The organism is Roseobacter weihaiensis (assembly GCF_020622345.1).
Classification (GTDB): Bacteria; Pseudomonadota; Alphaproteobacteria; order Rhodobacterales; family Rhodobacteraceae; genus Roseobacter; species Roseobacter weihaiensis.
Genome location: NZ_JACNMO010000004.1, coordinates 57,672 through 115,342 on the forward strand (window position 1 = coordinate 57,672; position 57,671 = coordinate 115,342).

Below are 57,671 nucleotides of genomic sequence, written 5' to 3' on the forward strand. Positions count from 1 at the left end.
ACGATTGCGGAATCGACCTGGGCCAGGCTGTCCGAGGCGGATCAGGCTGCCGTGATCGAGGCGGGGGCCCGCGCGCAGGCGTATGAGCGTACCCTGCTGCTCGAAAGCCTCGCCGCGGACAAGGCGTATCTTGAAGACAAGGGCATGGAATTCGTCGATGTGGACGGTGCAGCGTTTCAGGCCGCCGCCCGAGATGCGGTTCTGGCAAATGTCTCGGATGAGATCAAACCCATTGTCGAAGACCTCTTTGCCAACTGAGGCATCGGGTTTTCGATACTCCCCGAAGCTGCCGGGCCTGGCCCGGCAGCTTCTCTATCTCTGACCGGGGCCTCATCAATGCGCAAAGCTGAAAAGATCATCTTTCACTTTTGTCGGGCGGGCATCGGCCTGTCATTTCTGGTTCTGATCGTGGCGGTGCTCACGCAGGTCATTGGCCGGACCTTGAGCGCGTCGCCGATCTGGACCGAAGAGCTGACCCGCTACGCGATGCTCTACATGGTGGCGTTCGGGGCCGGGTTGTCCCTGCGGTCAGGTGATCTGGTCAATGTCGATGTGGTCTGCGATGCCCTGGGCGGTCACTGGCCCTGGCGTCTGAGGCTGATCTCTGCGACCGCCACTGCGGGGCTTTGTGCCTATCTGGTTCCGGCCGCCTGGAAATACGTCTCCATTGGTGCGCTGCAAACCTCTCCTGCGATGGCGGTCCGGATGGATTACGTGCATTTCTCTGTGATGGCGCTTTTGATCCTGCTGTGCCTGTTTGCGTCTTTCAGGGTCCTTGGCATGATTTTTCTGGGCGATGACGGTCTGCCGGATGCGCGCGAGGATACGGTCTAGTGGGTCTGACCATTCTCATCGCGGTCTTTGTCCTCGGCCTCGTGATCGGCATTCCGGTGGCTGTGACGCTGGGCCTCAGCTCCCTGTGTTATCTGCTTGTTATGGGCCTGCCACCGGTTGTCATGCCGCAAAAGATGTATGCGGGCATGGATGTCTTTGTGTTGCTCAGCATCCCCGGTTTCATCCTTGCGGGCAATCTAATGAACCGCGGCGGGATTACGGAACGGATCATCCGCTTTGCAAATTCGCTCGTCGGCTGGATCAGGGGCGGGTTGGGTCTGACCAATGTCGGCGCCTCCATGCTCTTTGGTGGCATCACCGGCACCGCGGTGGCCGATGCCGCCTCCATTGGGGGGGTGATGATCCCGGGCATGAAGAAAGCGGGCTACCCGGCGGATTTCTCTGCTGCGGTGACGGCGGCATCCTCGACGGTCGGGCCGATCATACCGCCCAGCGTGCCGATGATTATCGTCGGCGCGCTGTCGGGCATCTCTGTCGGCAAGATGTTCCTCGCGGGGGCCATTCCGGGCATCCTGATGGGCTTTGCGATGATGATTACCACCTATCTGATCGCCCGCCGCAAGAGATTTCCGAAACAGGCATGGCAAGGCGTCGGTGAAATCGGCAGGTCTTTTGCCGGTGCCTTCTGGGCCATCGCAATGACCGGGATCATCCTCTACGGGCTGTTGAGCGGCATCGCCACCCCTACGGAAACCGCTGTTGTCGCAAGCCTTTACGCGATGGCGGTGGGGGTGCTGATCTACCGCGAGCTCCCGTTGCGGGCGATCCCCGGCATTGTCATTGATAGTGCCGTGTCCGCGTCAGGTATCCTCATTCTGGTGGGCTTTGCCAATGTGTTCGGCTGGATCCTCGTGTCAGAGCGTATCCCGCAGGCCATCGCGGCGGCGGTTCTGTCCTTTACCGACAACAAGTTCGTGGTGATCATCATCGTGAATATCCTGCTGCTCTTTGTGGGCATGTTCATGGAGACGATTGCCGCCTTGATCATCCTCTTTGTGCCGCTGCTGACCCTGGCGCAGGCGGTGGGGATCGATCCGCTGCATTTTGCGACCTTTGCGGTGCTGAACCTGATGATCGGGCTGACAACGCCGCCGCTTGGGGTCTGCCTCTTTGTCTGTGCCGGGATCGCCCGGCAGCCGCTTACGCCGGTCGTGCGCGCAATCATTCCCTTTATCATCACGAATATCTCAATCCTGCTGTTGGTGTCTTATGTTCCGGCACTCGCAACGTGGTTGCCATCGATTGTCTTGCAATAGGAGCGCCCGTGACCCTGAAGGCCTGTACCCTGTACGCCCGGAATGATCTGCGCGTTGACGAGATTGAAAAGCCCGACCGGCAAGGCTGTGAGGTGCTGGTGGCGGTCTCGCATGGGGGGATTTGCGGGTCCGATCTGCACTATTTTCAGCACGGCGGCTTTGGGCCGGTGCGGGTGCGAGAGCCCCTCATTCTGGGCCATGAGATATCGGGGACTGTTTTGGAGGTTCCCCCGGAGGCAGGGGAGCTGGCCATCGGTGACAAGGTCGCTGTCAGTCCGAGCCGGCCCTGTCATACCTGTCACCATTGCAGCAGGGAGGAATTTCAGCACTGTGAAAACATGCGGTTTCTTGGGTCAGCACGGACATTTCCCCATGTGCAGGGCGGGTTCCGCAGCCAGATATGCGTCCCTGCGGAGCAGTGCCACCGGGTTGGCGCTGGCACCTCTCTCGCGCATGCAGCTTGCGCCGAGCCCCTGGCGGTCTGCTTGCACGCGGCACTTCAGGCCGGGGATCTGGCGGGTAAAAAAGTGCTGGTGACCGGGGCCGGTCCGATTGGTGCGCTTTGTGTGGCCGTCGCGGCGCGCGGGGGGGCGGATGAGATTATCGTGACGGATCTTTTTGACTTTACGCTCTCAAAAGCGCTTCAGATGGGGGCAACGGGTGGCATCAATGTGCGCACCAGCCCACATGATCTTGAAAAATACTGTGCGGAAAGAGGGCTGTTTGATGTGGTCTTTGAATGCTCTGCCGCGGCACCGGCGATCCTGGGCGCGATAGCGGCTGTGCGCCCGCGCGGGACGATTGTTCAGGTTGGGGTCGCCGGAAGTCTGAACCTGCCGATCAATGCGATTGTCGGCAAGGAAATAACGTTCCAAGGAACGCATCGCTTTCATCCCGAGTTTGCGGAAGCGGTCGCACTGATCGATAGCAAGGCGATCGATGTGTCGCCAATTCTCACCCAGACCTTTTCGGTTGATGACGCGATATCTGCCTTTGAAGCAGCGACGCAAAGAGAGAGCGCTGTCAAAGTGCAACTCATATTCAATCCGTAGGGTGGGCTGCGCATCGCCGATCCTGCTGTCATCGGGCAGAGCATGACAAGCCGGCCCTTGGGTCTCGGGACAGACCTCAAGAGCGCCTGACCCTCTGGTGCTATTGCTCTGCCAGGCCGCAGGTGGTGGCGTTTGACGCCTATTTGAGTGGCGTTGCTCGCCGGAGGCACGGCACAGCTTGATGTACTGCCGGGGATTTGAACACCAGCATCAAGGGCGCATTTCTGGCGTAGAGGCTGCCATTATATTTGAATGACTTAACAAATTCCCATTCCCGCAGGAATTGTGTTGCGTGAATCATAAGCCTTCGTCACTCTCAGCGGGCACGACCTCTCCCGGGGGCCCTTCAATGCATTTGGGGCTGTCTGGGGGGAGGGGCAGTACAGGGCCGCAGAACAGTCAACGACAGGTCCTGTACGGGCGAAAGACCCTCCGTCAAGGCGGGCCGGAGTAAGTTAGAGTAACTGGGAGAAAACCATGAAGATTTTCAAGTATTTGGCATTTGCGGGTGCCATGATGGCAGGGCCCGCGTCAACGGCGCAGGAACAGTTCATCACCATCGGGACCGGCGGTCAGACAGGGGTGTACTTTGTTGTCGGCCAGTCGATTTGCCGTCTGGTGAATCGGGGAACGGCGGATCACAACCTCAAATGCACGGCACCCTCTACGGGCGGCTCCATCGCCAATATCAACGCGATTATGGCTGGTGACATGGATATGGGCGTCGCCCAATCTGACTGGCAGTACCATGCCTATAACGGCACATCCGAGTTTGAAGGCAATCAGTTTGAAAATGCCCGCGCGGTGTTTTCTGTGCATGGGGAACCCTTCACGGTGATCGCGCGCGCGGATGCGGGGATCACGTCTTTCGAGGATCTGAAAGGCAAGCGGGTCAACATCGGCAACCCTGGGTCGGGTCAGTTTGCGACCATGCAGGTTGTCATGGATGCGCTGGGGTGGACCATGGATGACTTTGCCCTCGCCTCAGAGCTGAAGCCTGCCGAACAGGCTGCGGCCCTTGGTGATAACAAGGTGGATGCCATCATCTATACCGTTGGTCACCCCAATGGGTCGATTCAGGAGGCCGTGTCCACCGTGGATGCAGTGCTGATCCCGGTGACCGGGCCTGAGATCGACAAACTGATTGCCGACAATCCCTACTACGCGGCCGCCAGTGTTCCAGGCGGCATGTATGAAGGAAGCCCTGACGACACTGCGACATTTGGTGTGAAGGCAACCTTTGTAACCTCGGCCGATGTCGATGATGAAGTCGTCTATCAGGTGGTCAAAGCGGTTTTTGATAACTTCGACCGTTTCAAGCGCCTGCACCCTGCTTTTGAAAACCTCACCGAGGAAGAGATGATCCAGGCTGGGCTTTCGGCCCCTCTGCACCCCGGTGCGGAGCGCTACTATAAAGAGCGCGGCTGGATGTAAGCCTTTTATTTATTGATAAGGAAAGATGCGGCGGGTCAATCCCGGCGCATCGTACATTTAAAAAGTAGGCGCGCCTGAAAACGGGCGGCAGGGGGATTAAAATGTCGGACACTTCAAACCAACAGCAGGCCGCTGCTGTGGAAGCCACCGCCGACGGTCGCGGTGGCCTCAGCCAGGAAGAACTGGACGCGCTGGTCGCGTCCTCCGACACGGGCGGGCGCGGGGCGACAGGCCCCGTTGGTGTGTTTCTGACCTGCGTGGCGCTTTGTTGGTCGCTGTTTCAGCTTTGGATCGCATCGCCGATCCCCTTTATGGTCGGCTGGGGCGTCTTCAACGATACTGAAAGCCGGTCGATCCACCTTGCCTTTGCAATGTTCCTTGCCTTTGCAGCCTTCCCTGCGGCACGCACAAAATTTCAACTGGGGCTAGGGATCATCGTGCCCGTCGTCCTCGCGTTTCTGTTCATGACAGGGGCCAAGGCGGATACCAGCACGTGGTGGATTCCGTTGGTGGCGCTCGCTGTCGTGGGGGCTGTGGTGCTCGGGTCACCCAAGGACAAGGTGCCGGTCTGGGAATGGGGCCTTGCCGTCGTCGGTGCCCTCGCGGCGCTCTATCTTTATGTCTACTACCGGGACATTTCCGGACGGGTTGGCGCGCCGATTGCGCAGGATTTCGTGGTCGCGGTAATTGGCCTCATGCTGCTTCTCGAAGCCACACGCCGCGCGCTTGGCCCGGCCCTGATGATCGTGGCGTCGGTGTTTCTGGTCTACACCGTGCTGGGCCCATACATGCCCAGCATCATCGCGCACAAGGGCAACAGCCTCTCCGAGATCGTGAACCATCAGTGGATCACCACCGAAGGTGTCTTTGGCATCGCCTTGGGGGTATCCACATCCTTCGTGTTTCTCTTCGTGCTCTTTGGTTCTCTGCTCGACCGGGCAGGGGCGGGCAACTACTTCATTCAGGTTGCCTTCAGCCTCATGGGGCATCTGAAAGGGGGCCCGGCCAAGGCTGCGGTCGTGTCCTCCGGCATGACGGGGCTGATCTCGGGCTCGTCCATCGCGAATGTGGTGACCACGGGGACCTTCACCATTCCGCTGATGAAGAAAGTGGGCTTCAGCTCGGAAAAAGCGGGGGCTGTCGAAGTGGCGTCTTCCGTCAACGGGCAGATCATGCCGCCGGTGATGGGGGCCGCGGCGTTCCTGATGGTGGAATACGTGGGCATTCCCTATTTCGACGTGGTCAAACACGCCTTCCTGCCGGCGGTGATTTCCTACATCGCGCTGGTCTATATCGTGCATCTGGAAGCGGTGAAGGCAGGCATGGAAGGCCTGCCACGCGCCTATACGCCCAAGCCGATTGTGCAGCGCCTGATCGGGATCGCCTTTACGGTGGCGGCGATCTGTGCGCTGTCCTTTGCTGTCTATTACGGCATGGGCTGGATACGGCCCGCCTTCCCGAATTCGGCAGGCTACATCATCTTTGGTTTCCTGACGTTGGTCTATGTCGGGCTGCTTTACGTTGCCTCGAAAGAGGAACCGCTGGAACTGGATGATCCCAACGCGCCGGTGACGACGCTGCCCCTGCCAGGGCCGACCGTCCGCTCCGGTTTGCATTTCATCTTGCCGGTGGTTGTCCTGGTCTGGGCGCTGATGGTGGACCGCCTGTCGCCGGGGCTCTCGGCCTTCTGGGCCACGACCTACATGGTGTTCATCCTTGTCACCCAACGCCCGCTGACTGCGCTGATGCGCAGGGACAGTGCCTTTGGGGCAGCGGTGGCGCAGGGTGGCAGAGATCTGATCGACGGATTGGAAACCGGCGCGCGCAACATGATCGGTATCGGCATTGCGACCGCCACGGCGGGCATCATTGTTGGTGCTGTCAGCCAGACCGGCGTCGGCTCCGCCCTCGCAGATGTGGTTGAAGTGCTCTCGGGCGGCAATATTCTGGCCATCCTGCTGCTGACGGCGGTTTTGTCGCTGATCCTTGGGATGGGGCTGCCGACCACAGCAAACTATATCGTTGTCTCGGCCCTGCTGGCCCCGGTGATTGTGACGCTTGGCCAGCAAAATGGGTTGATCGTTCCCCTGATCGCAGTCCACCTTTTTGTGTTCTACTTTGGCATCATGGCAGATGTCACACCGCCCGTGGGTCTGGCAAGCTTTGCCGCCGCTGCCGTTTCGGGGGGGGATCCGATCAGAACCGGCGTCGTCGCCTTTTTCTACAGCCTGCGAACAGCGGCGCTGCCGTTTCTCTTTATCTTCAATACCGAGCTCTTGCTGATCGATGTCACCGCGGCCCAGGGGGTATTTGTCTTCATTGTCGCAACCATAGCGATGCTGCTCTTTGCAGCGGCGACGCAGGGTTTTTTCCTCGCCAAAAACCGGTTTTACGAGAGCATCGCCCTGCTGCTGGTCGCGTTCACGCTGTTCCGGCCCGGATTCTGGATGGATATGGTCGCACCGCCCTATGCCGAGGTTGACCCGACAGAGATATCCCAGGCCGCGCTCGATACCGAGGTGGGAGAGTACCTGCGTCTGCGCGTTTCAGGGCTGAACGACCTTGGTGACCCGATCGAATTTGTCGCCCTGCTCGATATCGAAGAGGGGGCCACCGGGGAAGAACGGCTGGAGAACGCCGGCCTGGTGTTCCGAAGCGATGGTGACAGGCTGATCATTGATGACGTCAGTTTCGGCAGCGCTGCGGCGACCGCAGGGCTGGATTGGGATCAGGAGGTGTTGCGAGTGCTCCGCCCGGCGGATCAACCGACCAAGTACCTCATGTTCATCCCCGCGCTGATGGTGCTCGGCCTTATCGTGTTTCTTCAGCGCGGGCGCAATGAACGCAGCCAACGCACAGCCACTGCCGCATAGAAAGGATATCTCTTGTTTAACTCTGTCCTGCTGACCGTTGACCTCAATCACGAAGCCTCCTGGCAGAAAGCCCTGCCGCAGGCGGTCGAGTTGGTGCGTGCCTCAAAGGGCCGGTTGCATGTTCTGTCGGTCGTGCCCGATCTGGGAACGCCCCTGGTAGAGAGCTTTTTCCCAAGCGATTTTGAGGCAAAGGCAGTCGCAGCGGCAAGCCAGGCTCTGAACGATCTCGTGACCCGCGAAGTGCCTGAGGATGTGACCGTTCAGCAGCATCTGGCCTTTGGTGACATCCATCAAAAGATCCTCGAGATCATCGATCAGTCCAAATGTGATCTGGTGGTGATGGCCTCGCATAAACCGGACCGCGTGCGCGAGTTTCTCGTGGGCTCGAATGCGGATAGGGTCGTGCGCAGATCGGCCGTGTCGGTGTTGGTGGTCAGGGCGTGATGGCTCTGCTGGCTGCAGTCTAAAGGAAAAGTTCTGACCGGTGTATCCCTTGGCCGCGTGGTTGAGTGATCGCAGAAGGATCCGGCGGGTTGGCCGGGCTTTCTTGCAAAAAGATTTTGACGAGCGGTCATCTGAATGGATCAGCACAAAGCTGAAAGATTCAGGTCGGGTCAAGGTGCCATTGTGCTTTTTGTCGCGTCCTTTCGACTGATGGGCACAATGCGGCGGGGGGCTGAAAAACTTGATGCGGCCCGGCCGATCTGAATATCGAAAGCTTGATAGCGCCATGTTATCCATGGTGAAAATCGACAAACTGAAGACGGGCTGCCAGGCTCGGTAATCGCTGCTGCCAGTCAAAGACCAACAACAGGGAAAAGCAACGCCAGAACCACGCTTTGCCGGTTTTGAGGGGCGTCTTCAAACCACGCTACGGTCCCTTTTCCGCCGAATGACCTGCCTTTTGGGGGTCTTTCCGACGGTCGGGCAAGGTGGGCGCTGCCCGCGACGATCTTCCTGATCTTGCCGCTCTTGAAGCCGCTGAGTTGATCGCCGCTGATGGCGCGTTCATTGATGAAACGGTCTGGTCCAGGGTCACCGCGCGGGCTGGCGTTGCTGGAACTCAGCCAGGGCGGAGCCGGTCCGCCCGGGTAGAGGCGGGCGTCGTCGCTTCAGCCCGACCAAAACGGTTCACGATCAGCAGGTCCGGTGAGGATGGGCGGCGTCCTGCGCGCTGCGAGGCCGTGAGGGGCTGTAGCTCCATCGCGGTGCGCCTGTTTGTCAGGCTGTCATGCCCTGCGGTGACCTCTCGCCAGATGTCGGCGTGCAGGCGGCCAGCGCTTCCAAAAGCACATGGGCCTTGCGCGGGGCGAGGTCCTTTTGCGCCAGGGCCTGGATGCTCCGGGTCAGAATATGATCCGATCTGCTGCAGGCCTCTGCCAGGCTGTCGATGTGATCCGCATCGCTCAACGCGTCAAAGATGGGGGTGCTGTGCACCGCATCGGGATCATCGAGCAACCGGTCCAGTGCTGCACCGCGCACCATCTTCGCGGGATCGGCCAGGGCCGAGACAGCTTCGACGTTTGTTGCCGCATGCCGCACGGCCACGGCGCGCAAGAGCGCATCACTGTCCTCAAGGCACGCCCGCAGGCCCCGCGCCGCCTCGGCATCCAAGGCCAGGATATCGGCGGCAACGGACCGGATTGCCGGGGTTTCATCTTTCAGCCCTGCGGTTGCCTGCGCCAAGGTCTCTGCTCCCCTCAGCCCTGTCCGGGCCCGGTTGAGCAGCGCGCGCCATGCCACAAGGCGCAAAGTTTCCTCTGCGTCGTTAAGCGCCCCCAGAACAGCGTCTGCGATACGTGGGTGATCCAGATCGCCTGCAATCCCAAGAGCAAGGACCCGCAGATCATCCGCAACCGCCTCCGGTCCCTCAACGGGTCTGCGGTGGCGGCGTTTGGCGGGGGTTTCTTCGGGGGTATCCGTCGCCTGGATCGGTTCAGGTGGCGTTTCGCGCCCCGCCTGCTGGATGACCTCCAGCGTGGAGCGAATGGCTTGCGGGGCCTCGGCAGCATCGGTTTCAATGATGTCGCCCTCGCGTGAAATGCGCAGATGCCCGCGCGGGGGCGCATCCGCTTTGGGCATGGTAACGTCTGGACCGCCAGCCTCCTGATGCGCCACAACGGCGTGCTCTGCGGATAAAAGCGTACCCGCCATGGCCACGGCCAGCGCCTCTCCGGCCACGGCATCGCCTTGCCGGCAGAGCGTGGTCAGGCAGGTCAGCGCCACCGCGCGCACCTGTTGGCTTTCATTGCCAAGAAGCCCCGTCAGCCTTTCGGTGGCAGGCTCATCCTCAAGCCGGGCGATGGCTTTGACGGCCTCAAGCCGCGCGGCCAAGGGGCGGGCGGTGTCCTGCGCAAGCGCCAGTAAGGCCGGGGCCGATGTCTTCGGGGCGAGGTCGGGCAAAAGCCGTGCCGCCGCCGAGGCGAGTTTTTCATCGCCAACGCGGCACCATGCAAAGGCGTTTTCCGTGACGGTCGCGTGCAGCTTCGCCTCAAGCGGCAGCGCCAGATGATCGAGGGCCACGGCCTGAACCGCAGGGCTGTTGTCTGACAACGCCGAGATCGCCAGATCAGGGAGATGCGGAGCGATGCGCGCCAATGTCTCCGCGCGAATACCGGCCTCCGGGTCGCGTAGGGAAAGGGCCTCAAGACGCTTGTCATCGGGGGCCAGCCACGTGATCGCAAGCCGCCGGACATCTGCCGCGCCGTCCTCCAGCACATAGTCGGCGTAGTCCTCCAACAGCGAGGGGGTCATTTCGGCCAAGCTCTCCAACGCACGCTTGCGCGACAGACCCTGTTCGGACTGGGCGATGGACAAAAGCCATGTCGCCCCCTCGCTGCCCATGGCGGCCAGAGCGGCAAAGACCGGACCATCAAGCACCTGCCCCTCTTCGTCGTCGCGGGCGGCGAGGATGTCTTCGATGGCGTCCGTGGCCTTGAGGTGCCCCAGCGCCTCGATTGCCATCACCTGCACATCGAGCCAGTCATCCCAGGCGTCCGTTTCGTCTTCCCAGGCGATGTCGCCTGATGCGCGGGACAGAGCGAGTTGGCGCAACACCGGGATGGAGCCCACGTCGCCCAGGGCTGCAAGTGTCAGGATCGCGGCGTGTTTGACCTCTCGCACGGGGTCGCCCATCAGGGATTTGCGCAAGACCGGCGCGTCTTCGGGCTGCGCGCACAGACGCAGACTATCCATCGCATCGGTGCGCACATCCGGGTCTTCGTCCAGCAGGCAGGCCAGCAGGGCTGCGCGCACCCGCGGATCGTCTGCTGCGACGGCTGCCGCCGCACGCACGGCCCCGGTGCGGATCACATCGTTCGGGCTTGCGATCTGATCCAGCAGCAAAGGTACGGGGTCGGGGCAATCAGTCCGCGAGGGAGGTTGGCTTTGGTCCAGCATGGGTCTTCCTTGAAACAGCGTGAGGCCCTGTCTGCCTGGCCCGCGAAAGGGCCGGGCAGACAGGGCCAAGATCAGGCGATGTCGCGCCGCGCAAAGGACATGGAGCGGAATTGGTGCTTGTAGGGGCTTTCGCCCATCTTGCGCACCTTGCCCACACCCATCTTGTAGTTGTAGTTGCCGCTGATCCAGTCCACCACACGACCCGACAAGGCGTTTGCGGGCTGCGACGTGTGCAGGAAATCCATATAGCCGAGGTTTTCCTTGACCGCAGGGGTGACGATGGCGACCGCCGTGATCGAGGCCTTGGTCAGCTCGATATGCCCGTTGCGGAGCAGCGAGGCGAAATCGAAATCAGAGCTTTCCACCCCGACGATGGTGTTGGTCTGCACCGGGATGCGGTCCGAATAGACCTGCACGTAGTCCCCGTTTTCGATGCCACGGGCTTCGGCCACGGTGGGATGCAGTTCGATCCAGTTTTCGGGCCAGCGCTGCACGATGTAGGGCCGGCGCCGGTCGTCATAGCCTGACTGCCAGCGTTCGTTGATCCGGCCGGAGCTGATCCAAATCTCGTCCTCGCGCGGCTTCATCCATTCCCAATAGCTCGAAAACAGATCCCACGGTGCTTTCTGGATATTGCATTTGCCGGTCTGGCTGTTGAAGTGGGTGAGTTTCTTGTTGAAGACATTCGCCCCCTGCGGGCCGGTATCCGGCAGCACGCGGTTGACGTCATGCAGCCGTTTGGTGCCCTCCAGCGAGCCGTCTGCCAGCATCATGACAGGGCCCTGAATGCCATTGGTGCCGAACTCTGCAAACTTCTCGTGCAGGGTCTTGCCCTCGCGTTTTGCCGCGACATGCACCATGTTGAAATCCTTGCGGCTGCCGCGGGAATGGCGCGCGCCCTCTTCCAGCACATCGTTGGAGGTCTGCCAGTCGAAGCCCTCGAACCCCATCTTCTTGGCCAGATTGGCGATGATCCACCAGTCGGGCCTGGCCTCGCCGGGGGCGTCGTAGAATTTGGGGTAAAGCCGCAGGCGACGTTCGCCGTTGGCGCGGGTGAAGGTCTCCTCCCCCCAGCCAGAAGCGGGAAAGACGATGTCCGCGTAGCGCGCCCCGATAGGGTCCACCAGATAGATATCCTGATCCCAGACCACCATACCGCCGCTGTCGGTGCGCTTTTTCAGCGTGTCGATGATATCCTGTTTCTCGAAACTCTGGACCTGATGCGGGTTGCGCGTGGTCAGCTCGTCGAACTTGGCCTGCAAGGACTGCGAGCCGCACATCGCCTGCACCCAGGTGGTGCCGATGACATGGGCAAGCCGCGTGTGACCGCTCATCAGATAGCGGTCGGTGTCCATCGCGCGGCGCCGCCGTCCGGGCAGCTTTTCGGGTGATTTGTTGCGGGGATAGCCGCCGCCGCGCAGACCTCCGCGCTGATGACCCCCGGCGCGTCCGATGACCTGACCGGGCCGCCCGCCCGCCCCCACAGTAATCCCCAAGGCAGAGATCGCCTGCGTGTTGCCGGTGTTGTTCGACCAGTAAAACCCTTTCTCGATCATGATCGAGGTCTTGGGGCGGGTGCCGTCTTCGCGGGGTTTGGCCATCCATTCGGCGGCGGTGTAGATTTTCTGCACGTCGATCTGGGCGATTTCAGCAGCCTTTTCAGGCTCGGCATAGTCCTGCGCCAGCAACCATTCCTTCCAGTCCTCGAACCCGTCGGTCTGAAATTTACCCCAGGTCGTGCGCCACTGCCACGGTGTGTTGCGGGTGCCCTGGCCAAAGCCCGAGGAGCTTTCCCATTTGTTGTTGACCCAGTTCTCGATCCAGGCGTCGTCCTGCCAGCCGTTCTCCACGATGACCCGCGCGATGGCCAGAACCACGGGCAGGTCGGTGCCGGGCTGGATGTCGAGCACAAGGCCGCCATTCTTTTCGGCAAAGGCGGTGCCGCCGGTGCGGCGCGGCAGCATGAAGATCGTCTTCTGGCCACCCTGAATGGCGGGCATGATGTAGTCGGTAAAAAGGATCGTCTTGGACTCGTAAGGGTCAGTGCCGCACATCATCAGCGTGTCGGCCTCGGCCCAGTCGTCGTAGCTGGGGCCGAAGTTGTCGAAGCCTGCATCCCGAAAGCCGGGGGTGGAAGACACATCCGACGGCGTGTCGTGGAAGGTGAAATTCGCGGTGCGCAGGTGGCGCAGGGCGTATTTGGTGATGGCGTAGGTATTCTCCATGTAACCATAAGAGAAAGTCTTGACGCCATAGGCATTTGTGCCGTGTTTCTCAAGCACGTGATTGCCCACCTCTGCGGCAATCTCCAGCGCGAAATCCCAGGTGACCGGCATCAGCACGCCGAACATGCGCACCATGGGGGATTTCAACCTGTCGCGGGTCGGTGTCTGCGGATTGTAGAGTTTCTTGGCCAGCGCCCCGCCCCGGATGGAGGAGTTGCCCGAGTAGTTGACGAAGTCCGTTTCCTTGTCGGGGATGATGACGATGTGGTGCGGCGCGCCATTGTGCAGCACGATATTGTGCTGGTTGGGCGCGACCCAGGCTCCTAGGGGGGCCACGGGAAAATCCTCGCCAAAGGCGTTCTGATCGGCGGCGGGTCCGCCCACCTTGCCGCCCGCAACGGGCCAGCGGTAGACCTTGTAGCCGCAGGCCACGACGCAGTAATCGCAAGCGGTCGAGATCACATCAGCGTCGGGCGGTGGCAGCGGAACGGATTGTTCGGGCACGTAATATGGTGTGGACATTTTGTTTCTCCTCAGCCCTGCAGATTGTCGAAACGACCGTAGATCAGGCCAAACATGCCGACGGCGTAGATGTCATCGCCCTCCAGTTCCAGCAGGACCTGCGGCAGCGATTGATAGGCCTGGCCCGAGATGAAGATGCCGTGCCGTGTCAGATCAAAGGTGGTCAGGTGCAGCGGGCAGGGGCCAAGCGCCTTGTCCGCCGCCTGATAGGTGCCCTGCAAAGGGCCACCCTGATGCGTGCAGGTGTAGTTGAAGGCCACCACATCCTTATCCGGGCCCAGACCCCCTCCGGCCTCCTGACCAAGCTTGACCAGAATGCTTTCGGCGTATTCGCCCTCGTCGGGGTATTCGAAATCAAAAGGGTCATCGACCATCAGCGTGCTGAGTTTTGTGATGAATTTGCGCTCATATGTCGAGACGACAGCGGGTGTCTGCGCCTCTGGCATGCCGGGCACACCCACCATGACCACGGTGGTCGCAATGCCGCTGGTCAGCAGGAACTGACGCCGGTTCATCAGGCATTTGCGCGTGCCGGCTTTCGCGGCTTCGCCATTCTCACCGTTGATCGCGGCGAGGATTTTGGGATCAAGATCGTTCATATGTCCTGTCTCCTGCTTAGTTGTTGGCTGCGAGCGGCAGAGGTTCCATTACGGGCACCTCGGGCGCTTCGGGGAGGATTTCGTCACCGCTCAGGCTTTCCAGAAAGGCGACGAGGTCGTCGATTTCCGGGTCCGAAAGGCCCAGAGGCTGGATCAGCGATGACTTGTTGGCGGCAAATTCATTCTCGCCGCCTCCCTCATTGTAGAAGACCACCACATCGCGCAGCGTCTCGATCATCCCGTTGTGCATGTAGGGGTAGGTATAGGCGGTGTAGCGCAGGCTGGGCGTGCGGAACTTGCCCTTGTCCGACTTCTGTTTGGTGCGGAAATAGAGCCCCGGATCATCCTTGGTGGTGCGGTACATCTCTTCGGTGGAGCCCTTGGCGAAAAGTTCGAACCGGAAGGTGATCTGCGCCAGGGCGTCGTCTTCCCAGCCGTCATAGGGCGGCACGCCGGTGTTGTAGTATTTCTCGTCACTCAGCAGCGGGCCGTTGTGACAGGTCGCGCAGTTTGCCTTGCCGGTAAAGAGATCCAGCCCGCGCTTTTGCGCCTCGTTCAGCGCGCCGTCATCGCCGTTCATGTAGTTGTCGAAAGGCGTATCGGTCTGAACAATCGTCCGCTGATAGGCGGCGATGGCCATATAGGCGTGGCGGATGCTGGGCCAGTCATCACCGAACACCTCGGCAAAGGCCGCGCGGTATTCCGGCACAAAGGCCAGACGGGCCTCCATCATGTCGTCTTCACCGTTGCCGGCGACCCCGCCGCGCGCGGCAGAGCGGGCCTGATGCTCCAGCGATCCTGAGGCTCCGGCCCAGAAGAGCTTGCCGTAATAGGCCGAGTTCACAATGGTCTGGCTGTTGCGCCAATGCGTGGTGCCGGGATAGCCAAAGCTGATCTTGTCCTGCACCGCCCAGCCTGCACTGGGCTCGTGGCAGGCCGAACACGGCATGCCGTTGTTACCTGACAGGATCGGGTCAAAGAACAGTTTTTCCCCCAGTGCGACCTTTTCAGGCGTCATCGGGTTGTCCGCCGGGATCGGGGGCGGCCCCAAGGCGGAAAGCTCTTCGGGGCGATCTTGTGCGGCCAGTGGTGACGCCACCAAAGTGGCCAGACCCAGAGCGTATAGGGTGAGATGTTTCATGGTCCTGCCTCCTTAGTTTTGGACGTTTTTCCAGTCTTCGATGACTTCGTAATCGTAGTCATCCTCGCGCCAGACATAGGCGTCCGTGTCAAAGCTCTCGCCGGACATCGCTTCGAGATAGGCGATCAGGTCCGATTTCTCGCTCGGCACCAGACCCAGCGGTTGCAGACGCGGGTCCTTGAGAGCATCGCCGCCGCCCCCACCGTCGTAGAAATCGATCACATCCGCCAGCGTCTCAAAGGTGCCGTTGTGCATGTAGGGCGCGGTCCAGACCAGTTCGCGCAGGGTGGGTGTCAGAAAGCTGCGTTTGGTCTCGGCCCGGTGGGTGCGGACATAGGCCCCGAGGTCTTCGCGCAGGTTCATGTAGTTTTCGACTCCCATGAACTTGGCATAGGTCACAAAGGCGGAGTGACGCTCTGCCGAGGCCCAGATATCGGGGTTTGTCGGCACGCCGGTGTTGTGCGGCTTGTCGTCGGTATAGCGCGGGCCGGTGTGGCAGGCGGCGCAGTTGGCCTTGCCCTCAAAGATATCCTTGCCCCGTTCGGCGGCGGCGGAGAGGGTCCCGGTATCAACCGGCGCGTCCCGCGAGACGATGGTTTTCATAAAATCCATCAGCGCGTTGCGCGCGCCGCCATTGCTCGGTTCTGACATGCCCGCTGCGGCGAACATCTCGACATACTTCGGGTCCTGCTTGAGCCGCTCCTGCATGATGCGCATGTCCATGTTCATCAGGTAGGTTTCGGTGATCATCTCGCGGGCGACGTCGTTGAGGTTGGTGCCCAGACGCCCATCATGCATCCAGGCGTCGCGGTATCCGACATTGGCCAGCGTCGGAGTGTTGCGGAAATGGCCGGCCCCTGTGTAGGCCGCGCTCAGCGCTTCACCGTCGGTGAAGGCCTTGTCGGGCTGGTGGCAGCTGGCACAGCTCAGGAAGGTATCGCCAGACAGGCGCGTGTCGTAAAACAGACGTTTGCCAAGTTCGGCACGGGCCGCATCCACGTCCATCGGCGGGATCGGGACAGTGTCTTGGGCGAGGGTTGCGGTGCCGGCAAGGAGCGAGCAGATAAGGGTGAGGTTTTTGAGCATAAACGTCTCCTGTTCCTGGGCCGCGGGACGACCTGGGTCATGCGGTGCTCACCGCGTCTTTAAACCTCTCAAGCGCCGATGGATTAGCGGTCAGAGATCGTCATGTTGAGGAAGTTTGCCCACTGTCTGCATTCTTCGCTTGCGTTAACCTTACGACGCAAACGCGTGATAAATGTTGCGAACAAGCCAATTTTTTGTGACTTTTTGTGACGGGTTGTGACGAAACCGGCACTTTTACTTGATCCGGAGCAAGCAGGACCTAATGCGCAGCATCCAGTAAGAATCGGATGCGCTGTGCCAAGCGTGCAGGATCAATCGGTTTATGCATGACCTCTGGTTCAGGGCCATCGATCTTCAGCCCGCCAGGGTTGTAGCCGGTGCAAAAGATCACCGGCAAATCGGATCGGATCGCGCGCAGTTCATTGACCAGCGCTTCGCCACTCATGTCCGGCATCACCATGTCGGAGATCAAAAGATCGGGGCGATCCGGTGCAGACTGAAAGTGCTCCAGCGCGACCAGCGGCGAGGTAAACGCCTCGACCCGGTAGCCCAGACGCAGCAGCAGCCGTCGGAAGGTCACGGCAATATCGGGCTCATCGTCCACCAGCACGATCCGTTCATGCCCCCGGGGCATCTCTGCGGCGGCGGTTTCGGTTTTGGCCAGACCGGCCTCTGCGCGGGGCAGGTAGACCGTGAATGTCGCCCCCTGTTGCGGTGTGCTGTCAACGCTGATCCTGCCCCCCATTTCTTCAATCAGTCCGCAGACCACCGCGAGCCCAAGGCCCGAGCCTTTGCCAAGCGGTTTGGTCGTGTAGAACGGGTCGAACAGATGCTGTTTGGTCTCGGCACTCATGCCGGGGCCATTGTCCGAGACGCAGAAGACAATCCAGCCGCCCTCGCGCGGCTCAAGGCCTGCGGGTACATGGTCGTCGAGAACGCGCGCATCAATGGCAATCTGACCAGGCTCCGCGCCAATCGCTTCGACCGCATTGCGGCACAGGTTCATCACGATCTGGTGCAAGTAGGTGTCGTCCCCCAATACAGTCAGATCATCCCCGATCCCGTCGCGCTTGAGCGTAATCGTCGGTGGCATCGAGGCCTGCAGCAGGCGCGACACTTCTTCGATCACCGCGGTCAGGCTGGTCGGTTGCAAAGACCCCGGTGTCCGTCTTGCGAAGGTCAGCAGCCCCTGCACAAGGCTTTGGCCGCGCCGGGCCGCGATATCGATCTGATCGACCTCAACTTCGATATCACTGCCAGCAGGCGCATCCATCGCGGCCAGATGGGCAGCCCCCACGATCGTAGTCAGGATATTGTTGAAGTCATGGGCGATGCCGCCCGCGAGCAGCCCCACGGCTTCCAGCTTCTGGGCGCGGGCCACCTGCTCGCGGGCCTGACGTTTTTCGGTGATGTCCTCGCCCATGCCGATGAAGTTGCGCACGCTGCCATCTTCGCCCAGCAGCGGCAGGATCTTGGTCTCTGCCCAATAGCTCGACCCGTCCTTGCAGCGGTTGCGGAACACGCCTTGCCAGTCTTCGCCCTTGTCCAGACGACGCCGTATTGCGGCATATTCCGATGCTGGCGTGTCGCCGGATTGCAAAAACCGCGGTGTCTGGCCGATGACCTCGTCGCGCTGCCAGCCGGTGATCTTTTCGAACTGGCGATTGGCATAGATAATCTTGGCGTCGGTGTCGGTCATGAAGATCGTGGCGGGGCTTTGTTCAACGGCCTGGGCGAGCCGTTCATTGGATTTCTGCAACTCCCGCCTCCGGTGCAATTCGTCCGACAGCCGCAGAACGGCGTCGCGCATGTCGCGCAGCAGCAAAACCAGCAGATACCCGATCAGCAGCGCAAGACAGACCAGCGCCGCGATGGACAGAAAGCCGATCCAGATCAGCGTTTGCCCGCGATTGACCGCCGCCAGCATCCGGTCTGCGCTGGTCTGACGATTCACGCTCCAGATCTGTTCGAGGTCTGCCAGGGCCTGCAACGCTTCGGTATCCGAAATCCGGACCGCGGTATCTGTGCGCTCGGTGGGCCATCCCTGTTCGGCGGCCCGGACCGCGACGGGCAGGGCGGCGCTATAGCGCAAAATCGTCTCCCGGACGATCTGCAGGGCCTCCCGTTCGCGCGGATCTGCGGTTGCGGTCAGGTAGAGGTCAGTGACCGCAAGAAACTGATCGATCTGTTCTTCGGTGCGGTGCAGGTAGATGGGATCTTTGCGCAGGACGTAGTTTTTGAAATTGTGGATGATGCCGCCATAGCCCAGGTGGCCGCGAATGGCGCTGATCCATTCTCCCTTCTGACCGATGTCGAGGGAATACTCGTTCCAGTTCTCTTCGACTTCGCGGAACTGCTCGCGGGTCTGGACGCCCAGAAAGAGGCCGAGGCCCACGGTGATAAACAAAGACGCCAGCGAGGCCAGACCAATGCGCCGGGTTCTCGACAAGGCGTTCGAGTGAACATTCTCCGGCATGGCTTTGACCTCTTGTTGCCCGCGCTGTTGTGAACAGGCCCGGAATTTGCAAGATACCATCTCATTGAAGAATGGGAAGAAGTGGATGGAAGCTCATATTCTTGTTGTAGATGACGACGGGCAGCTGACGTCATTTCTAAAGCGGTTTTTGGACAAGCAGGGATTTCAGACAGACATCGCGGCAACTGCTGCAAAAGCGCGCGCGCGGCTTGCGGAAAACAACTATGCGCTGGTCGTGCTGGATCTGATCCTGCCCGATGCCGACGGTCTGGACATCGCCCGCGAGATCGGCAGCACATCGCAGACGCCCGTTATTATGCTGACGGCGCGTGATGACGTCTATGATCGTGTCGTGGGGCTTGAGATTGGCGCGGATGACTACGTCACCAAGCCCTATGAACCAAGAGAATTACTGGCGCGCATCCGCTCGGTCCTGCGGCGCAGCACGGCAGGGCAAAAGGTGGCATTGGCCCCCAAGCCGACGAACATCAGGTTCATGGGTTTCGAACTCAACCCGGCTGAGCGGCTGTTGGTTAATGTTGACAAAAGTGAGCCGGTGCCGCTGACGGGCACTGAGTTCACCCTGTTGCATACGCTGGCCAGCAATGCGGGGGCTGTCTTGTCCCGTGCGGCGATCATGGATGCCCTTTACGGCAACAATATCACTGTCACGGATCGGGCAATCGATGCGCATGTGGCCCGGCTGCGAAAGAAAATCGACCCTGTGGATGGGCGCAACTCACTGATCCGGGCGGTGCACGGTCAGGGCTATGTTTTTGCGACAGAGCTGGACAATCCGGGGCGGGGAGACCCGCGCTGAAAGCTGTTGAGCTCAGAGGTAGCGGTTGACCAAGTTCTCCAACCGCTCCTGACGGCCCGAACGGGGGGCGGGGTTGATGTCTTCCGCGACCACCCGTGCGGCGATGCTGTCGAGGTCTGATGTCATCAGGGCCTTGCCGGTCTCGTTGTCCCACCCTGCATAGCGTGCCGCCCGCGCCGCTTCGAGCTTGCCATCCTCCAGCATCGCCGCGGCGGCTTTCAGCCCCGCTGCACAGGCGTCCATCCCGCCCACATGTGCCAGGATCAGGTCTTCGGGGTCCAGCGACTGGCGGCGCAGCCTGGCATCGAAATTCGTCCCGCCGGTGGTAAAGCCGCCCGCCCGCAGCACCTCGTAATAAGCCAGCGCCATTTCGGGCACGTTGTTGGGGAATTGATCGGTGTCCCAGCCTGATTGGTAATCGTTGCGGTTCATGTCGATCGAGCCAAAGATCCCCAGTTCGCGTGCCAGCGCCAGCTCATGCTCAAACGAATGGCCCGCAAGAATGGCATGGCCCTGTTCGACGTTGACCTTGACCTCGCCTTCGAGACCGAAATCCTTGAGAAACCCGTAGACTGTCGCGACATCGTAGTCATACTGATGCTTGGTCGGCTCCTGCGGTTTGGGCTCGATCAGGATCGCGCCCTTGAAGCCTGTCTTGTATTTGTAATCGACCACCATCTGCAGCATCCGGCCCGCCTGCGCCCGTTCCCGGCCCATGTCGGTGTTGAGCAGCGTCTCATAGCCCTCGCGCCCGCCCCAGAGCACGTAGTTCTCGCCGCCCAGCCTGATCGTGGCATCCATGCAGGATTTGATGGTCGCGGCCGAATAGGCAAAGACTTCCGGGTCGGGGTTGGTGGCCGCCCCCGCCATAAAACGGCGGTGCGAAAAGAGATTGGCCGTCCCCCAGAGCAGTTTGACGCTGGTCTCGTCCATCTTTTGGGCAATGTAATCGACGATCTCTTCCAGATTGCGCAGGCTTGCGGCGAAAGTCTCCCCCTCGGGCCGCACATCCGCATCGTGAAAGCAGAAATAGGGCACGCCGAGGATCTGGAACATCTCAAAGGCCACATCGGCCTTGAGCCGCGCCAGATCCATCGTATCGCCGAACCATGGCCGCTCGAAGGTCTGGCCGCCAAAGGGGTCCCCCCCCGGCCAGGCAAAGCTGTGCCAGTAGGCGCAGGCAAAGCGCAGGTGATCCTTCATCGGCTTGCCCATCACGATCTCATCGGGGTTGTAGTGCCGGAAGGCAAAGTCATTCGGGGTCTGAGGACCTTCGAACCGGACGGGCGGGATGTTCTTGAAAAAGTCGGTCATAGCTCAAAGATCCTTCAGGACGGAATAGGCGTGTTGGTAGCGATCATGGCCCTCGGCCATGGCGGGGACGAGGGTCGGATCGGGGTCAACCGAATGATCCAGCGGCGGCTGTGTGGCGATCTCCGGCCCGGCACCGGTGCTGGCCATCATCCCCAACCGGGCCGCGCCAAGAGCGGCGCCAAAATCACCGTCTCGGGGCACGTCGAGCGTGATATCGAGCGTGCTGGCCAGCATCTGCGTCCAGTGTCGGGATTTGGTCCCGCCCCCCAGGGCAAGCGCGCGGTTGAGGGTCGTGCCGGTCTGTGCCAAGGCCGCCTTGCAGTCGGCAAAGGCATAGCTGACCCCCTGGAGGACGGCGCGGGCGGCTTCCTTGGCGTCGGTCGCATGCTCCAGATGCAGGAACTGACCCCGGATGGCGGCATCGTTATGTGGCGTGCGTTCCCCGCCGAGATAGGGCAGAAACAGGGTCTTGCCGGGGGCGCGGACCGGGCCCAGATCCTGCGTCAGCGCGGCGGCTGTCTGACCGGTCAGGCGGCACAACCATTCCAGCGCGTCTGTCGCGGCCAGGATCACGCCCATCTGGTGCCAGGTGTCGGGCAGGGCGTGGCAGAACGTGTGCACCGCCGAAGCGGGATCAGGGCGGTAGCCTGCATTGGCGGCAAAGAGCACGCCCGACGTGCCCAGCGACAAAAAGGCCGTGCCATCCCGGACCACACCGGCCCCGATGGCGGCAGCCGCATTGTCGCCGGCGCCCCCTGCAATGATACACTGCGGCAGACCAAGGGTTGCGGCAAGACCCGCGCGCAGCGTGCCGGATGCCGCCGCCCCTTCGACGAGTGCCGGCATGTGATCGCGGCTCAGCGCACAGGCTGACAAAAGCGCTGTCGACCAGTCCCGCTGGCCCGTGTCGAGCCAGGAGGTGCCTGCGGCGTCCGACATCTCTGACACATGCTCTCCGGTCAGAAAGAGGCGCAGGAAATCTTTCGGCAGCAAGATTTTTGCGGTCTGTTTAAAGGTCTCCGGCTCGTTTTGGCGGACCCATTCGACCTTGGGGGCGGTGAACCCCGGAAAGACGATATTGCCGGTGATCTCGCGAAACTGCGGGTCCGCGTCCATCTCGGTGGCTTGGCGATGGCTGCGCGTATCGTTCCAGAGCATGCAGGGCCGCAGGGACCGGTCATCTGCCCCGACCAGGGTCGCCCCATGCATGTGACCCGACAGGCCGATCCCGCGCACCGCACTGCAATCTGCTGCGCTGGACAGGGCGCTGAGCGCTTCGACGGCGGCATCGCACCAGCTTTGAGGGTCCTGCTCAGACCAGCCGTCGTGCTTGCGCTGGACCGACAAGGGCACGGCATGTTCGGCCAGAATCTCCTGATGGTCGTTGATAAGGATCGCCTTGAGAGAGGAGGTCCCGAGATCCAGGCCGATGAATGTCATGCTGCCACTTTCGGGTTCTTGCCCAGGATGATCATCGACAGGATATCATCTTCGGTGACGTCCTCAACCCGTTCGGCCCCGATCATTCGACCGTTTTTCATCACCGCCACACGGTCGCAAAGCTCCATCATCTCGCGCGTGTCATGGCTGATGAGAAAGATGCCAAGCCCCTGTTTCTTCAGCTCCTGAATAAGGTCCGCCACCATCGCTGTCTCATGCACTCCGAGGGCGGCGGTTGGCTCATCCATGATGAGAATCTTGGCGTTGAAATAGACCGCCCGCGCAATTGCAACGGACTGGCGCTGACCGCCTGAAAGGGCGGAGACCGGCTCCTTGAGCTTTTTGAAGTTGGGGTTCAGCCGGGCCATGATCTTGCGGGTCTCCGCCTCCATCCGGTCATCGTCGACAAAGCCCAGCGGCGTCGTCAGTTCGCGGCCCAGAAACAGGTTGGAGGCGGCATCCAGATTATCTGCGAGTGCCAGAGTCTGATAAATCGTCTCGATGTTGTAATCGCGCGCGTCGCGCGGTGAGGTGATCTGCGCCTTTTGGCCATCGATCCAGATCTCGCCGCTGTCCATCTTGTAAGCCCCCGAGAGGATCTTGATGAGGGTGGATTTGCCTGCACCATTGTGCCCCAGCAGCCCCACCACCTCGCCCGCCTCCAGCGAGATGCTCACGTCATCCACCGCCTGCACACCGCCAAATGCGATGGAGATGTTCTTCATCTCTACCAGAGGAGCCATCTACTTGCCTCCCACACGTTTGCGGTACTGGATATCGATAAAGACCGCGACCACCAGAACAACCCCCACCACGATGTTCTGCAAGGGCGCATCGACGCCGACCATGGCCATGCCCGATTGCAGGGATTGCATGATGAGCGCACCCAGGATTGCGCCGTAGATCGTACCGATGCCGCCTGACAGCGCCGTGCCGCCAATGACGGCGGCGGCGATGACGCGCAGCTCGTCCAGCGTGCCCAGGTCGTTGGAATGGTTGGCCAGCCGCGAGGAGGCCACCACGGCCGCAATGGCGCATAGCACGCCCATCAGGGCAAAGATTTTCACCGTGAGCAGACGCGTGTTGATCCCCGAAAGGGCTGCCGCGTCCGGGTTGCCGCCGGTAGCAAAGATATAGCGGCCAAAGCGGGTCTTGCGGGCGATGACGGTCATGATCGCTGCAATCGCGATCAGCAGCAGCACGGAGATGGGCAGACCATAGACCGGGGTGCAGCCCTCGGCGATTTCGCAGCCGTATTTGGCCGGGTCACGCGCCACCACACGCTCCGGCACCTGGTAGCTTGTGAGGATGGCGATGAACCCGACGATGGCACTGGTCAGGATGCCAGCAAGCGCCACCTCGGCCCAGAGCGGTTTGACCGCAAAGCCATGCGAGGCCTTCGTGCGCCGGGCATTGAAGATCGCGAAGATGGTAAAGAGCACGGCCACAACGCCGACGATCCAGCTTGCGGTGCCGCCCAGCGTTCCGTTGATGCCGCCAAACATCATAAAGGTCTGATCCAGCGGTCCAATGGTCTGCCCGCCGGTCTGATACCAGCCGACGTTGCGCCAGATCAGAAAGCCGCCCAGCGTCACGATAAAGGCGGGGATGCCCTGGTAGCCCACCAACCATCCGTTCACCGCGCCGATAACGGCCCCCAGCGTGATGCCAACGGCAATGGTGATCCACGGGATCGCCCAATGGCCCAGCCCCAGCGTTTCGGGCAGGAACCGCACCTGTGTCATCGCCATCAAGGCAGAGCAGGCCGCCAGCACGGCCCCCACGGACAGGTCGATATGGCGTGTCACGATGATAAACACCATGCCGGTGGCCATGATCGCAACGCTCACTGTCTGAATGGTCAGGTTAAAGATGTTCCGCGGCGTCAGAAAACGCCCGTCCGTCAGGATGTTGAAAACGAGGGCCACAAGAATGAAGGCCCCGATCATACCCAGCAGACGCGTGTCGAGTTCCAGCGTCTGAAAAAAGCTGCGCTTGGGGGATGAAGAGGGGGTGTCGGTGACGCTGTTGGACATTGTGAGGCTCCCGCTGGCGCTTGCGGTGTCGCAAGCGCTGCCTGAGGATAATCGATTTTTGGAGAATTGCGAGGGAGCGCGGCTCGTTTGCCCGTGGCAGTCGGGCCGCGCTCAGGGAGGGATCAGTTACAGGGGGCAGGGCCGTCCGTCACCCCTTGGCACAGCGCTTCCTGGGTGATCCAGCCTGCGTCCACCACTGCTGACAGGTTGTCTGCTGTCACCGGTACGGGGGCCAGAAACAGCGCTGTCATCTCGGTGCCGCCCGGCGACGTCCACGATGTGCTGCCCTCCACGGCCGTCATGTCCCCGTCGCTGCCCGCGAGGGCCACGGCTATCTCGCCTGCCGCCTTGCCCAACGCGCGCGCGTCTTTCCAAACCGACACAGTCTGCGTGCCAAGGGCGACCCGGTTCAGCGCCGCATGATCGCCATCCTGACCGGAGACCGGGATGCCTTCCATGCCCTGTGCCGTCAGCGCGGCGACAACACCACCCGCAGTCCCGTCGTTGGAGGCGACAACCGCATCGACGCCATTGTCATTGGCGGTCAGGATCTGTTCCATGTTGCGTTGGGCGTTGGCGGGCAGCCATCCATCCGTGTAGGCTTCATCGACAATTGTGATATCGCCCGCATCAATGGCCGCCTGCAACACCTCTTGCTGACCGCCGCGCAGGAAATCCGCGTTGGGATCCGTGGGCGAGCCCTTGATCATCACGTAGCGGCCGGAGGGTTGGGCCTCCAGCACGGCCCGCGCCTGCATGCGCCCGACCTCGACATTGTCGAACGTCAGATAAAATGCCCGGCTGTCTTCGATCAGGCGGTCATAGCCGACCACCGGAATGCCTTCGGCGGCTGCTGCATCAACAGCCGGGCCGATGGCTGCGCTGTCCTGCGCCAGAATGATGAGCGCATCCACGCCCTGTGCAATCAGGCTCTCCACATCCGAGAGCTGCTTGGCCGAAGAGGACTGCGCATCCGCCGAGATATAAGTGGCCCCGGCCGCCTCGAGAGCGGATTTGATCGCCGCTTCATCGGTTTTCCAGCGCTCTTCCTGAAAGTTGGACCAGCTCACGCCAACCGTGACGCCATCTCCCTCCGCGACTGCTGCCGTGCCAAAAGACGCGAGGCTGACCGCCGCCGCCATTACCAGTTTTTTCATGTTTTCCTCCCTGTGATGCCCATCCCGTCCGACGACATGGGCCGAGTCGTTTTCAACCCGTTTCCGCAGTCTTGCTGAATTAAATTTAGGTGTCAAAATAAAAAATACCTCAAATAGGCGATATGTCGAAAAACCCATACGATACCCACTTGTTTTAAGTTGATTTGACGGTACGCTGTAATGTGGAGGGGGTTTTTATTTTGAACGAAAAAATAATTTTAAGCCGCGCGCTCACAACGCCGCGGGACGGCTGTGGGCCTTTGTTGCAGGGGAGCGGGGAGAACGCATTTTCCCTGCGGCAACAAGTCTTTGAGTATGTGCGCGCGCACGGGCAGGCGGCGCGGGCGGATATCACGACGGCTCTTGGCATCAGCCCGGGATCGGCCACAACCCTCACGGCTGATCTGATCACCAGCGGCTTTTTGCGTGAATTCGAGGGGCGCGCGCGCGAAACCGGGCGCGGGCGCCCCAAGGTCGGGCTCGAAGTTGTGCCGAATGCGGCCTATGTGATCGGCATCAAGCTGGCCTTCAACCGCCATACGGCCGTGCTTGCGGATTTTGCGGGCAAGGTCATTGCGGATGCTTCTTTCCCCTCTGGCGATACGCGCAGGCCGATGGCGCAACTGTTGCAGGAAACGCAAAACCTCGTGGACCGGCTGCTCAAGGAGAGCGGCATATCACCATCGGACATCAAGGCGATGGGGATCGGCATGCCCGGCATCATCGATCACTCAACCGGTACGGTGGCGTGGTCCTCCTTGCTGGAGGTCCGCAACGAAGACCTGACGGCCGCCTTTTCTGAACGCTTTGGCATGCCACTGTTGTTGGACAATGACGCCAATATGCTGACCCTCGCGGAGCTTTGGTTTGGCGAAGGTCGTGCAATGTCGGATTTTGCGGTTGTGACCGTGGAAAGCGGGGTGGGCATGGGGCTGGTGCTGCGCAATCAGCTTTACCGCGGGGCCCATGGCATGGGGCTGGAGCTGGGGCATACCAAGGTGCAACTGGACGGCGCACTTTGCCAATGCGGGCAACGGGGCTGTCTGGAGGCCTATGTGGCGGATTACGCGCTGATCCGCGAGGCCGCCACGGCGCTTGGCCATAGTTTCGATACCAGCAAAAACCCCGAAGATGTCCTGGCAACCCTCTTCGAGCGGGCAAAATCCGGTCATACTGCGGCTGAGACGATCTTTCGCCGGGCTGGGAAATATCTGTCACTTGGTCTGTCGAATGTTGTGCAACTCTTTGATCCCGAGCTGATTATCCTGTCGGGCGAGCGCATGCAGAATGATTATTTCTACGCCGAGGAGGTGCTCGACACGATGGAGAAACTGACCCTCAACGAGGGGCGGCAATCCTGCCGGGTTGCGGTCAATGCCTGGGACGATCTGGTCTGGGCGCGCGGCGCGTCTGCCTTGGCCTTGTCCTCGGTGACGGCCACGTTGATTGATGAGATGCGCGCGGCATGAGATTGCTGTGCCTCCTGACCTGTCTGGTGGCGCAGCAGGGCAGCGCCGAGGTGCTGTTTGAAGACCGCTCGGCCGCGCTGCCACCTCATACCTATGAGGGAGGCTGGGAGCATTTTGTCGGTGGCGGTCTGGCCGTGTTCGACTGCAATGGGGACGGGCTTGCGGATATCTTTGCCGCCGGAGGCGAAAACCCGGCCAAGCTGATCGTCAACAAGGGGGCATTCCGGTTTGAAACCGCCGATCTGCCGGCCTTGACGCATGTCACGGGTGCCTATCCGCTGGACATTGATGCGGATGGGATCAAGGATCTCTTTGTGCTGCGCGTCGGCGCGAATGTGGTACTGCGCGGGCACCCCTCCTGCCGTTTCGAGCGGGCAGATGATCTGTGGGGCGTGCCCGGAGATACGGCCTGGAGCACCGCTTTCACCGCCTGGTGGGAGGACGAAACGACCAAACCGGTGCTGGCCGTGGGCAATTACGTGGATCGCAGCGCCCCCGATGGTCCGTTCGAGGCCTGTGACGATCATCGCATCCTTTTTCCAAAGACCGATGGCTATGATGCCATGACGCTGGCACCGGGGTTTTGCGCGCTGTCGATCCTCGCGGCCCGTGACGCACGCGGAAAGATGGCCCTGCGTCTGTCGAACGACCGGCACTACTACGTCCGGGGCGGGCAGGAGCAGATGTGGGATATCGCGGAGCGTCGTTTTCTGACCGAAGCGGATGGCTGGGAAACGGTGGCCTTGTGGGGCATGGGGATTGCCAGCCGCGATCTGACCGGGGACGGTTTGGACGAGGTGATGCTCACCTCGATGGGCGATCAACTGATGCAGATTGCCCAAGGCGACGGCCGGTACAAAGCCGCCCCGTTTGAGATCGGCACTTACGCGCAGCGCCCGCATGTGGGCGATGACGGGCGTCCCTCCACCGGGTGGCACGCCGAGTTTGGCGATGTGAACAACGACGGGCTGGCCGATCTGTTCATTGCCAAGGGAAACGTGGATCAGATGCCGGGCATGGCGACGCGCGACCCGAACAATCTGCTGGTGCAAACGCCGGAGGGTCGCTTTGAGGAGGTCTCGGTGCGGGCCGGGGTCGCGTCGATGCAGCGATCCCGTGGCGCGGCGCTGGTTGATTTTGACGGCGACGGGCGGCTGGACCTGATCGTTTCGAACCGTCGCGCGCCGCTGGAGCTCTATCGCAATGTCTCGCCCGAGGTCGGGAACTGGCTGCGCATTGAGCTGCGACAGGCCAACGCAAACCGCGATGCCATTGGCGCGCGGATCACGGTTGAAACGGGGCAGGCCACGCAATCCGTGCAGCAGGTGGTCGGCGGCGGACATGCTGGCGGCCAGTTGTTGCCGCGTCACTTTGGGGTGGGGGAGGCGCAGGACGCGACCATCATCGTTGATTGGCCCGATGGCACGCAAACCCGCACATCCGCGCGCGCAGGCGGCACCCATCTGATTGAAAAACCTTAAGGCACGGCCAGGCCGCTGGGCACCGTTTCGGGGATGCCAAGACGGCCTGCAAGGCTCGCCTCATCCGTAAGCGTGCCCAGAAACGCCACCAGCGCCGCGATGTCATCCGGGCTAAGGGCAACGGGAGGCACCCCGACGGTTGCGGCAATGTCCTGCAGGGCCTCGGGGGTCTGCAGGATCGCGAAATCATCAGGCACCGCGCCCGACAAAAGCGCCTGCGCCGGATCATAGTTTTGCAGCTCCGCGACCGGGTCTGCGTGGTGGGCGATGAAACCGGCGAGCGTTCGATGCGCCCCCGCGTGCCCATAAGGTCCGGTGACGGCGACATTGCGCAGGGATGGCGTGCGAAAGGCGTAGGCGTCCTCCGCCCGGCCCGTCACCCGGAACCGACCATCGTCGCGCTGGTGATCCTCAAAGGTGGCGGATTTGCCCGGCCCGATCTGGGGCGTCCCCATGGCGTGAAACCCGTGATCCGTCAGAAACTGGCCTGCATGGCAGGTGGCACACCCGGCGCTGCCATAGAAAAGCGCCAACCCTTCGAGAGCCGCGCCTTCAAACGTGACCTCTCCGCGCAGCAGCGCATCGAAAGGTGCGGTATCGGAGCGCCACTCAAAGGCGATGAAGGCCGCAATTGCGTTTGAGATATCCGTAAAGGCGATATCGGAGGGGGTGTCGATATGCGGATAGAGGGCTTGAAACTGTGCGGCATAGTCCGGGATCTGGGCCACCCGCTGAGAAAGCAGATCCCAGGCGCCCCCGGGGCCCGTGATGCGCCCCTGACGCACCGCCTGACCGATCTCGTTTTCGTTGTAGCTTCCGGCCATCTCGTCGCGGCTGAGCACCGGGAACATCGTCTGCGCGGAGAGCACCGAGGCAAACCCTTGCATCATATCGGCATCGAGCGGCGAGCGGAGGCCGCCGGGGGAGGCCGCATCAGCCTCCAGCCTGCCATCATGGAACATCACGGTGAAGTCCCGGGCCCCCAGATTGAAGAGGGCAGGCGAATTGCGGGGGATGCGCTGTTCCGGCGGATCGTCAGGGTCCGCCCGCCGCGCCGGGCCTAGCCCGATCCCGCCATCGCCGATGGAAAGAGAGACGCCATCCGACGTGCCAAAACGCGGGTGGTGACAGGTTGCACAGGCCACGGTCTTGTTGCCCGACAGGATCGGGTCGTAAAACAAGGCCTGCCCCAGCATGGCCTCTGCCGGATTGACGGGCAGGTAGTCCGCGTCAGAGAGCGGCGGTGGCAACTCCTGCGCCAGAGCGGCCAGCGGCACGAAAAGCCCGGTCACCAGGCCTGAAAGCCACGTCTTTGTCATCTGGTCAAATACCTCCTGGCTCCATTTTGCACGGCTGTTATACGGGTTGCAAAGGGCGACGTTGCCGGGCTACAGCTTGACCCAGGCCGCGTTGCGGGCAGAGGACCGGACACAGGCGTCGATGAACTCCATCCCGCGTAACCCATCAAGGATCGTGGGATAGAGCACGTCGGCCCCGGGCGCGCGCCCGTCGCGACGCGCCTCGATGGCATCGGCAGCCTCTGCATAGATATTGGCAAAGCCCTCCAGATAGCCTTCGGGGTGGCCGGGCGGTACACGGCTCATCCGCGCGGCGGCCTCGCCTGCGCCTGCGCCATTGCGGGTGATGAGCCGCTTGGGGGCCCCCAGCGGGGTGTGCCACAGATAATTCGGGTCTTCCTGCGCCCATTCCAGCCCCCCCTTGTCGCCATAGACGCGAATGCGCAGGGCGTTTTCATTGCCGGGGGCCACCTGGCTGCACCAGAGCATGCCCTTGGCGCCGCCCTCGAAGCGCAGCATCACATGGCCGTTGTCATCCACCCGCCGCCCCTGCACGAAGGCGTCAAGATCGGCGGCGAGGCTTTCCACCTCCAGCCCGGTGATGAACCGCGCCAGATTATGGGCGTGGGTGCCGATGTCCCCCGTCGATCCCCCTGCGCCTGAGCGTTCGGGGTCGGTGCGCCATGCGGCCTGCTTGAAATCCTGCGCCTCGGTCAGCCAGTCCTGCGGGTACTCCACCTGAACCACGCGGATCTTGCCGATCTCTCCATCGGCCACCATCTCGCGCGCCTGTCGAACCATCGGATAGCCGGTGTAGTTATGGGTCAGGATGAACAGCGCGTCGGCGCTTTCGGCGGCCTTCACCAGCTTTTTTGCATCCGCGAGCGTGGAGGTCAGCGGCTTGTCGCAGATGACATGAATGCCGCGTTTGATAAATTCGCGCGCCACCGGGTAGTGCATATGATTGGGCGTCACGATGGAGACCGCTTCGATCCCGTTTTTCAGGCGCGCCTCGCGGATCGCCATCTGTTTGAAGTCATCATAGATGCGGGGCAGCCCCAAAGCCGCGCCCGAAGCCTGCGCCCGTTCCGGGGTTGAGGACAAGGCGCCCGCAAGCAGCTCATAGCGGTCGTCAAGGCGTGCGGCGATGCGGTGCACCCCGCCGATGAAAGCCTCATTGCCGCCGCCGACCATTCCCAATCTGATCCGCGCCATCTTACGAAATCCCCAGCATTTTGCGGTTCGCGGCCTCATCGGTGCCGCCGTCTGCAAAATCGTCAAAGGCGCGTTCGGTCACGCGGATGATGTGATCCTTTACGAATTGCGCGCCTTCGCGGGCGCCGTCTTCGGGATGTTTGAGGCAGCACTCCCATTCCACAACCGCCCAGCCGTCGAAGTCATTGGCGGCCATCTTGGAAAAGATCGCCGCGAAATCCACCTGCCCGTCGCCCAAGGACCGGAACCGCCCGGCGCGATCCACCCAGGGCTGATAGCCCGAATAGACGCCCTGCCGCCCTGTCGGGTTGAACTCCGCGTCCTTGACGTGGAACATCTTGATGCGCTCGGCGTAGATGTCGATGTGATCGAGATAATCGAGGCATTGCAGCACGAAATGTGACGGATCATAGAGCATGTTGCAGCGGGCATGATTGTCCACACGCTCCAGGAACATCTCAAAGGTCACGCCATCGTGCAGGTCTTCGCCGGGGTGGATTTCATAGCAGATGTTGACGTCATTGTCCTCGGCATGGTCGAGTATGGGCCGCCAGCGCCTGGCCAACTCATCAAAGGCGGTTTCAATGAGGCCCGCAGGCCGCTGCGGCCAGGGGTAGACATAGGGCCAGGCCAGCGCACCCGAGAAGGAGACGTGGTTCTTGATGCCCATGTTGGCGGAGGCGGAAATGGCCTTCATCACCTGATCGACGGCCCAGGTCTGCCGGGCAGCGGGGTTGCCATGCACGGCAGGGTCGGCAAAGCCGTCAAAGGCGGTGTCATAGGCGGGATGCACGGCGACGAGCTGACCCTGCAAATGGGTCGAAAGCTCGGTCACCTCAATGCCGTTCTCCGCTGCCTGACCTTTGAAGGTGTCGCAATAATCCTTGCTTTCCGCCGCCTGTGCCAGATCGAAAAGTCGCGCGTCCCAACTGGGAACCTGCACGCCCTTGTAGCCGCAGTCCGCCGCCCATTTGGTGATCGTATCCCACGTGTTGAATGGGGCCGCATCCCCGGCGAATTGCGCCAGAAACAGCGCCGGGCCTTTGATCGTTTTCATGTTGGATCCTCCCAGTTCCGCCCCCTATTCGGGAGGCATGTTTTCCTTTAGATAGACATCAATGCGAATACGCTCCTGTGCTGCGTTGATCGGCATCTTGTCCCTTTTGGCCCGCATCACGCGCACGGCGCTGCGCACAAGATGGCCGGTGTCCTGGCTGATGACAGCGTCAAACAGCCCGCCCGCCAGTGCCTCCCGCGACAGTGGCGTCAGCTCATGCGCCACCACGACCGGCTTGGGATGACAGGCGCCTGAGCGAAAAAACCGCAACAACCCCTCGTTGCCCGCCGCCGATGAATAAATACCGATCACGTTACCATTGTCGAAGAGCGCGCCGGGGATCAACCTTTCGATCAGATCGGGATCGTCACGCCCTTCTAGTGAAGCGAGCACCTGAAGATGCGGGAAATCCCGCGCCATGACCTCGTCGAACCCCAGCCGACGCTCCAGATGATCGCGGGCCAGCATGGAGCCGGTAAGGATCAGGATTTTGCCCTGCTGCGGCCCCAGAAAGCGCCCCAGCAGCTGTGCGGCCGTTCGGCCTGCGGCGATATTGTCGATGCCCACGTAGTGATCGCGCTCTGAACTGGGGATATCCGCCACCAGGGAGACCACCGTCACGCCGTTTTCTTTCAGATGCGCAATGGAATCGCGCACCGAGGGCGTCTCGGGGCCGAGGATGGCAACCCCGTCGATGGCCTGCGTGTCCAGACTGTCGATGGCTTTGGCCAGCGCGACGGGGTCGAAGGCCGCCACATGGATAAAGCTGAGCCGCGTCCGTTCGTGCCTCAGCCCGCGGCTCAACGCGTCGATCTGCGTCTCCAGCGACGACAGGAATTCATTGCTGTTTGAGGGTAGAATGAAGACGAAATTATAGATGCGCCCGCGCGCCAGATTGGCAGCGGCGGTGTCGCGCACATAGCCCAGATCCGCAATCGCCTTGTGGACCTTCTGAACCGTTTTGTCCCGCACGCCGGGGCGCGCGTTCAGAACCCGGTCAACCGTGGCCAGGCTGACTTTGGCGACCCGCGCAATATCGTTGATCGTCGGGTTCAGAGGGGTGTCTTGTCCTGTCTTCATCAGATCCTGTTGCGTCTTTACATGGCCTTCGCCAGCCCTTCAAAGAGCCGTGCGACGGCCTCCGCGCCGGGATCATTGTGACCCAGCAGGTTCTCCTCCGGCACGTAGGAGGCGCGCCCCGCCTTGGCCCGCCCCATCGACGCTGTCGCGGCGGCGCCGGCACGGGCGGCATGGGCCGCGGCCTGCAGGCCCTCGGGCAGGGCGCGCAGGGCCGGATCAAGCGCGTCGATCATCGTGCGATCTCCCTTGCCGGCACCGCCCACCTGACTGATCCGGTCCAGCCCGGCCAGCAGCGCCTTGGCTGTGGGCTTGCCACTGGCGCAGGCGTCACCTGTCGCCCCAAAGAAGATGGCGAGGATCACGCCTGAAGATCCCCCCATGGTCTGGCTCAATTCATTGCTCACCGCGCGGAAAAGCTGTGTTGCATCCGCCAGCGGCAGCCTGTCGAGCGCCTCTTTCAACGCGCGGGCCGCCGTGGCAAGCGTACTGCCGGTATCGCCATCGCCTGATTTGGCATCCAGCGTGTTCAGATCCGTCTCGGCGGCAATCAGCAGATCACAGCACTGCGCAAGGATCGCGCGCGTTTTGGCGTTCTCCGACGGGATCGGCTGAATCGGGCTCAGCCCATCGGGCAGGGGGCGCAGCGGCACCGGTGTGATCGCCTTCATGCCAGGCCAGGCGGCCAGATCGACGGGGGCGTCCAGATGCGCTTTTGTGCTGTTGTCCAGCGGCAGGACAGACACGGAAAAGCCATGCATGTCGAGCGATGTCATCAACGGGGCGGGTCCGATCAGATACTGGATGTTTTTTGCCCTGGCAGAGGTCGCCAGCTCTTGCGTGAGGATGCTCATTTCCAGTGGCGTGGTGGCCCCGAGATTGTTGAGAAGCGCCACATGCGGGCCTGTCCCGATTTTGGGCTCAAGCTTTTCCAGCACCAGATCCATGGCGTTTTTGGCGTCCTTGAAGGCGACCTGCTCCACGCCCGCCTCACCGTGGATCCCAAGGCCCAGTTCAGCCATGCCCACGGCGATGCGGTTTTCCTTCGCAGAGCCCGGAACGGTGCAGGTGTCGAGGGATTTGCCAATTGACGCCATGTTGGCAATCGCCGCCTGCGCCGCCTTTGTGATCGCTGCCAGATCGGCACCAGCCTCGGCCAGCGCGCCGGCAATTTTGTGCACAAAGAGCGTGCCCGCAACACCGCGGGGTTGTGGCAGGTCGGGCAGGGCGATGTCATCATCGACCACCACCATCGAGACCTTCAGGCCAAAGGCACGCGCGCGCTCTGCCGCAAGACCGAAATTGAGCCGGTCGCCGGTGTAGTTCTTGACGATCAGCAGACAGCCCGCCGGGCCGGTGACCGCAAGGATACCCGCCAGCACCGCATCGACGGAAGGAGAGGCAAAGACCTCGCCGCAGACGGCGGCTGTCAGCATGCCCTGGCCCACAAATCCTGCGTGCGCCGGCTCGTGGCCCGACCCCCCGCCGGAGATCAGGGCCACGCGGGATTTGTCCCAATCCGTGCGGCAGACAACCTTGATATGGGGATAGCCATCGAGGCGGCAGAGGGCCCCGCCCGCGCTGGCCAGAACGCCGTCGATTGCATCTGTGACAAGCGTTTCCCTATCATTGATAAACTGCGCCATCCTCTTGTCTCCCTTCAGTAAATTCGGTCGCCGGACGCGTCAAAGCACAGGGGTTCGCGGGGCGCGATCTTGACGTGGGTACCGGGGGTGTACTCGGCATGCGGGTCTGCGAGCGTTATGATGTCGTGACCCTCAAGGCTCAGATGCAGGCGGGTGTGATCGCCCAGACGTTCGATCCGTCCGACGGTCGCCTCCCGGCCTTCGCCCTGGGTGACATGCTCGGGCCGCAGACCGATCTGATGCGCGCCTTTGGGCGCTGGGCCAAAAAGGTCGCCCGGCAGAATGTTGATCCGTGGCAGGCCCAGCCGGGAGGCCACATAGACCGAGTTCGGGTTTTCGTAGATCTCGCGCGGGGTGCCGTATTGCACCAACCTGCCTGCGTTCAGCACGCCCACATGGGTGGCCATGGTCATCGCCTCGATCTGGTCATGGGTCACATAAAGGATCGTGGCCCCCAGGCTGGCCTGTATGCGTTTCAGCTCGATCCTGAGATCGGTCCGCAGCTTGGCATCAAGCGAGCTCAAGGGTTCGTCCATCAGGTAGACTTGGGGATCACGCACCAGCGCCCGCCCGATGGAGACCCGCTGCATCTCGCCGCCCGACAAGGCCGTGGCCTTGTTTTCGAGCTTGTGGGAGATTTGCAGCACGTCCGCCACCTCACCCACCTTGCGGGCGATCTCCTCCTTGGGGGTCTTGAGGATCGGGGATTTCAGCGGAAACTCCAGATTCTCGCGCACGGTCAGATGCGGATAAAGCGAATACTGCTGGAACACCATCGCCACATCGCGCTGCGCCGGTGTCTCATCTTTGACCGCCCGCCCGCCGATGCTGATCTCGCCCGCGTCGAGCTTTTCCAGCCCTGAAATCAAACGCAATGTCGTGGTCTTGCCCGCCCCCGTCGGCCCCAGCAGCACGACGAAAGCCCCGTCCGGGATCGTCATGTCGACGTCGGTGACGGCGGCCGTGGCCCCGAAAGATTTCGAGACACCTCTGAGGATGACTTCAGCCATGGGTCAGCACCTCGTGGTTCAACTCTGATCGCAACGCCTGCCCGCTGGCTTGCTCGAAAAGCGTGATGGTTCTGGCGTCAAATCCCAACCCGACCGTTTCACCGACGGTCGCCACCTGTCCTGCCGGGACCCGCGCCTTGATCTCGCCATTGGCGGTCTCCAGCGTGATGATCTGTGTTGTGCCGAGGTACTCTGTCGCAATCACCTCCCCGCGATAGCCGCCGCTGTCGGTCAGCTTCACGTGCTCGGGTCGGACACCAAAGACAAGCTTGCCGTCGGCCCCCTGCCTTTGCTGCGGCACACCAAGGGTCTGGCCGTTCAACTCAACGCTTTGCGCCCCTTCAGCGACCTTGCCGTCAAAGCCGAGGAAATTCATCGAGGGCGAGCCGATGAAATCCGCGACGAACATAGTCGCGGGCTTGTCGTAGATTTCTTGCGGGGTGCCGAACTGTTCGACGACGGCATTGTTCATCACCACGATCTTGTCGCCCATCTGCATCGCCTCGAGCTGGTCGTGGGTCACGTAGACCGTCGTGGCGTTCATCCGGTCGTGCAGGGCGCGCAGCTCTTCGGACATGCGCTCGCGGAATTCCGCGTCGAGCGCGCCCAGGGGCTCGTCCATCATGAAGGCCTTCGGGTCGCGCACGATGGCCCGGCCCAGAGCGACGCGCTGCCGGTCCCCCCCCGACAGCCCGCCCACCGGTTTTTTCAGGATGCCCTCGATGCCGAGGATGCCGGCCACCTCATCCACCTTTGCACGCACGTCCCGGCGTGCCATGCCCTGGCTGACCAGCGGATAGCTGAGGTTCTTGTAGACATTCATATGTGGGTAGAGCGCGAACATCTGGAAGACAAAGGCAATATCGCGCTGGCTGGGGGGCTTTTGGCTGATCTCCTCACCGTCGAGGTAAATCTCACCACTGGTGGGCAGTTCCAGCCCCGCGATCATGCGCAGGGTGGTGGTCTTGCCGCAGCCCGAGGGGCCCAGCAGCATGAAGAACTCGCCGTCCTCGATGGTAAACGAGCTTTCCTTGACAGCGGTGAAATCGCCGAATTCCTTGCGGATGTTTTTGATGATGATCTGGGCCAAGGGGCTACTCCGGGAAGTGGCTGACGATGATGAACATCACCGTACCAACCAGCGTTGTGATGAAGGAGTAGGTGAAGGCCCACATCACGAAGGGTTGCATCAGCATGAAGACACCAAGGGCGATCAGCACGGTGGCCACGATCTCCCACGGGCCACGGCGCAGACAAAGAAGGCCAGAGACGAAGTTTCTCATTTGCGGACCGCTCCGAAGGTGATGCCGCGCAGCAGGTGTTTGCGCAGGGCGACGGTGAAGATCATGACCGGCAGCAGGAAGATGGTGGCCCCTGCGGCCACGGCGGGCCAGTCGAGACCGCCCACGCCGATGATCGTGGGGATGAAGGGCGGCGCGGTTTGCGCGGTGCCGGACGTGAGCAGTACCGCGAAGGCGTATTCGTTCCAGGCAAAGATCAGGCAGAAGATCGCGGTGGAGGCGATGCCGGTGGCGGCCTGGGGAAGGACGACTTTGTAGAAGGCCTGGAAGCGGGTGTAGCCGTCGATGAGGGCGGCTTCTTCGTATTCGCGGGGGATTTCGTCGATGAAGCCTTTCAGCAGCCAGACCGCGAGGCTGATGTTCACCGCCGTATAGAGCAGGATCATGCCCAGATGCGTGTCCGACAGGCCCAATTGGCGGTACATCAGAAAGATCGGGATCGCCACGGCGATGGGCGGCATCATCCTTGTACTGAGGATGAAGAACAGCAAGTCATCGGCCAGCGGGATCTTGAAGCGGCTGAAGGCATAGGCCGCGAGGGTGCCCAGAAAGATGCTGAGAAAGGTCGAGCCAAAGCCGATGATGACGGAATTGAGGAAGCGTTCTCCGAACTTCGAGGGGCCTGCGATAACCATGTCGTATTGGCGCACGATCTCCTCGTACCAGGTCTCCGGTGGATTGGCGGTGAGGAACTCATCGGTCTGCCGGGTGCGGGTGGTGAAGAGGTTGACGTAGCCTTCGAGTGTCGGTTCAAACAACACCTTCGGCGGGTAGCTGATGGCATCGGCGGGCGATTTGAACCCGGTGAGCATGATCCAGGCCAGCGGGATCATGGTGATCAGCGCGTAGGTTATCACCAGCGTGCCGGCAAACCATTTGGACCGCTTGCTGGGTTCGGTGACGGAGAAGCTGCTCATGAGGGGGGCTCCGGGTGATCGGGCGCGGCGTTGACGTTGGCGTGATGGGCCATGGCAGCACAGGCAGTGGCCACTCTGGAGAGCGGCGCCGCTTCGCGCAGCCTGCGTTTGGGCAAACGGATTTCGCTGACGGACATCACCGTTCCTTCACTTTGTTCAGAGCTTTGACGTAGATGCTGGCCAGACCGAACACGGTGACAAAGAGGATGATGGCGTAGGCGGAGGCATAGCCCGTGCGCCATTTCTCGAAGGCTTCGCGTTTGAGGTTGATCGAGGTCAGTTCGGTGGTCGATCCGGGGCCCCTGCCAGTCAGCTGCACCACCAGATCGAACATCTTGAAGTTCTCGATGCCGCGAAACAGCACCGCCAGCATCAGGAACGGCAGGATCATCGGGATGGTGATGGTGAAGAACTGCCGCAGCTTCGAGGCGCGGTCCACCTCCGCCGCCTCGTAGATGTAATCGGGGATGGAGCGGAGCCCTGCGAGGCAGATCAGCATCACAAACGGCGTCCACATCCAGGTGTCCACGATCACGATGGACCAGGGGGCCAGATCGACGGAGCCCAGCATTTCGAAACTCGACGGCTCCTTGCCGGTGAAAAACGCCACAATGTAATTAAAGAGCCCGATCTGCGGCTGGTAGAGGAATTTCCAGAAGTTGCCGACAACAGCCGGCGACAGCATCATGGGCAGCACGATGATCGTGGTCCAGAGATCATTGCCCTTGAATTTCTTGTTGATGAGATAGGCCAGCGTAAAGCCGATCAGCACCTGAAAGAAGATCGTCCAGAACAGGAAATGTGCGGTGGCCTGCATGTTCAGCCAGATGTCACTGTCGTTCAGGATGCGCTCGTAGTTGCGCAGGCCGACATATTCGACCTCGCGGTTGGGGCGGTTGGCGCGGAAGTTGGTGAAGCTGAGGTTGATCGTCCAGATCAGCGGGAAGATGTTGATCGCCAGCAACAGGAAAATCGTGGGGCCCACGAAGATCCAGGCGATGGCCCGGTCGCTGAGCCCCCTGATCTTGCGGGCGACAGAGGGGGGCGTGGCCGAGGCGGCGCGATTGAGGGGCGTGTCTGACATAAGACGCAACTTTCCCGGGGCCAGACGGGCGGTGCCCGACGTGCCGGTTGAGAAGGGGGCAAGGCGGGTGCGTGCCCCACCTCACGTTGATTTTCAGAGCTTGCCTTCGTCCTCGAAGGTCTCTGTCCAGTCTTCGATCAGCTTGTCCAGGGCTTCCTGGGCCGTGCCTTGATCGGCCACGACGTAGTCGTGGATGCGTTTCTGCATGGCCAGCAGCAGTTCGGCATAGGCAGGTTCCTGCCAGAAATCCTGTACCGCGCCCATGGCCTCGAGGAAATCCCCGGCAAAGGGGGCGCTGTCCACGAAATCGGGGCTTTCCAGCACAGCCTTATGGGCCGAATAGCCGCCCAGATCCCACCATTTCTGCTGCACATCCGGCTGTGCGAACCACTTGATGTACTCAAGGGCGGCATCCTGCTTGTCGGAATAAGCGACCACCGAAATCCCCTGACCCCCCAGCGTGGAGCCGGCCTGATTCTGCGGCGGGTTCACGAAGAAGTCGATCTTGTCGCCGCCCGTGTTCGGGTCGGCATAGAGGCCGGGAAAGAACGCAAACCAGTTCATCGCCATGGCCACCTGACCGGATTTGAACGCGTCAAGGCTTTCCCCCATATAGGAGTTCGTGTAGCCCGGCGGAGTTGCCGTCTCGTAGAACTCTTTATAGAATTCAAGCGCTTCGACAGCTTCCGCGGAGTTCACGGCCCCTTCCATGTCATAAGAACCGGGCGTGTTCTCGTATTTAAAGCCCCAAGGGTAGAGCGCGGATGTCACGCCCATCGTGATCCCCTCAGAGCCCCGTTCGGTAAAGATGGCGGCCCCGTAAACCGTCTGACCGTCAATCTCGCGGCCCTGGAAGAATTGTGCGATCTCCAGCATTTCCTTTTGGGTTTGCGGCTCGCCCAATTCGCGGCCCGTGGCCTCCAGGAAGGCCGCACGGATGTCATCCCGCGCGAACCAGTCCTTGCGGTAAAACCAACCGTTCGCATCCCCCATGGCGGGCAGGGCGTAGTAGTTCTCTGATCCTTTGGGCCATGTCGAATAGGCGTAGACGGTCGCATCGGCGAAATCGCTCATGGAGATGCCTTCGGCGTCAAAGAAATCGTTCAACTTGACGTAATGGCCGTTCTCGGCCCCGCCGCCGATCCATTGGCTGTCACCGATCAGCAGGTCGCAGAGCTTCCCGCCCGAGTTCAATTCATTCAGCATGCGGTCCGCGAAATTGGGCCATGGGATGAACTCAAAGCTCATGGTGTGGCCTGATTGTGCCTCGAACTCCTTGCTCAGTTCCACGAGGGCGTTGGCAGGATCCCAAGCGGCCCAGCAGAGCGTTAATTCTTCGGCTTGCGCGCTGCCCGCAAAGGATGCGGCGGCAAGGGCAATTGCGCTGGCGGATGCCAGTTTAAAGGTTTTCATTCATTCTCCTCCCAGTGTGAAATCGGCTTGTTATTCTGATCGCCGAATCGTCAACCTGACCTCTGGAACGCTATTTGAGGGGCGCACCTCATGTCTACTCATTTTTTGAGGTGCGCCCCTCAGGGTTAGGGGTGAAGGCTGATAATATTTTGATTTTATTTGGATAAACTCATTCGGAATTTAGCGGACCGGTGCGCGGATTGAGCCTCTATCCGGTCGTGGTTCAATGACGGGTTACGGCCAGAAGTCAGAATGGCCATGGATCAAAAAGGCAGCATTGCCAGTGCCAAGTTGCAAACCCGGACAGGGGCCAACCGGAATCCACATTTTTCAACGAGGCGCTTGCGCTGTCTTGTTAGAGGGATTTCTGTATCCTACCTAGAACTGCGACGGTGTTCCGGAATGCTTCGTTTCACCAGTTGCAACGCGCAGGCTCCCCCGGAGAGTGCGCAAGAGGTAACATTATCCATGTCCCGGCGCTATCAGGATATCTACCCGTCGCTGCCGCTGTACGACAGCGACGGTATGAAACACATCTCGGCGGCGTCATTGATGTCTGTGCAGTATTTTCAGGCGGCACCAGACCGCATGGCTGAGGATGTATTTGCCGAACACCACATTCTTTTGAATCTTAAAGAGCAACCACACAGGGTGCAGAATACGCGTGATGGCGTGATGCGGGATTTCACATTCCGTAAAAATGAAATCATCGTGACACCTGCCGGGGTCCGTTCAGGCTGGCGCTGGTTTGAAACATCGGATGTGGTTGTCGTGACGCTTGATCCTGCCAAGGTGGAACGCTTTGCAGAACGAGAACTGGGCATGCTTCTGCACAGCCGACAGTTGCGGGATCTGCCGCAGTTCTCTGACGCTGATCTTTGTGTGGCCGGTGTCATGCTGCGGGATGCCCTGTCAGAGGACAACATCACCTCCGGTGTGATGTTCGAAGCGATGAGCCGCGTGTTTCTGGTGAAACTCTTGCAGCGCTACGGCCAGCGGCGACCCGAAGAGGTCTCGCTGAGTGCGCGTTTCACCTCCGCCCATTACAAACGCATTCTGGCCTATATCCGGGCCCGGCTTGATCAGACCATTTCGGTGGATGACCTGGCACAGCAGGCAGGCCTCAGCCCTTCTCATTTTGCCCGGGTGTTCAAGCAGACGATGGGGTCGACCCCGATGCAATATGTTCTCGCCTACCGGATCGAGCAGGCGGCCAAGATGATCGAAGAGGACAGCCGTCCCCTGGGGGACATCGCGTTGGCCTGCGGCTTTGCCGATCAGGCCCATTTTTCGCGGAGTTTCAAAAAGGTCACGGGCCAGACCCCGCGGCAATACCGCGCCGGCTAAAGCCGTTCTGGTCAAAAAGCAGTATCCTTCAAAAATCACGCAGGCCGGTTCAATAAATGCGCCCCGGCGCGCCGTATCTCTTGTGTCAACGGGCAGGACGCCCCGCGATTTCACAGATGGGAGATAGGACGATGAAAACCTTCACACCGACCTCCGCCGCACTGCTTTTGGCCTCCACCGCGGCGATTGCACAGGTCGAGACCCGCATCATCACCTTCGAGAATGAGGGCGCGATCCTGTCGGGGACGCTGTATTTGCCCGAGGGGCATAGCGGTGCGGCCTTGCCGGCGGTTGTGGTCACGGGCGCCTGCGCCACGGTCGAAGAACAGATGCCCCGGCTTTACGCCGAAGAGCTGGTCGAGGCGGTCTATGGCGGAGCGGACGGTGTCGTTGGGCTCATTGAAATAGGCCGTGCGGCGCAAGCGGCGAGCGGCCAGATCATTCCCGCCGCGGGACCGGAAGGCGCCGAGGGGGTGCTGATGCCGATGGATGGCTACGATGTTGACCCGGCGCGCGGGACGATCCCCGAGTATGACAACCAGTGGAACCGAGCAATCTGGGAGGGCTGGCTGACCTATTATCCGGTGTCCAGCGCGGGGCAACTTACCCAACCTCTGGCCATCGTGCATTCCGACGCAGCGACCATTCCACGGGGTGTCGAGGCCTTTCTGCAAGGTTTTGCGGGGGCGGCGATGCTGGAAATGTTTGAGGCGGTGACGCAGTTCGACTTCTACGACAAACCCGAAGATGTGACACGTGCCGCCGATACCATGGCGCGGCATTTCTTGGCTGTACCTGCTCAGGACAGCTGAACGCAGTGGGGCTGTGGCAGGCTGTTGCGGCCCAAACACCTTTCATCTCTTGCAACAAGGAGTTCCTCAAATGAAACATGCAATCTTTGCTTTTACCCTCGCCGCCAGCCCGGCTCTTGCGGATGTATCCGGCGACCCGGTGACCCTTGAGACACTGGTAGACCAGGCCGAGATGATCCGCATTGCGGATGCCATCGACGCGGCAGTGGATGCCAAGGACTGGAGGGCTGCCCGCGCTCAATTCACCGATGAGATATCCGTGGATTTTACGTCGCTTACAGGAGGCTCCCCCGCGACCATCCCGGCTGACGCCTTGATCGAGGGGTGGTCGGCAAACCTGTCGGGCGAAAAGCAGAGCTTTCACCTGCGCGGCAACCACCGGATCACGTTCGACGGGGCTGATGCTGCTGTCCTGCACAGCCATGGGTATGCCTGGAACCAGATGGCATCCGGCGCGCTGGCCGAAAACGGTGGCGATGCCCTTTGGGAGGTTTGGGGCACCTACGTGCATGGATTTGAGCGCACCCAAGATGGGTGGCGCGTCAACGCCATGACCTTCACAGCCACGGCCGAACGCGGAAATGCTTACGTTCGCAACACGCCCGGCGGTTGAAGAAACCTCGAAAACCATTTGTATATAAAGGAAAAGTGTAATGACACAGACATGGTTCATCACGGGTGCATCGTCTGGCCTTGGGGCCGCATTCGCCCATCATGCCGTTGCAAAGGGTGACAATGTGGTTGTCGCGGCGCGGCGGCTGGACAAGTTGCAAGCCCTTGCCGCGACCGCACCGGATCAGGTGCTGGCCCAGCCTTTGGACGTCACCGACCCCGGGCAGATCGCGGTCGCCGTTCAGGCCGCAGAAGATCGGTTTGGCGGCATTGATGTCCTGATAAACAACGCAGGCTACGGAATTGTCGGTGCTGTCGAAGAAACACCCGTGGCCGAAATGCGGGCGATGATGGAGACGAATTTCTTCGGGGCCTTTGCCGTTACCCGCGCGGCTCTGCCGATGATGCGTCAGCGCCGTAAGGGATCAATCGTGATGATCTCCTCGCTGGGCGGTCAGATGTCCTTTGCCGGCTTTGGCCCATATTCGGCAACCAAATTTGCGATGGAAGGTCTGACCGAAGCGCTTGCCCAGGAAATTGCGCCCTTTGGGCTGAACGCCATGATCGTGGAGCCCGGCGAATTCCGCACTGAGTTTGCGGCCATCGCGCTGCGTCACATGCCAGTGCTCGCACCCTATGCAGATGTTGTCGGAGGCACGCGCGATTTTGCCCGTGACATGCATGGCACCCAGGCCGGCGATCCCAAAAAGGCAGCCGCCGCGATCGACAGGGCGCTCGCGGCTGAAACAGTGCCCCTGCGTCTGCCGCTGGGCGAAGATGCGGTAGACGCAATTCGCACACATGCGCAGGACTTGCTGGCCGAGCTTGCCCAGTGGGAGCAGACCGCCCGTCGTGTCAGGCATGACGAAGACGCAGTGACTTGAAGCAATTTCTCGGGGGAGAGAGGGCAAGGCGGGTTATCGGCGCGCCTTGCCCTACATCACGTTGGGAAAGATCCGTTTATGTCCGACACGACACCCGCCGATTACGCAGAAGAATCCGCAGCGCGCCTGCTGCGGGCCGAGCAGAATGGCCTGCGTCTTGCTATCGCCTGCCGGACCCTGGTCGTCGGGGCCGCCTTTATCTGGTATGTGGCAGCCCCCTTCCTCTTTTCCGATTTCGAGCCGCGCCTTGCAGTGATCTTCATCCTGCTGGCGTTCACGGCGGTGGGCGTCGCGCATCTCAAAATCATCGGCACAGGTCTCGACCGCTGGTGGATGAAATATGCCGTCTATGCACTTGATACACTTGCTATTTGTGCGACCTTCGTGCTGATCCCGATCAGCCGGGCGGAGGACGTGCCGCAGATCATCGCCTTTCGCGCATATGGTATCTATTACCTCTTCCCGATCCTCGCGGTCTCCTGCCTCAGCCTGTCATGGCGGTTGGTGATCTGGGTCGGCTGCATGTGTGTTTTTGGATGGTGGGCTGCCTTTCTCTGGGTGTCTGCCCAGATGGACCGGACCCTGTCCTGGGCGGATATCCCGGCTCAGGCAACCCGCCAGGATTACGAAAGCATCTTTCTCTCCATTGACTTCATCGGACGCGGTAACAGGATCGAGGAAAGCGCGATGCTGCTGTTTGCGGCCTTGGGGTTGGCTGTGGCGGTCTACCGCGCCCGCGGGGTGTTTTTTGCGCAGGTCGCGTCAGAGCTGGACTGGCGCAGGGAGCGAGCAGCCCGGGAACACATCAGTGATCTTCTGGGCAAATACGTGCCAGAGGAGATTGCCCAAAAGCTCATTGCCGACGCTGCACCGCTCAAGCCGCAGCGGTCGATTGGGGCGGCGCTGGTCATGGATATCGCCGGATTCACCCGGTATTCCGCGCGCCACGACCCCGAACATGTCATCGGCGCGCTGAATGCCTTTCTGGCGGATGCCACGCAGGCCGTCTCGGGTGCGGGTGGGATCGTCATCACCTATCTGGGCGATGGTTTTCTGGTGACGTTCAATGCGCCCGTGAAAATCGATGACCCGTCGCAGGCAGCGTTGCGCGCGGCGTCCTTCTTGAGGCAGACAGCCCGCACGCACCGTTTTGAGATCCGCATCGGGATCGCCACCGGAGAGCTTGTGACAGGCATCATCGGCAATGACGCGCGGCAGTCCTTTACGGTTTACGGCGATGCCGTCAATCTTGCGTCGCGGCTGGAGGGGCTTTGCAAGCAGGCAGGCGTCGATGTGCTGACCGACGAGGCGACCTATAATGCTGTTCGCGGGACGATGTCGCTACGCCGGATCGGGGCGTTTGACATCAGAGGGTTCAGCGCCCAGACCAGCGTCTTTGCGCCAGCACAGCAGGGCGCGGCTGAGACCGATCGAAAAAGCGCAGCACTGGAAGGGTAGACCATAACCTTTGATCCTGCTACCGAAATGCCCCCGGCATCAGTGTTTTGGGCAACCAGAGTGTGATCTCCGGAAATGCGATAATCAGCAGCAGGATCACCAGCATCGGCAGCAGAATAATGGCCACGTCCCGCATCACCTGCACCACGTTGAGCCCGCCAATCGCCGCCGAGATCAGCAAACAGAGCCCGTAGGGCGGGGTGACCAGCCCAAAGGCGAGCGAGACGATCCCGATGATGGCAAAGGCGATGGGGTCGATCCCCGCCGTTTGCGCCACGGGCATCAGCACGGTCCCGAGGATGATGATGGTCGGGATGGCGTCGATAAAGAGCCCAAAGATCAGGAACAGCGCGGCAATGACAATCGCGGTGCCAAAGGGGCCAAACTCCAGCGCGGTCATGGTGCCGACGATCAGCCGGGGCACATTGTAAAACGACAGCATCCACCCAAAGGCCGAAGCTGTGCCGATGGCAAAAAGCGAGATCGCGGCAAAGCGGGCGGTATCGTAGAAAATGAACCCCAGATCACGCGGTTTGACCGTGCGGTAGACAAACATGCCCAGGATCAGCGCATAACCTGCGGCGATGATCGCGCTTTCGGTGGGGGTGACGATGCCGCCGACAATCCCGCCGATCACAAAGATCGGTGTCAGCATCGCCAGAGAGGCCCCTTTGAGCGCCGACCAGAAGTCGGCGAGGGTTGGTCGGCCGGCAATCGGGTAGTCGCAGACCTTGGCATAGCCATAGACCGTGGCCATCAGGGCCAGCCCGATCATCAGGCCGGGGATGGCGCCTCCCAGGAATAGCGCGCCCACGGAGACCTGCATGATCCCGCCCCAGACCACCATCAGGATCGACGGCGGAATGATGACCCCCATCACTGACGAGCAGGCGGTGATGGCCACGGCAAACCGGGTGTCGTAACCTTCGCGCTGCATGGCGGGGATCAGGATTTTGCCGCAGCCTGCAGCGTCCGCCGTCGACGATCCGGAGATGCCCGCAAAGAGCATCGACACCGCCACATTCACATGGCCCAACCCGCCGGGCATCCACCCCGTCAGGACGCGGGCGAACTCGATCAGCCGGTCGGTGACCTTGCCGGAATTCATCAGGTTGGCGGCCAGCAGAAAAAACGGCACCGCCAGCAGAATGAAGGAGTTGTAGGACTGGAACATCCGGTCCAGCACGATGAAGGGCGTGAGCCGCAGCTCAAGCAGCACCACCGGGATCGTGGCAATCCCGAGGGCAAAGGCCACCGGCACCCTGATGGCCACCAGAAAGATGAACCCGCCCACCAGAATGGCGCAGGCGAGGCCGGTGCCGACGATCATGTCTGAGCCTTCCGCGCGCGGCGGAAGATGTCAATCTCCTGCCACAGTCTGTAGCTCGCGAAGACCGCCCAGATCAGCCCGGCGACGGGGACGGAGATATAGATAACCATCAGGTTGGCACGCATCATCACAGAGCGCTGGTTGTTGCCAAATTCCGCGTATTCAATGCCGTAGATCGCAAAGAGAATGGCAAAGAGCAGGATCAACACCAGCACCACACCCTGTTGTATCAGACGCCCGAGGGGGGATTTGGCATCGGGCACCACGCGCACGTCAAAATGCGTGCCATCCCAGACCGCGACCATGGAGCCGATCATGACAATCCAGATGAAGATGAAGGTGGAGAGTTCTTCGGTCCAGAGATAGGTGGGCACCAGCCCGGTGTAGCGCGATAGCACCTGCATCGCGACAGGGATCGCCAGCGCCCCCATCAAGCCCCCCAAAAGGACGCGCAGGAGGTTGCAAAACTGCTCGAGGGCTCGTCCGACCATGAGTGCTGCCTGTCTTGAAAAATGTCTGTGCGGGGCAATCCCGCAGGATGCCGGGGCGGCGCGACACGCACACCGCCCTGACCTTAGGGTTTACATGCCCCGGATCGCGTCCAGCAGCTCCGTTGCGCCAAGCTCTTCGGCATAGGCATCCTGCACCGGTTTCACGAGGTCGAGCATCTTTTCCCGACCCTCGAAATCAATCAGTGTGATCTGGCCCGCCTCCACCATCTCCTTGAGCTTTTCGCCGTCCTGGCGGCTTTCAAGCTCCCGGCCAAAGGCTCCGGCTTCGGCCCCGGCCTCCAGGATAGCGCTTTGCAGATCGGCAGGCAGAGCGTCGAAGGTTTTGGCAGACATCACGATGGGCCGCACGGTGATCGTGTGCTGGGTCAGCGTGACGTAGGGGGCAACCTCGTAGAACTTTAGGTTCTGGACCGAGGCGGCCTCGTTCTCGAACCCGGCAATGACGCCGGTCTGGATCGCGTTATAGACCTCATTATAGGCAATCGCGGAGGGGGCTGCCCCGACAGCGGAGAATGTCTGCGCCTGAATGGGCGCGCCCATCACCCGCATGCGGTGGCCCGAAAGCTCCTCCATATCGGCAATCGGTTCAGCCGAGACCAGGTTGCGCACACCGCCGCCATGGTAGCCGACAATCACGATGCCCGCCTTTTCGCGCAGGTCCGTTTCCAGCGGCTTCAGTGCGTCAGAGGACAGAACCGCATCCCAGTGATCGAGATCGCGGAACAAAAAGGGCATGTCCATCAGCGGGATTGAGTCCGCGAAAACGGCCATGTTGGACGGCGCGATGATCGTATAGTCGACTGCGACCCCCTGGTTGAGATAGGTGACATAGTCGCTCTCGACCCCTAGCTCCCCATTCAGGCGCATGTCGAAGGTGACGTCGCCTTCGTATTTCGCCTGCACCAGCTCTTCGAACTTGCGCAGGGTCTTGGTGAAGGCGTGCTCCTCATCGAACATGCTCGCCCCGCGCAAGGTGACATCCTGCGCCTGCGCCGATCCCAGCGTCGACACGGCGATGGCTGCTGCCGCCAGCGCGCCTTTCAAATTGATATGTGACATGACTTCCTCCCTTGGGCCGCTGTTATCTCGAAACTCCGGGCAGACCGGCCAATCCTGCCAGGAGATGTTCAGTTTCCGGGGCACTCACATCCCTGTGGCCCGTTATGAAAAAGCGACCCCGCCGTTGACGTCGATGCAGGCCCCGTTGATGAAGCCCGCGCCCTCCGTGGCCAGAAATGTCACGACAGCCCCGATTTCCTCCGGTTGGCCTTCGCGTTTCAGCGGCGTGGCTGCGGCCACGTTTGCGCGCACCGCGTCCTTGGTAAAGACATTGTGGAAATCCGTATCGATCATACCGGGGTTCAAGGCGTTGACGCGAATATCGGGGCCCAGCTCCTTGGCCAGACCGCGTGTCATGGTGATCACGGCGCCCTTTGACGTCGCATAGGCGATGGCCCCCGGCCCGCCGCCGTCGCGTCCGGCGAGGCTGGCCATATTGATGATGGTCCCACCGGACCGAAAATGGGGCAGGGCGGCTTTTATCGTCATGAAAATGCTCGTCACATTCAGGTCCATGACCGTGTTCCAATGTTCGAGATCGGCCTCTGCCATGGTTTTCCGGGCCACCAGACCGCCGGTATTGTTCACCAGAATGTCCACACCGCCAAAACGCTCAACCACCGCGGCGATCAGAGCATCCACCCCGGCCTGGGTGGTCAGATCCCCCTTGAGGGCGATGGCCTGACCGCCCGCCGCTTCGATGTCCGATACGGCGCTGTCCGCCCCGGCCGCGCTTGAGTGGTAGTTTATGACAACATTTGCCCCTTCCGCGGCCAGAGCCATCACGCAGGCTCTGCCGATATCGCGCCCGCCACCGGTGACGATGGCTGTTTTGCCTTTCAGTTTCATATGGATCTTCCCTTGTTGGCAAATGCTTGTTGCAAGGGCCGCGGGGCCTTTTGCAGGTGACCTGAAAGGGCTTGAGCGCACGGGGCGCAAGGCACCGCAGTGATGTATTTTTCGCGTGCCAAATAGGCTCCTCCCAAAGCTTGTTGCGCCCAGATTGGGACGTCTCCGGTATCTTTTCGGATCACCGATCCTTACTGCGGAAACTGACCAATATCTCCCTTGAAACAAAAGCTAGTATACTAGTATTGTAATAAGCAAGGAATTTTTTGTGCCCAGCACATCACCCAAGGATAGGCCTTGTGAAAAGAGTGAGATTTCCGGTCGATTGGGCCGTGCCGCACTTTTAATCCGGGCAGGTATTCCACAGTGTCTGGAAAATTTCTTTTTGAAGGCGTTGACTGGATGACACAGTTGAAAGTTACTATTACTGGCCCCCGGTACTGGATCGGGCAGAGGAGACACCGATGGACGTCATGCGCGAACTGAACGACAGGCGCACAAGCGCTGATATTGTTTTTGAGGCGCTCTACAAGCAGATCGTTGGTCTGGAGCTGCTGCCCGGCACCAAGATGTCCGAGGTGGAAGTTGCCAAGCGATTTGACCTGTCGCGTCAGCCGGTGCGTGACGCCTTCAGCCGCCTGAGCAATCTGGGTCTGTTGATGGTGCGTCCGCAAAGATCGACCATTGTGCGCCACTTTTCACTGATCGCTGTTCGCAATGCCCGGTTCATCCGGACTGCCATTGAGGTAGAGGTCTTGCGTCAGGCCTGCGCAGACCGGGACGTCAGTTATGACGATGCGCTGCGGGAAAACCTCGAGATGCAGCGCAAGGTGATCGCGCTGAACAATGCAGAGGCGTTCCACGAACTCGATTACGAATTTCACCGCCTGCTGTGCAATGCCGCACGGGCCGACTTTGCCTTTGATGTGATTTCATCGGAAAAGGCGCAGGTAGACCGGCTGTGTATGCTCAGCCTGACAAGCAAGTCCGCCATGGAAGATCTGTTTCAGGACCATGAAAGAATTGTCGACGGCCTCTTTGAAAGTGATGCAGAAACCGCAGACACTGCGCTCCGCTGCCATCTTGAGCGCCTGACGCCGATCATCAAGAAAATACACGAGACACATCGCGATTTTTTCGAAAACTGACCTGTTTTCGACTCGCAGCCCGAAAGGGCCGAGCGCACAACATCAGAACTGCCGCGCGCTCGGGTCGGGTTACGCGGTCTCAGTGGACCCCACACGATCCGCAAAACTCTTGAAAAACTTCGCGGCAAGTTTTTTGGCCGTGCTCTGGATCAGGCGGCTGCCCAGTTGCGCAAGCTTGCCACCGATGTCTGCATGGGCGTCGTAGCGCAGCAGGGTCCCTTCCGGGTGCTCCTCCAGCTCGACCACCGCGCCGCCCTTGGCAAATCCTGCCGGGCCGCCATTGCCCGAGCCGGTGAGCGAGAACCGCTCCGGCGGGGCGTCGGGTGACAGCGTGACATCGCCGTTGAATTTCGCTTTCACCGGGCCGATTTTCAGCACGACTTTGGCCTCCAGCTCGGTGTCGGAGTGCTTTATCAGTTCCTCGCAGCCGGGAATGCAATCCTGCAGTATCTCGGGATCGTTCAGCGCGGCGTAAACCGTGTCGCGAGGGGCGTTGATGATGATTTCGTCTTTGAGATCCATTTCAGGTTCTTTCCTTTAGCAGCATGGGAACTTTATCGCGGCCAGTACGTCGGCCTGCTGTGGGCCGGGTCCTTGCAGGAGGCCGAGGCGCCACCTCCTGATCCTCTTTGCAATACGTTTCACAAGGTTGGGATACGGGGCCGGCGGTGTCGGCTTGGGCACCTCATTCATTTTCGCTCTCCAATGCGCTGGCTGCGACGGACCTGCGTGATCTGGGCCAGAATGGACAGGGCGATCTCTTCAGGTGTGATGGCATTGATATCGAGGCCCGCAGGCGCATGGATCATGCGCAGCCGATTGCCAAGCTTGGGGTCTTCCTCGGTCAGCTGACGCGCGAGGGTGTCAAATTTCTTCGTGCTGCCAACAAAGCTGATGTAGGACGCATCGGTCGACACGGCCTGCCGCAACGCATCCCTGTCGCCCTGTCCCTGAGTGGCGACAACGACAAAACCACGGGTTGCAAAGCCAAACCCCTGGGTCAGCGTTACATTTCCGGTTGGCGAGACATCTGCCGTGGACGTCACGCAGAGCCTGACCTTGAAGTCAAACCGGTCACCAAGATCTGCCAGCGCCAGCGCCACCAGACCTGATCCGCAGATCACCAGTTCCGGCAGCGGCAGGACCGGTTCGACAAAGACATCCATCGTGCCTTTGGACGGACAGCCGTTGCGCGCAAAATGCACCCCGTCGCGGGTCTCGCCCGCCGCCAGACCTTCGGTGTCCAAAAGCTCTTGCGGGCGAAGGGAGATGAACCTGGGCTCGCCGGTGCGGATGGCCTCGCGGGCGGCTTTGCCGATCGCGCCGCGCGCACAGCCGCCGCCAACCCAGCCCATCAGGATCGCACCCTCCGCGTCCAGCAGTGCCTTGCCCCCCGGTTTGGCGGAGGTGGCATTAACCGTGCGCACAACGGTCGCCATGGCAAAGGGCAGCCCGCAGCCTTTGAGGGACTGCATCTTGGCTTCAAGTTCCGCATGGGTGTTGTGTGACAGCATCATAACCGCGCCAGCCTGTGTTCAAGGGCGGCAAGGTCGTTCAGGGTCGCGGCAGCGGCAAAATCATCCAGATGGGGCAGGGCGGCGGCCATACCTTGGGCAACAGGCGCATAGTCCCGCCATCCCTTCAGCGGGTTCAGCCAGATGATCCGGCATCCACGTCGTTTGAGCTTTGCCAGCGCGCCGTCGATGCGCGTCGGCGTGTCGCTGTCATAGCCGTCCGACAGGATCAGGACGACGCTTCGACCGTCCACGAATTTCCGCGCGTAGCTTCTGGCGAAATGGGCGAGGTTTTCACCGATCCTTGAGCCGCCGCCAAATCCATCGGCCAACAGGGTGATGCGGTTGAGCGCCCGCAGCGGATCAGGATCGCGCAAGGGCTCGGTGATCCTCACAAGGCGGGTGTGAAAGAGATAGGCGTCGCTGGCGTCATCCGCGCGCATCAGCCCTGCCAGAAATGCCAGAAAGGGCCGGGCGTAGTGCATCATTGACCCCGACACATCGCAAAGCGCCACGATTTTCAGGGGCCGGTCGGGACGTGTTCGGCGGGCCAGCCGCAGAGGTTCCCCCCCCGACGACAGGCTCAGCCGCATGGTGCGGCGCATGTCCAGCGCGCGCCCCGTGCGGGCCGCTTTTCGGCGCCGTGATCGTTGATCTCTCAGTGCCTTTCCCAGACGAATGGCGACATCCTCAGCCGCCCTTATATCCTCTTTCGAGACAAGCTCGCGCAGGTCTTTTTTCATCAGGTTAGCGGCTTTCGAGGCCATCAGTTCACCGGTGCCGTCGGCGTCCGTTTCGCCCATGTCCGCGCCATCCTCCGGCGTATGGATCGCCCCTTTGCCGCTGGACTGCCGGGTGTTGTCTTGGCGCGTCGATCTGGTGTTTTGCGGTGTGGTCAGGTGAGCAGACGGGATCACCTTGTGGCGGACCCGTCCCTTGGCCATCCAGAACGCATCAAAGAGCACGTCGAACTGACGGCTGTCCTCAAGGCATCCGGCACAGACCGATTTGAGCGCAAGCCGCGCTTCGACAGGGTCAATCGGATTGACACAGCACAGCGCGCGCAGGGCAGTATCGGTTTCGGAAACGCCGAGGTTGAATCCATTGTCGCGCAGATGGGAGATAAAGCCGGAAACCCGCGCCGCAGCACCCGGATCAGCAGCCGCAAAGCGCGTTACCCGGCTCATGCCGCTTTGCCCGCAAGACGCGCCGCGACCTCGATGGGGACCGCAAGCCGGTCGCTTTGGGTCTTGAGCAAGGTTGCAAGGGCTGCCTGCAAAACCGCCGGATCTTCGGTCAGGTCCTTGATGCCGAGCCCGCCGAGGGCGGCGGCAAAGTCAAGCATCTCTGCCACGCCCGGTACCTTTTCCAGCTCTTCCTCGCGCAGCTTCTGGACGAAGCCTATGATCTGCTGAGAGAGATGCGCCTCCAGGCCGGGGCACCGCGCGGCCAGAATGGCGAGCTCCGTCTGGCGATCGGGATAGTCCACATGGGCATAGATGCACCGCCGGCGCAGCGCATCCGATAGATCACGCGTGCCATTGGCTGTCAGGATGACATGCGGCCGGGTTGTCGCCGTGAGCGTCCCCAGCTCGGGAATTGTAATCTGATAGTCCGAGAGCACTTCAAGCAGATAGGCTTCGAACTCCTCATCCGCGCGGTCAATCTCGTCAATCAGCAAGACCGGAGCCTTATCCTGCCGGATCGCCTTGAGCAGGGGGCGTTCCAGCAGGTAGTCTTGTGAAAAAATCCGCGCCTCGACCGCAGCGCCCGTCTCGCCGGCCTCTGACGCCGCGCGGATCGACAAGAGCTGTCGCTGGTAGTTCCATTCATAGATTGCTTGCGCGGCGTCCAATCCTTCATAACACTGCAGGCGGATCAACTGGGTGTCCTGTACCGTGGCAAGGCTGCGGGCTACTTCGGTCTTACCGACGCCGGCCGCCCCCTCCAGCAGTAACGGGCGGCCCAGTGAGGTCGCGATATGTAACGCCATCGCCAGATCATCAGAGGCGATGTATCCGGTGGTGGCGAGCGCTTTTTGAAGGTCGGTTGAGGATGCCATGGTGAAAACCGGCGGGGTGCGACGTTGCACCCCGCGCTCTCCTAGTCGTGCAGACCAAGGCTGTTGGCCGCCTGCCAGATGCGCCAATGGTCATGCGGCATGTTGGTATGGCGCAATCCAAAGGGGCGGAAAGCATCCTGCACCGCGTTCGAGAAACAGGGCACACCGCCCACATGCGGGCTCTCGCCCACGCCCTTGGCGCCGATGGGGTGGTGCGGCGAGGGGGTGACCGTGTGGTCGGTCTCGTAGTTGGGAACTTCCCAGGCGGTGGGCAGGAAGAAGTCCATCAGCGTCGCGGTTTTGACGTTGCCCATGTCGTCATAGGCAATCTCCTGCCCCATTGCGACCGCCAGGGCTTCGGTCAACCCGCCGTGGATCTGCCCCTCGATCACCATCGGGTTGATCCGCGTGCCGCAGTCATCCAGCGCGTAGAAGCGTCGGATGTCCGTCACGCCGGTGTCCACGTCAATGTCCATGACGCAGACATAGGCCCCGAAGGGATAGGTCATATTGGGCGGGTCGTAGTAACTCACCGCTTCGAGGCCCGGTTCAATGCCGGGGATGGCCTGGTTGTAGGCGGCGTAGGCGATCTCGCCCATGGTCTTGAACCGTTCCGGCGCGCCCTTGACCACAAAGCGGTCGACGTCGAACTCCACATCATCGTCATGCACTTCCAAGAGATAGGCGGCGATCATCTGCGCCTTGGCGCGGATCTTGCGCCCCGCCATTGCCGTGGCCGCGCCGGCAACCGGCGTCGAACGCGAGCCGTAGGTGCCCAGACCATACGGTGCTGTATCTGTGTCGCCTTCCTCGATGGTGATGCTGTCGGCGGGAATGCCGATCTCTGACGCTAGGATCTGTGCGAAGGTTGTTGCATGGCCCTGACCCTGGCTGATCGTGCCAAGGCGCGCAATCGCGGACCCTGTCGGGTGAATCCGGATCTCGCAACTGTCGAACATCCCCATGCCGAGGATGTCGCAGTTCTTGACCGGACCGGCGCCGACGATCTCGGTAAAGAACGACAGACCGATGCCCATGAGCGTCCGCGTCTCGCCGCGTTTGAAAGCCGCGACCCGTTCGGCCTGCTCCGCGCGCAGACCGGCATAGTCAACAGCTTTCAGCGCCTTGTCCCAGGCGGTGTGATAGTCCCCGCTGTCATATTCCCACCCGAGGGCGGACTGGTAGGGGAATTGTTCCTTCTTGATGAAGTTGATGCGCCGCAGCTCTGCGGGGTCCATGTCGAGCTCGATCGCGAGCACCTCGATCATCCGTTCGATGAAATACACCGCTTCGGTGACGCGGAATGAGCAGCGATAGCTGACCCCACCGGGGGCCTTGTTGGTGTAGACCCCGTCGACCGCCAGATAGGCTGTCGGGATGTCATAGGAGCCGGTGCAGATGTTCATGAAACCCGCGGGGTATTTGGTCGGGTCCGCGCAGGCGTCGAATGCGCCGTGATCGGCGGTCACATGGCAGTGCAGCCCGGTGATCTTGCCCTCCTTGGTGGCGGAGATCTTGCCGGTCATCCAGTAATCCCGCGCAAAGGCGGTGGACATCAGGTTTTCCATCCGGTCCTCGACCCATTTCACCGGTACGCCCGTGACGATGGAGGCGACGATGGAACAGATATAGCCCGGATAGACGCCGACCTTGTTGCCGAAACCGCCGCCGATGTCCGGGGACACGACACGGATGTTGTGCTCCTCGATGCCCGACAGCAGCGAGGCCACGGTGCGCACCACATGCGGCGCCTGAAACGTGCCGTAGAGCGTCAGCTTGCCGTTGACCTTGTCCATGCTGGCGACCGAGCCGCAAGGCTCCAGCGGGCAAGGGTGGGTGCGGTGGTAATACATGGTTTCTTCGGCCACCACATCCGCGTCGTCGATGACTGCGTTCGTTGCCTCTTCTTCGCCCACTTCCCAGGTAAAGATATGGTTGTGGTGCTTGCGCGGGCCATGGGCGCCTTCGGTCTGACCTTCGAGGTCCTCGCGCAGCACGACATCCGACTCCAATGCCTTGAACGGATCCACGACCACCGGCAGCTCTTCGTATTCGACCTCGACCAGTTCGACGGCATCCGCCGCGATATAGCGGTCGCGGGCCACCACAAAAGCCACTTCCTGCCCTTGAAACAGCACCTTGCCGTCAGCCAGCACCATTTGCTTGTCACCCGCCAGCGTCGGCATCCAGTGCAGCGACAGCGGTTCCAGATCCTTTGCTGTCAGCACGGCGGTCACACCGTCCAGCGCCATCGCCGCATCGATGTTGATCGACTTGATCCGGGCGTGGGCGTAGGGGGAGCGGACGAAATCGCCATGCAGCATGCCGGGCAGACTGATGTCGTCGATGTAGTTGCCCTTGCCCTGCGTAAAACGCGCGTCTTCCACGCGTTTGCGCGAACAGCCCAGACCCTTGAGATTGGCGACGCGTTCGTCGCGTGTGACCTCGTCTTTCATTGCGCTGCCTCCTTGGATGCGTTCATTTCCGCTGCCGCCGAAAGAATGGACTTCACAATGTTCTGGTAGCCGGTGCAGCGGCAGATGTTGCCTGCCATACCAATGCGTACGTCCTCTTCGGTCGGGTCCGGGTTCTCCTCCAGCAGCCGGTGCGCACGGGTGATCATGCCGGGTGTGCAATAACCGCACTGCAGCCCGTGGTGTTCCTTGAAGCTCTCCTGCAGAACGTGCAGCGCGTCGGGGCTGCCCAGCCCTTCGATGGTGGTGATCTCCGCGCCCTGGGCCTGGGCGGCGAACATGGTGCAGGATTTGACCGACTTGCCGTCGATATCGACGGTGCAGGCCCCACAATGAGAGGTCTCGCAGCCCACGTGCGGCCCCGTCATCCCGAGCTTTTCGCGCAGCACGTAGATCAGCAGTTCGCGCGGCTCAGCGATCACTTCCTGAACCTCGCCATTGACGGTCATCTTGATGATTTGCTTGGTCATAATCTTGTCCTTACGCCCGTGAAGCCGCGCGCTCGATGGCGCGTTTGATGATGATACCCGCCACGTGTTTCTTGAACGCAACAGGGCCGCGGTTGTCCTCTGTCGGGTCGATGTCTTCCAATGCGGCAGCGACAGCGGCTTTGATATCGGCAGTGTCACAGGAGGTGCCGACCAGAACCGCGTTCGCGGCCTCCGAAAATACAGGGGTGTCGCTGAGGTTCGTCATCGCAACGGATGCCGCGGTCACCGTGCCGTTTTCCTTTGTTATCGAAACGGCGCAGGCCGCGGTGGCATAGTCACCGATCTTTCGTTTCTGTTTTTCATAGGCATACCCGCCCTGCTGTACAGCAAAGCTGATCTGCGTCAGGATTTCTTCGTCATCGCGCTCTGTCATATAGGCCGCTTCGTAGAAATCGCGGGCCGGAACCGTCCGTTTGCCCTCCGCGCCCTCAAGGGTAAACTGCGCATCCAGACATTGCATCAATCC

50 protein-coding genes (2 of these 50 cut by a window edge) are annotated in these 57,671 nt (G+C 61.2%); 16 read left to right on the forward strand and 34 right to left on the reverse strand.

Translation table 11 applies throughout. The features are described from left to right. The 7 genes from H7847_RS06015 to H7847_RS06045 form a co-directional block, all read left to right on the forward strand. Positions 1 to 258, forward strand: the end of a protein-coding gene (locus H7847_RS06015) for a TRAP transporter substrate-binding protein (RefSeq protein WP_227268486.1). It extends 720 nt beyond the left edge of the window; 258 of the gene's 978 nt are visible here — the last part of the coding sequence; its start codon lies beyond the left edge, outside the window; its stop codon occupies positions 256 to 258. A gap of 78 nt (positions 259 to 336) precedes the next feature. Beyond that, entirely contained in the window at positions 337 to 834 is a 498-nt protein-coding gene (locus H7847_RS06020; protein WP_227268487.1) for a TRAP transporter small permease, read from the forward strand. Further along, complete coding sequence (locus tag H7847_RS06025; protein WP_227268488.1) at positions 834 to 2,111, forward strand: TRAP transporter large permease; 1,278 nt, start codon at positions 834 to 836, stop codon at positions 2,109 to 2,111. Before H7847_RS06020 ends, H7847_RS06025 begins: the two co-directional genes overlap by 1 nt. Before the next feature lie 8 nt (positions 2,112 to 2,119). Continuing rightward, complete coding sequence (locus tag H7847_RS06030; RefSeq protein ID WP_227268489.1) at positions 2,120 to 3,163, forward strand: L-idonate 5-dehydrogenase; 1,044 nt, start codon at positions 2,120 to 2,122, stop codon at positions 3,161 to 3,163. Positions 3,164 to 3,640: 477 nt separating this feature from the next. After that, complete coding sequence (locus tag H7847_RS06035) at positions 3,641 to 4,597, forward strand: TAXI family TRAP transporter solute-binding subunit (RefSeq protein ID WP_227268490.1); 957 nt, start codon at positions 3,641 to 3,643, stop codon at positions 4,595 to 4,597. Positions 4,598 to 4,698: 101 nt separating this feature from the next. Further along, a complete protein-coding gene (locus H7847_RS06040; RefSeq protein ID WP_227268491.1) occupies positions 4,699 to 7,470 on the forward strand; it encodes a TRAP transporter permease in 2,772 nt (923 codons plus the stop codon). Between the two features lie 12 nt (positions 7,471 to 7,482). Further along, positions 7,483 to 7,914 (forward strand): universal stress protein, encoded by a 432-nt coding sequence (locus tag H7847_RS06045; protein WP_227268492.1) that lies wholly within the window; start codon positions 7,483 to 7,485, stop codon positions 7,912 to 7,914. Positions 7,915 to 8,691: 777 nt separating this feature from the next. Here H7847_RS06045 and H7847_RS06050 read toward each other — a convergent pair. The 6 genes from H7847_RS06050 to H7847_RS06075 form a co-directional block, all read right to left on the reverse strand. Continuing rightward, positions 8,692 to 10,869 (reverse strand): HEAT repeat domain-containing protein, encoded by a 2,178-nt coding sequence (locus H7847_RS06050; protein WP_227268493.1) that lies wholly within the window; start codon positions 10,867 to 10,869, stop codon positions 8,692 to 8,694. A 71-nt stretch (positions 10,870 to 10,940) separates the two neighbouring features. Then, on the reverse strand, positions 10,941 to 13,616 hold the full coding sequence (locus tag H7847_RS06055; protein WP_227268494.1) for an arsenate reductase (azurin) large subunit: 2,676 nt from the start codon (positions 13,614 to 13,616) through the stop codon (positions 10,941 to 10,943). A gap of 11 nt (positions 13,617 to 13,627) precedes the next feature. After that, on the reverse strand, positions 13,628 to 14,215 hold the full coding sequence (locus H7847_RS06060; protein ID WP_227268495.1) for an arsenate reductase (azurin) small subunit: 588 nt from the start codon (positions 14,213 to 14,215) through the stop codon (positions 13,628 to 13,630). A 16-nt stretch (positions 14,216 to 14,231) separates the two neighbouring features. Then, the gene (locus H7847_RS06065) at positions 14,232 to 15,356 is read right to left on the reverse strand and encodes a cytochrome-c peroxidase (RefSeq protein WP_227268496.1); all 1,125 of its coding nucleotides are present in this window, start codon (positions 15,354 to 15,356) and stop codon (positions 14,232 to 14,234) included. Between the two features lie 12 nt (positions 15,357 to 15,368). Further along, positions 15,369 to 16,442 (reverse strand): cytochrome-c peroxidase, encoded by a 1,074-nt coding sequence (locus tag H7847_RS06070; RefSeq protein WP_227268497.1) that lies wholly within the window; start codon positions 16,440 to 16,442, stop codon positions 15,369 to 15,371. Between the two features lie 259 nt (positions 16,443 to 16,701). Further along, positions 16,702 to 18,918: a PAS domain S-box protein gene (locus H7847_RS06075; protein WP_227268498.1), complete on the reverse strand. Its 2,217-nt coding sequence runs from the start codon at positions 18,916 to 18,918 to the stop codon at positions 16,702 to 16,704. An 85-nt stretch (positions 18,919 to 19,003) separates the two neighbouring features. Between H7847_RS06075 and H7847_RS06080 the strand changes: the two genes are divergently transcribed. Further along, positions 19,004 to 19,738 carry a response regulator gene (locus H7847_RS06080; RefSeq protein WP_227268499.1) on the forward strand — a complete coding sequence of 245 codons (735 nt, stop codon included), beginning with the start codon at positions 19,004 to 19,006 and terminating at the stop codon, positions 19,736 to 19,738. Between the two features lie 12 nt (positions 19,739 to 19,750). Here H7847_RS06080 and xylA read toward each other — a convergent pair whose 3' ends face one another. From xylA to xylF, 5 genes are all read right to left on the reverse strand, one after another. Next, positions 19,751 to 21,052, reverse strand: a complete 1,302-nt coding sequence (gene xylA / locus H7847_RS06085; protein ID WP_227268500.1) for a xylose isomerase — start codon at positions 21,050 to 21,052, stop codon at positions 19,751 to 19,753. A gap of 3 nt (positions 21,053 to 21,055) precedes the next feature. After that, the gene (xylB, locus tag H7847_RS06090; RefSeq protein WP_227268501.1) at positions 21,056 to 22,492 is read right to left on the reverse strand and encodes a xylulokinase; all 1,437 of its coding nucleotides are present in this window, start codon (positions 22,490 to 22,492) and stop codon (positions 21,056 to 21,058) included. Then, a complete protein-coding gene (locus H7847_RS06095; RefSeq protein WP_227268502.1) occupies positions 22,489 to 23,235 on the reverse strand; it encodes an ATP-binding cassette domain-containing protein in 747 nt (248 codons plus the stop codon). Before H7847_RS06095 ends, xylB begins: the two co-directional genes overlap by 4 nt. Beyond that, positions 23,236 to 24,528: a sugar ABC transporter permease gene (locus tag H7847_RS06100; protein ID WP_227268503.1), complete on the reverse strand. Its 1,293-nt coding sequence runs from the start codon at positions 24,526 to 24,528 to the stop codon at positions 23,236 to 23,238. A gap of 122 nt (positions 24,529 to 24,650) precedes the next feature. Next, positions 24,651 to 25,685, reverse strand: a complete 1,035-nt coding sequence (xylF, locus tag H7847_RS06105) for a D-xylose ABC transporter substrate-binding protein (protein ID WP_227268504.1) — start codon at positions 25,683 to 25,685, stop codon at positions 24,651 to 24,653. A gap of 200 nt (positions 25,686 to 25,885) precedes the next feature. Here xylF and H7847_RS06110 point away from each other — a divergent pair, with 200 nt between their 5' ends. Beyond that, positions 25,886 to 27,154 carry an ROK family transcriptional regulator gene (locus H7847_RS06110; protein WP_227268505.1) on the forward strand — a complete coding sequence of 423 codons (1,269 nt, stop codon included), beginning with the start codon at positions 25,886 to 25,888 and terminating at the stop codon, positions 27,152 to 27,154. Further along, on the forward strand, positions 27,151 to 28,635 hold the full coding sequence (locus H7847_RS06115) for a CRTAC1 family protein (RefSeq protein ID WP_227268506.1): 1,485 nt from the start codon (positions 27,151 to 27,153) through the stop codon (positions 28,633 to 28,635). The genes H7847_RS06110 and H7847_RS06115 overlap by 4 nt, the downstream gene beginning before the upstream one ends. Here H7847_RS06115 and H7847_RS06120 read toward each other — a convergent pair. The 12 genes from H7847_RS06120 to H7847_RS06175 all read right to left on the reverse strand — a co-directional run bounded on the left by H7847_RS06120 (position 28,632) and on the right by H7847_RS06175 (position 40,653). Beyond that, positions 28,632 to 29,954, reverse strand: coding sequence for a cytochrome-c peroxidase (locus H7847_RS06120; RefSeq protein ID WP_227268507.1), 1,323 nt, complete (start codon positions 29,952 to 29,954; stop codon positions 28,632 to 28,634). The genes H7847_RS06115 and H7847_RS06120 overlap by 4 nt on opposite strands. A gap of 69 nt (positions 29,955 to 30,023) precedes the next feature. After that, entirely contained in the window at positions 30,024 to 31,148 is a 1,125-nt protein-coding gene (locus H7847_RS06125) for a Gfo/Idh/MocA family protein (RefSeq protein ID WP_227268508.1), read from the reverse strand. A 1-nt stretch (position 31,149) separates the two neighbouring features. Then, complete coding sequence (locus tag H7847_RS06130; RefSeq protein WP_227268509.1) at positions 31,150 to 32,205, reverse strand: sugar phosphate isomerase/epimerase family protein; 1,056 nt, start codon at positions 32,203 to 32,205, stop codon at positions 31,150 to 31,152. 24 nt (positions 32,206 to 32,229) lie between these two features. Continuing rightward, positions 32,230 to 33,285 carry a LacI family DNA-binding transcriptional regulator gene (locus H7847_RS06135; protein ID WP_227268510.1) on the reverse strand — a complete coding sequence of 352 codons (1,056 nt, stop codon included), beginning with the start codon at positions 33,283 to 33,285 and terminating at the stop codon, positions 32,230 to 32,232. 17 nt (positions 33,286 to 33,302) lie between these two features. Beyond that, positions 33,303 to 34,928: a dihydroxyacetone kinase subunit DhaK gene (locus H7847_RS06140; protein ID WP_227268511.1), complete on the reverse strand. Its 1,626-nt coding sequence runs from the start codon at positions 34,926 to 34,928 to the stop codon at positions 33,303 to 33,305. A 14-nt stretch (positions 34,929 to 34,942) separates the two neighbouring features. Then, complete coding sequence (locus H7847_RS06145; protein WP_227268512.1) at positions 34,943 to 35,938, reverse strand: ABC transporter ATP-binding protein; 996 nt, start codon at positions 35,936 to 35,938, stop codon at positions 34,943 to 34,945. Beyond that, entirely contained in the window at positions 35,931 to 37,028 is a 1,098-nt protein-coding gene (locus H7847_RS06150; protein WP_227268513.1) for an ABC transporter ATP-binding protein, read from the reverse strand. Before H7847_RS06150 ends, H7847_RS06145 begins: the two co-directional genes overlap by 8 nt. A gap of 4 nt (positions 37,029 to 37,032) precedes the next feature. After that, positions 37,033 to 37,221, reverse strand: a complete 189-nt coding sequence (locus tag H7847_RS06155; RefSeq protein WP_227268514.1) for a hypothetical protein — start codon at positions 37,219 to 37,221, stop codon at positions 37,033 to 37,035. Beyond that, positions 37,218 to 38,156 (reverse strand): carbohydrate ABC transporter permease, encoded by a 939-nt coding sequence (locus tag H7847_RS06160; RefSeq protein ID WP_227268515.1) that lies wholly within the window; start codon positions 38,154 to 38,156, stop codon positions 37,218 to 37,220. The genes H7847_RS06155 and H7847_RS06160 overlap by 4 nt, the downstream gene beginning before the upstream one ends. Further along, on the reverse strand, positions 38,153 to 38,293 hold the full coding sequence (locus tag H7847_RS06165; RefSeq protein WP_227268516.1) for a hypothetical protein: 141 nt from the start codon (positions 38,291 to 38,293) through the stop codon (positions 38,153 to 38,155). The genes H7847_RS06160 and H7847_RS06165 overlap by 4 nt, the downstream gene beginning before the upstream one ends. Beyond that, positions 38,293 to 39,240, reverse strand: a complete 948-nt coding sequence (locus H7847_RS06170) for a carbohydrate ABC transporter permease (RefSeq protein WP_227268517.1) — start codon at positions 39,238 to 39,240, stop codon at positions 38,293 to 38,295. Before H7847_RS06170 ends, H7847_RS06165 begins: the two co-directional genes overlap by 1 nt. 93 nt (positions 39,241 to 39,333) lie before the next feature. Continuing rightward, entirely contained in the window at positions 39,334 to 40,653 is a 1,320-nt protein-coding gene (locus tag H7847_RS06175; RefSeq protein WP_227268518.1) for an ABC transporter substrate-binding protein, read from the reverse strand. Between the two features lie 468 nt (positions 40,654 to 41,121). On the opposite strand from H7847_RS06175, the gene H7847_RS06180 reads away from it, so the two are divergent. The 5 genes from H7847_RS06180 (at position 41,122) to H7847_RS06200 (ending at position 45,766) form a co-directional block, all read left to right on the forward strand. After that, entirely contained in the window at positions 41,122 to 42,000 is an 879-nt protein-coding gene (locus H7847_RS06180; protein WP_227268519.1) for an AraC family transcriptional regulator, read from the forward strand. Positions 42,001 to 42,131: 131 nt separating this feature from the next. Then, positions 42,132 to 42,812 (forward strand): alpha/beta hydrolase, encoded by a 681-nt coding sequence (locus H7847_RS06185; RefSeq protein WP_227268520.1) that lies wholly within the window; start codon positions 42,132 to 42,134, stop codon positions 42,810 to 42,812. A gap of 70 nt (positions 42,813 to 42,882) precedes the next feature. Beyond that, a complete protein-coding gene (locus tag H7847_RS06190) occupies positions 42,883 to 43,425 on the forward strand; it encodes a nuclear transport factor 2 family protein (protein WP_227268521.1) in 543 nt (180 codons plus the stop codon). 40 nt (positions 43,426 to 43,465) lie between these two features. Next, on the forward strand, positions 43,466 to 44,308 hold the full coding sequence (locus H7847_RS06195) for an oxidoreductase (protein WP_227268522.1): 843 nt from the start codon (positions 43,466 to 43,468) through the stop codon (positions 44,306 to 44,308). Between the two features lie 78 nt (positions 44,309 to 44,386). Beyond that, entirely contained in the window at positions 44,387 to 45,766 is a 1,380-nt protein-coding gene (locus H7847_RS06200) for an adenylate/guanylate cyclase domain-containing protein (RefSeq protein WP_227268523.1), read from the forward strand. A 19-nt stretch (positions 45,767 to 45,785) separates the two neighbouring features. Here H7847_RS06200 and H7847_RS06205 read toward each other — a convergent pair whose 3' ends face one another. From H7847_RS06205 to H7847_RS06220, 4 genes are all read right to left on the reverse strand, one after another. Beyond that, positions 45,786 to 47,096, reverse strand: a complete 1,311-nt coding sequence (locus H7847_RS06205) for a TRAP transporter large permease (protein ID WP_227268524.1) — start codon at positions 47,094 to 47,096, stop codon at positions 45,786 to 45,788. Further along, the gene (locus H7847_RS06210) at positions 47,093 to 47,587 is read right to left on the reverse strand and encodes a TRAP transporter small permease (protein WP_227268525.1); all 495 of its coding nucleotides are present in this window, start codon (positions 47,585 to 47,587) and stop codon (positions 47,093 to 47,095) included. The genes H7847_RS06205 and H7847_RS06210 overlap by 4 nt, the downstream gene beginning before the upstream one ends. Positions 47,588 to 47,677: 90 nt before the next feature. Then, positions 47,678 to 48,667 (reverse strand): TRAP transporter substrate-binding protein, encoded by a 990-nt coding sequence (locus H7847_RS06215; RefSeq protein WP_227268526.1) that lies wholly within the window; start codon positions 48,665 to 48,667, stop codon positions 47,678 to 47,680. Between the two features lie 102 nt (positions 48,668 to 48,769). After that, a complete protein-coding gene (locus H7847_RS06220; protein WP_227268527.1) occupies positions 48,770 to 49,516 on the reverse strand; it encodes an SDR family NAD(P)-dependent oxidoreductase in 747 nt (248 codons plus the stop codon). Between the two features lie 464 nt (positions 49,517 to 49,980). Here H7847_RS06220 and H7847_RS06225 point away from each other — a divergent pair, with 464 nt between their 5' ends. Next, positions 49,981 to 50,664 carry a GntR family transcriptional regulator gene (locus H7847_RS06225; protein WP_227268528.1) on the forward strand — a complete coding sequence of 228 codons (684 nt, stop codon included), beginning with the start codon at positions 49,981 to 49,983 and terminating at the stop codon, positions 50,662 to 50,664. 69 nt (positions 50,665 to 50,733) lie between these two features. On the opposite strand, the gene H7847_RS06230 is transcribed toward H7847_RS06225, so the two are convergent. The 7 genes from H7847_RS06230 to H7847_RS06260 form a co-directional block, all read right to left on the reverse strand. Next, positions 50,734 to 51,186 (reverse strand): SRPBCC family protein, encoded by a 453-nt coding sequence (locus H7847_RS06230; protein ID WP_227268529.1) that lies wholly within the window; start codon positions 51,184 to 51,186, stop codon positions 50,734 to 50,736. 167 nt (positions 51,187 to 51,353) lie between these two features. Further along, positions 51,354 to 52,181 carry an XdhC family protein gene (locus tag H7847_RS06235; protein ID WP_227268530.1) on the reverse strand — a complete coding sequence of 276 codons (828 nt, stop codon included), beginning with the start codon at positions 52,179 to 52,181 and terminating at the stop codon, positions 51,354 to 51,356. Beyond that, complete coding sequence (locus tag H7847_RS06240; protein WP_227268531.1) at positions 52,178 to 53,365, reverse strand: vWA domain-containing protein; 1,188 nt, start codon at positions 53,363 to 53,365, stop codon at positions 52,178 to 52,180. Before H7847_RS06240 ends, H7847_RS06235 begins: the two co-directional genes overlap by 4 nt. Continuing rightward, entirely contained in the window at positions 53,362 to 54,240 is an 879-nt protein-coding gene (locus H7847_RS06245) for an AAA family ATPase (RefSeq protein WP_227268711.1), read from the reverse strand. Before H7847_RS06245 ends, H7847_RS06240 begins: the two co-directional genes overlap by 4 nt. Before the next feature lie 41 nt (positions 54,241 to 54,281). Then, positions 54,282 to 56,696 carry an aerobic carbon-monoxide dehydrogenase large subunit gene (locus tag H7847_RS06250; protein ID WP_227268532.1) on the reverse strand — a complete coding sequence of 805 codons (2,415 nt, stop codon included), beginning with the start codon at positions 56,694 to 56,696 and terminating at the stop codon, positions 54,282 to 54,284. Beyond that, the gene (locus H7847_RS06255) at positions 56,693 to 57,184 is read right to left on the reverse strand and encodes a (2Fe-2S)-binding protein (protein ID WP_227268533.1); all 492 of its coding nucleotides are present in this window, start codon (positions 57,182 to 57,184) and stop codon (positions 56,693 to 56,695) included. The genes H7847_RS06250 and H7847_RS06255 overlap by 4 nt, the downstream gene beginning before the upstream one ends. A 10-nt stretch (positions 57,185 to 57,194) precedes the next feature. Further along, positions 57,195 to 57,671: the 3' portion of an FAD binding domain-containing protein gene (locus H7847_RS06260; RefSeq protein WP_227268534.1), read on the reverse strand. 378 nt of this gene lie beyond the right edge of the window; only the last 477 of its 855 coding nucleotides appear in the window; its start codon lies off the right edge, out of view — the gene reads right to left on this strand; its stop codon occupies positions 57,195 to 57,197.

Bases quoted from the DNA above. Each gene is read 5' to 3' on its own strand.
- H7847_RS06020 (WP_227268487.1), top strand. From the start codon at position 337: ATGCGCAAAGCTGAAAAGATCATCTTTCACTTTTGTCGGGCGGGCATC.
- H7847_RS06035 (WP_227268490.1), top strand. From the start codon at position 3,641: ATGAAGATTTTCAAGTATTTGGCATTTGCGGGTGCCATGATGGCAGGG.
- H7847_RS06040 (WP_227268491.1), top strand. From the start codon at position 4,699: ATGTCGGACACTTCAAACCAACAGCAGGCCGCTGCTGTGGAAGCCACC.
- H7847_RS06050 (WP_227268493.1), bottom strand. From the start codon at position 10,869: ATGCTGGACCAAAGCCAACCTCCCTCGCGGACTGATTGCCCCGACCCC.
- H7847_RS06055 (WP_227268494.1), bottom strand. From the start codon at position 13,616: ATGTCCACACCATATTACGTGCCCGAACAATCCGTTCCGCTGCCACCG.
- H7847_RS06060 (WP_227268495.1), bottom strand. From the start codon at position 14,215: ATGAACGATCTTGATCCCAAAATCCTCGCCGCGATCAACGGTGAGAAT.
- H7847_RS06065 (WP_227268496.1), bottom strand. From the start codon at position 15,356: ATGAAACATCTCACCCTATACGCTCTGGGTCTGGCCACTTTGGTGGCG.
- H7847_RS06070 (WP_227268497.1), bottom strand. From the start codon at position 16,442: ATGCTCAAAAACCTCACCCTTATCTGCTCGCTCCTTGCCGGCACCGCA.
- H7847_RS06075 (WP_227268498.1), bottom strand. From the start codon at position 18,918: ATGCCGGAGAATGTTCACTCGAACGCCTTGTCGAGAACCCGGCGCATT.
- H7847_RS06080 (WP_227268499.1), top strand. From the start codon at position 19,004: ATGGAAGCTCATATTCTTGTTGTAGATGACGACGGGCAGCTGACGTCA.
- xylA (WP_227268500.1), bottom strand. From the start codon at position 21,052: ATGACCGACTTTTTCAAGAACATCCCGCCCGTCCGGTTCGAAGGTCCT.
- xylB (WP_227268501.1), bottom strand. From the start codon at position 22,492: ATGACATTCATCGGCCTGGATCTCGGGACCTCCTCTCTCAAGGCGATC.
- H7847_RS06095 (WP_227268502.1), bottom strand. From the start codon at position 23,235: ATGGCTCCTCTGGTAGAGATGAAGAACATCTCCATCGCATTTGGCGGT.
- H7847_RS06100 (WP_227268503.1), bottom strand. From the start codon at position 24,528: ATGTCCAACAGCGTCACCGACACCCCCTCTTCATCCCCCAAGCGCAGC.
- xylF (WP_227268504.1), bottom strand. From the start codon at position 25,685: ATGAAAAAACTGGTAATGGCGGCGGCGGTCAGCCTCGCGTCTTTTGGC.
- H7847_RS06115 (WP_227268506.1), top strand. From the start codon at position 27,151: ATGAGATTGCTGTGCCTCCTGACCTGTCTGGTGGCGCAGCAGGGCAGC.
- H7847_RS06120 (WP_227268507.1), bottom strand. From the start codon at position 29,954: ATGACAAAGACGTGGCTTTCAGGCCTGGTGACCGGGCTTTTCGTGCCG.
- H7847_RS06125 (WP_227268508.1), bottom strand. From the start codon at position 31,148: ATGGCGCGGATCAGATTGGGAATGGTCGGCGGCGGCAATGAGGCTTTC.
- H7847_RS06130 (WP_227268509.1), bottom strand. From the start codon at position 32,205: ATGAAAACGATCAAAGGCCCGGCGCTGTTTCTGGCGCAATTCGCCGGG.
- H7847_RS06135 (WP_227268510.1), bottom strand. From the start codon at position 33,285: ATGAAGACAGGACAAGACACCCCTCTGAACCCGACGATCAACGATATT.
- H7847_RS06140 (WP_227268511.1), bottom strand. From the start codon at position 34,928: ATGGCGCAGTTTATCAATGATAGGGAAACGCTTGTCACAGATGCAATC.
- H7847_RS06145 (WP_227268512.1), bottom strand. From the start codon at position 35,938: ATGGCTGAAGTCATCCTCAGAGGTGTCTCGAAATCTTTCGGGGCCACG.
- H7847_RS06155 (WP_227268514.1), bottom strand. From the start codon at position 37,221: ATGAGAAACTTCGTCTCTGGCCTTCTTTGTCTGCGCCGTGGCCCGTGG.
- H7847_RS06160 (WP_227268515.1), bottom strand. From the start codon at position 38,156: ATGAGCAGCTTCTCCGTCACCGAACCCAGCAAGCGGTCCAAATGGTTT.
- H7847_RS06165 (WP_227268516.1), bottom strand. From the start codon at position 38,293: ATGTCCGTCAGCGAAATCCGTTTGCCCAAACGCAGGCTGCGCGAAGCG.
- H7847_RS06170 (WP_227268517.1), bottom strand. From the start codon at position 39,240: ATGTCAGACACGCCCCTCAATCGCGCCGCCTCGGCCACGCCCCCCTCT.
- H7847_RS06175 (WP_227268518.1), bottom strand. From the start codon at position 40,653: ATGAAAACCTTTAAACTGGCATCCGCCAGCGCAATTGCCCTTGCCGCC.
- H7847_RS06180 (WP_227268519.1), top strand. From the start codon at position 41,122: ATGTCCCGGCGCTATCAGGATATCTACCCGTCGCTGCCGCTGTACGAC.
- H7847_RS06185 (WP_227268520.1), top strand. From the start codon at position 42,132: ATGAAAACCTTCACACCGACCTCCGCCGCACTGCTTTTGGCCTCCACC.
- H7847_RS06190 (WP_227268521.1), top strand. From the start codon at position 42,883: ATGAAACATGCAATCTTTGCTTTTACCCTCGCCGCCAGCCCGGCTCTT.
- H7847_RS06195 (WP_227268522.1), top strand. From the start codon at position 43,466: ATGACACAGACATGGTTCATCACGGGTGCATCGTCTGGCCTTGGGGCC.
- H7847_RS06200 (WP_227268523.1), top strand. From the start codon at position 44,387: ATGTCCGACACGACACCCGCCGATTACGCAGAAGAATCCGCAGCGCGC.
- H7847_RS06205 (WP_227268524.1), bottom strand. From the start codon at position 47,096: ATGATCGTCGGCACCGGCCTCGCCTGCGCCATTCTGGTGGGCGGGTTC.
- H7847_RS06210 (WP_227268525.1), bottom strand. From the start codon at position 47,587: ATGGTCGGACGAGCCCTCGAGCAGTTTTGCAACCTCCTGCGCGTCCTT.
- H7847_RS06215 (WP_227268526.1), bottom strand. From the start codon at position 48,667: ATGTCACATATCAATTTGAAAGGCGCGCTGGCGGCAGCAGCCATCGCC.
- H7847_RS06220 (WP_227268527.1), bottom strand. From the start codon at position 49,516: ATGAAACTGAAAGGCAAAACAGCCATCGTCACCGGTGGCGGGCGCGAT.
- H7847_RS06225 (WP_227268528.1), top strand. From the start codon at position 49,981: ATGGACGTCATGCGCGAACTGAACGACAGGCGCACAAGCGCTGATATT.
- H7847_RS06230 (WP_227268529.1), bottom strand. From the start codon at position 51,186: ATGGATCTCAAAGACGAAATCATCATCAACGCCCCTCGCGACACGGTT.
- H7847_RS06235 (WP_227268530.1), bottom strand. From the start codon at position 52,181: ATGATGCTGTCACACAACACCCATGCGGAACTTGAAGCCAAGATGCAG.
- H7847_RS06240 (WP_227268531.1), bottom strand. From the start codon at position 53,365: ATGAGCCGGGTAACGCGCTTTGCGGCTGCTGATCCGGGTGCTGCGGCG.
- H7847_RS06245 (WP_227268711.1), bottom strand. From the start codon at position 54,240: ATGGCATCCTCAACCGACCTTCAAAAAGCGCTCGCCACCACCGGATAC.
- H7847_RS06250 (WP_227268532.1), bottom strand. From the start codon at position 56,696: ATGAAAGACGAGGTCACACGCGACGAACGCGTCGCCAATCTCAAGGGT.
- H7847_RS06255 (WP_227268533.1), bottom strand. From the start codon at position 57,184: ATGACCAAGCAAATCATCAAGATGACCGTCAATGGCGAGGTTCAGGAA.